This is a genomic window from Frigoribacterium sp. UYMn621 (assembly GCF_040549525.1).
Taxonomy (GTDB): Bacteria; Actinomycetota; Actinomycetes; order Actinomycetales; family Microbacteriaceae; genus Lacisediminihabitans.
This window is the reverse complement of record NZ_JBEPTM010000006.1, coordinates 112,753-168,170: the sequence shown is the minus strand read 5'-3', so window position 1 is coordinate 168,170 and position 55,418 is coordinate 112,753. Positions and strand designations below refer to the sequence as shown.

Annotated in this window: 57 protein-coding genes and 2 riboswitches (2 of these 59 only partly in view); of the genes, 24 read left to right on the top strand and 33 right to left on the bottom strand. The window is 66.9% G+C overall.

All coding sequences use genetic code 11. From position 1 onward, the window contains the following. Window positions 1-772, bottom strand: partial view of a PIG-L family deacetylase gene (locus ABIB54_RS12010; RefSeq protein WP_354575753.1) — the 5' portion only. The gene continues 428 nt to the left of window position 1, outside the view; only the first 772 of its 1,200 coding nucleotides appear in the window; its start codon is at window positions 770-772; the stop codon falls past the left edge of the window. Between the two features lie 142 nt (window positions 773-914). Here ABIB54_RS12010 and efeU point away from each other — a divergent pair, with 142 nt between their 5' ends. From efeU to efeB, 3 genes are read left to right on the top strand one after another with little or no spacing between them, the layout of a single operon-like run. Next, complete coding sequence (gene efeU / locus ABIB54_RS12005) at window positions 915-1,778, top strand: iron uptake transporter permease EfeU (RefSeq protein WP_354575752.1); 864 nt, start codon at window positions 915-917, stop codon at window positions 1,776-1,778. Then, entirely contained in the window at window positions 1,775-2,980 is a 1,206-nt protein-coding gene (efeO, locus tag ABIB54_RS12000; protein WP_354575751.1) for an iron uptake system protein EfeO, read from the top strand. The genes efeU and efeO overlap by 4 nt, the downstream gene beginning before the upstream one ends. A 7-nt stretch (window positions 2,981-2,987) precedes the next feature. After that, window positions 2,988-4,265, top strand: a complete 1,278-nt coding sequence (gene efeB, locus ABIB54_RS11995; protein ID WP_502917125.1) for an iron uptake transporter deferrochelatase/peroxidase subunit — start codon at window positions 2,988-2,990, stop codon at window positions 4,263-4,265. A gap of 2 nt (window positions 4,266-4,267) precedes the next feature. Here the strand turns inward: efeB and ABIB54_RS11990 are convergent, their stop codons facing one another. The 4 genes from ABIB54_RS11990 to ABIB54_RS11975 all read right to left on the bottom strand — a co-directional run bounded on the left by ABIB54_RS11990 (window position 4,268) and on the right by ABIB54_RS11975 (window position 10,501). Next, window positions 4,268-4,714 carry a hypothetical protein gene (locus ABIB54_RS11990; RefSeq protein WP_354575749.1) on the bottom strand — a complete coding sequence of 149 codons (447 nt, stop codon included), beginning with the start codon at window positions 4,712-4,714 and terminating at the stop codon, window positions 4,268-4,270. A gap of 123 nt (window positions 4,715-4,837) precedes the next feature. Further along, window positions 4,838-6,745, bottom strand: a complete 1,908-nt coding sequence (typA, locus tag ABIB54_RS11985) for a translational GTPase TypA (protein WP_354575748.1) — start codon at window positions 6,743-6,745, stop codon at window positions 4,838-4,840. Window positions 6,746-6,878: 133 nt separating this feature from the next. Beyond that, window positions 6,879-8,663 (bottom strand): ABC transporter family substrate-binding protein, encoded by a 1,785-nt coding sequence (locus ABIB54_RS11980; RefSeq protein WP_354575747.1) that lies wholly within the window; start codon window positions 8,661-8,663, stop codon window positions 6,879-6,881. 56 nt (window positions 8,664-8,719) lie between these two features. Further along, a complete protein-coding gene (locus tag ABIB54_RS11975; RefSeq protein ID WP_354575746.1) occupies window positions 8,720-10,501 on the bottom strand; it encodes an ABC transporter ATP-binding protein in 1,782 nt (593 codons plus the stop codon). A gap of 86 nt (window positions 10,502-10,587) precedes the next feature. Here ABIB54_RS11975 and ABIB54_RS11970 point away from each other — a divergent pair, with 86 nt between their 5' ends. Next, window positions 10,588-11,214, top strand: coding sequence for a PH domain-containing protein (locus ABIB54_RS11970; RefSeq protein ID WP_354575745.1), 627 nt, complete (start codon window positions 10,588-10,590; stop codon window positions 11,212-11,214). Between the two features lie 20 nt (window positions 11,215-11,234). On the opposite strand, the gene ABIB54_RS11965 is transcribed toward ABIB54_RS11970, so the two are convergent. The 3 genes from ABIB54_RS11965 to ABIB54_RS11955 all read right to left on the bottom strand — a co-directional run bounded on the left by ABIB54_RS11965 (window position 11,235) and on the right by ABIB54_RS11955 (window position 15,813). Further along, complete coding sequence (locus tag ABIB54_RS11965) at window positions 11,235-12,302, bottom strand: ABC transporter permease (RefSeq protein ID WP_354575744.1); 1,068 nt, start codon at window positions 12,300-12,302, stop codon at window positions 11,235-11,237. Further along, window positions 12,302-13,834, bottom strand: coding sequence for an ABC transporter permease (locus ABIB54_RS11960; protein WP_354575743.1), 1,533 nt, complete (start codon window positions 13,832-13,834; stop codon window positions 12,302-12,304). Before ABIB54_RS11960 ends, ABIB54_RS11965 begins: the two co-directional genes overlap by 1 nt. Window positions 13,835-14,040: 206 nt before the next feature. After that, window positions 14,041-15,813: an ABC transporter family substrate-binding protein gene (locus tag ABIB54_RS11955; RefSeq protein WP_354575742.1), complete on the bottom strand. Its 1,773-nt coding sequence runs from the start codon at window positions 15,811-15,813 to the stop codon at window positions 14,041-14,043. Between the two features lie 256 nt (window positions 15,814-16,069). Between ABIB54_RS11955 and ABIB54_RS11950 the strand changes: the two genes are divergently transcribed. Continuing rightward, window positions 16,070-16,879: a CPBP family intramembrane glutamic endopeptidase gene (locus tag ABIB54_RS11950; protein ID WP_354575741.1), complete on the top strand. Its 810-nt coding sequence runs from the start codon at window positions 16,070-16,072 to the stop codon at window positions 16,877-16,879. A 303-nt stretch (window positions 16,880-17,182) separates the two neighbouring features. On the opposite strand, the gene ABIB54_RS11945 is transcribed toward ABIB54_RS11950, so the two are convergent. From ABIB54_RS11945 to ABIB54_RS11915, 7 genes are all read right to left on the bottom strand, one after another. Further along, complete coding sequence (locus tag ABIB54_RS11945; protein ID WP_354575740.1) at window positions 17,183-17,602, bottom strand: hypothetical protein; 420 nt, start codon at window positions 17,600-17,602, stop codon at window positions 17,183-17,185. A 297-nt stretch (window positions 17,603-17,899) separates the two neighbouring features. Further along, window positions 17,900-20,698, bottom strand: coding sequence for an aminomethyl-transferring glycine dehydrogenase (gcvP, locus tag ABIB54_RS11940; protein ID WP_502917127.1), 2,799 nt, complete (start codon window positions 20,696-20,698; stop codon window positions 17,900-17,902). 92 nt (window positions 20,699-20,790) lie between these two features. Further along, on the bottom strand, window positions 20,791-21,162 hold the full coding sequence (gcvH, locus tag ABIB54_RS11935) for a glycine cleavage system protein GcvH (RefSeq protein WP_354575738.1): 372 nt from the start codon (window positions 21,160-21,162) through the stop codon (window positions 20,791-20,793). Between the two features lie 2 nt (window positions 21,163-21,164). After that, window positions 21,165-22,301, bottom strand: a complete 1,137-nt coding sequence (gcvT, locus tag ABIB54_RS11930) for a glycine cleavage system aminomethyltransferase GcvT (protein ID WP_502917124.1) — start codon at window positions 22,299-22,301, stop codon at window positions 21,165-21,167. 36 nt (window positions 22,302-22,337) lie between these two features. Beyond that, window positions 22,338-22,435, bottom strand: a riboswitch (glycine riboswitch). A 1-nt stretch (window position 22,436) separates the two neighbouring features. Beyond that, a riboswitch (glycine riboswitch) is annotated at window positions 22,437-22,527 on the bottom strand. A 96-nt stretch (window positions 22,528-22,623) separates the two neighbouring features. Beyond that, window positions 22,624-23,211 (bottom strand): hypothetical protein, encoded by a 588-nt coding sequence (locus ABIB54_RS11925; protein WP_354575737.1) that lies wholly within the window; start codon window positions 23,209-23,211, stop codon window positions 22,624-22,626. 167 nt (window positions 23,212-23,378) lie between these two features. Then, window positions 23,379-24,389 (bottom strand): aldo/keto reductase family protein, encoded by a 1,011-nt coding sequence (locus tag ABIB54_RS11920; RefSeq protein ID WP_354575736.1) that lies wholly within the window; start codon window positions 24,387-24,389, stop codon window positions 23,379-23,381. 32 nt (window positions 24,390-24,421) lie between these two features. Continuing rightward, window positions 24,422-25,042 carry an LON peptidase substrate-binding domain-containing protein gene (locus ABIB54_RS11915; RefSeq protein WP_354575735.1) on the bottom strand — a complete coding sequence of 207 codons (621 nt, stop codon included), beginning with the start codon at window positions 25,040-25,042 and terminating at the stop codon, window positions 24,422-24,424. A 153-nt stretch (window positions 25,043-25,195) separates the two neighbouring features. Here ABIB54_RS11915 and ABIB54_RS11910 point away from each other — a divergent pair, with 153 nt between their 5' ends. Next, window positions 25,196-25,918 carry a J domain-containing protein gene (locus ABIB54_RS11910; RefSeq protein ID WP_354575734.1) on the top strand — a complete coding sequence of 241 codons (723 nt, stop codon included), beginning with the start codon at window positions 25,196-25,198 and terminating at the stop codon, window positions 25,916-25,918. A 147-nt stretch (window positions 25,919-26,065) separates the two neighbouring features. Further along, complete coding sequence (locus ABIB54_RS11905) at window positions 26,066-27,697, top strand: SulP family inorganic anion transporter (RefSeq protein WP_354575733.1); 1,632 nt, start codon at window positions 26,066-26,068, stop codon at window positions 27,695-27,697. On the opposite strand, the gene ABIB54_RS11900 is transcribed toward ABIB54_RS11905, so the two are convergent. Continuing rightward, window positions 27,687-29,573 (bottom strand): pectate lyase-like domain-containing protein, encoded by a 1,887-nt coding sequence (locus tag ABIB54_RS11900; protein ID WP_354575732.1) that lies wholly within the window; start codon window positions 29,571-29,573, stop codon window positions 27,687-27,689. The genes ABIB54_RS11905 and ABIB54_RS11900 overlap by 11 nt on opposite strands. Window positions 29,574-29,702: 129 nt before the next feature. Between ABIB54_RS11900 and ABIB54_RS11895 the strand changes: the two genes are divergently transcribed. After that, window positions 29,703-30,140, top strand: a complete 438-nt coding sequence (locus ABIB54_RS11895; RefSeq protein WP_354575731.1) for a DoxX family protein — start codon at window positions 29,703-29,705, stop codon at window positions 30,138-30,140. A 141-nt stretch (window positions 30,141-30,281) separates the two neighbouring features. Next, a complete protein-coding gene (locus ABIB54_RS11890) occupies window positions 30,282-31,181 on the top strand; it encodes an SCO6745 family protein (RefSeq protein WP_354575730.1) in 900 nt (299 codons plus the stop codon). 40 nt (window positions 31,182-31,221) lie between these two features. Here ABIB54_RS11890 and ABIB54_RS11885 read toward each other — a convergent pair whose 3' ends face one another. Further along, on the bottom strand, window positions 31,222-32,811 hold the full coding sequence (locus tag ABIB54_RS11885; protein WP_354575729.1) for an ABC-F family ATP-binding cassette domain-containing protein: 1,590 nt from the start codon (window positions 32,809-32,811) through the stop codon (window positions 31,222-31,224). 158 nt (window positions 32,812-32,969) lie between these two features. Here ABIB54_RS11885 and ABIB54_RS11880 point away from each other — a divergent pair, with 158 nt between their 5' ends. Next, a complete protein-coding gene (locus tag ABIB54_RS11880; protein ID WP_354575728.1) occupies window positions 32,970-33,491 on the top strand; it encodes a mycothiol transferase in 522 nt (173 codons plus the stop codon). A 69-nt stretch (window positions 33,492-33,560) separates the two neighbouring features. On the opposite strand, the gene ABIB54_RS11875 is transcribed toward ABIB54_RS11880, so the two are convergent. Genes ABIB54_RS11875 through ABIB54_RS11865 form a run of 3 tightly spaced genes read right to left on the bottom strand, consistent with a single transcriptional unit; the run spans window position 33,561 to window position 35,012 of the window. Continuing rightward, on the bottom strand, window positions 33,561-33,932 hold the full coding sequence (locus tag ABIB54_RS11875; protein ID WP_354575727.1) for a rhodanese-like domain-containing protein: 372 nt from the start codon (window positions 33,930-33,932) through the stop codon (window positions 33,561-33,563). After that, window positions 33,929-34,501, bottom strand: a complete 573-nt coding sequence (locus ABIB54_RS11870) for a hypothetical protein (protein ID WP_354575726.1) — start codon at window positions 34,499-34,501, stop codon at window positions 33,929-33,931. The genes ABIB54_RS11875 and ABIB54_RS11870 overlap by 4 nt, the downstream gene beginning before the upstream one ends. Beyond that, complete coding sequence (locus ABIB54_RS11865) at window positions 34,491-35,012, bottom strand: hypothetical protein (RefSeq protein ID WP_354575725.1); 522 nt, start codon at window positions 35,010-35,012, stop codon at window positions 34,491-34,493. The genes ABIB54_RS11870 and ABIB54_RS11865 overlap by 11 nt, the downstream gene beginning before the upstream one ends. Window positions 35,013-35,315: 303 nt before the next feature. Between ABIB54_RS11865 and ABIB54_RS11860 the strand changes: the two genes are divergently transcribed. From ABIB54_RS11860 to ABIB54_RS11850, 3 genes are all read left to right on the top strand, one after another. Next, entirely contained in the window at window positions 35,316-35,591 is a 276-nt protein-coding gene (locus ABIB54_RS11860; protein WP_354575724.1) for a metal-sensitive transcriptional regulator, read from the top strand. Between the two features lie 54 nt (window positions 35,592-35,645). Continuing rightward, window positions 35,646-35,864 (top strand): YgaP family membrane protein, encoded by a 219-nt coding sequence (locus tag ABIB54_RS11855; RefSeq protein ID WP_354575723.1) that lies wholly within the window; start codon window positions 35,646-35,648, stop codon window positions 35,862-35,864. 119 nt (window positions 35,865-35,983) lie between these two features. Further along, window positions 35,984-37,171 (top strand): MFS transporter, encoded by a 1,188-nt coding sequence (locus ABIB54_RS11850; protein ID WP_354575722.1) that lies wholly within the window; start codon window positions 35,984-35,986, stop codon window positions 37,169-37,171. Between the two features lie 7 nt (window positions 37,172-37,178). On the opposite strand, the gene ABIB54_RS11845 is transcribed toward ABIB54_RS11850, so the two are convergent. The 4 genes from ABIB54_RS11845 to ABIB54_RS11830 form a co-directional block, all read right to left on the bottom strand. Further along, window positions 37,179-37,943, bottom strand: coding sequence for a sulfite exporter TauE/SafE family protein (locus ABIB54_RS11845; protein ID WP_354575721.1), 765 nt, complete (start codon window positions 37,941-37,943; stop codon window positions 37,179-37,181). Beyond that, complete coding sequence (locus tag ABIB54_RS11840; protein WP_354575720.1) at window positions 37,940-38,248, bottom strand: rhodanese-like domain-containing protein; 309 nt, start codon at window positions 38,246-38,248, stop codon at window positions 37,940-37,942. Before ABIB54_RS11840 ends, ABIB54_RS11845 begins: the two co-directional genes overlap by 4 nt. Then, window positions 38,248-39,273, bottom strand: coding sequence for a HoxN/HupN/NixA family nickel/cobalt transporter (locus tag ABIB54_RS11835; RefSeq protein ID WP_354575719.1), 1,026 nt, complete (start codon window positions 39,271-39,273; stop codon window positions 38,248-38,250). Before ABIB54_RS11835 ends, ABIB54_RS11840 begins: the two co-directional genes overlap by 1 nt. A 97-nt stretch (window positions 39,274-39,370) precedes the next feature. Continuing rightward, complete coding sequence (locus ABIB54_RS11830; protein WP_354575718.1) at window positions 39,371-40,732, bottom strand: MBL fold metallo-hydrolase; 1,362 nt, start codon at window positions 40,730-40,732, stop codon at window positions 39,371-39,373. A gap of 169 nt (window positions 40,733-40,901) precedes the next feature. Between ABIB54_RS11830 and trxA the strand changes: the two genes are divergently transcribed. Together trxA and ABIB54_RS11820 are read left to right on the top strand one after the other, a co-directional pair. Beyond that, window positions 40,902-41,270 carry a thioredoxin gene (trxA, locus tag ABIB54_RS11825; RefSeq protein WP_354575717.1) on the top strand — a complete coding sequence of 123 codons (369 nt, stop codon included), beginning with the start codon at window positions 40,902-40,904 and terminating at the stop codon, window positions 41,268-41,270. Between the two features lie 65 nt (window positions 41,271-41,335). Further along, a complete protein-coding gene (locus tag ABIB54_RS11820) occupies window positions 41,336-41,776 on the top strand; it encodes a universal stress protein (RefSeq protein WP_354575716.1) in 441 nt (146 codons plus the stop codon). Window positions 41,777-41,952: 176 nt separating this feature from the next. Here ABIB54_RS11820 and ABIB54_RS11815 read toward each other — a convergent pair whose 3' ends face one another. Continuing rightward, a complete protein-coding gene (locus ABIB54_RS11815) occupies window positions 41,953-42,834 on the bottom strand; it encodes an NAD-dependent epimerase/dehydratase family protein (RefSeq protein ID WP_354575715.1) in 882 nt (293 codons plus the stop codon). Between the two features lie 82 nt (window positions 42,835-42,916). Between ABIB54_RS11815 and ABIB54_RS11810 the strand changes: the two genes are divergently transcribed. Continuing rightward, a complete protein-coding gene (locus ABIB54_RS11810) occupies window positions 42,917-43,495 on the top strand; it encodes a TetR/AcrR family transcriptional regulator (RefSeq protein ID WP_354575714.1) in 579 nt (192 codons plus the stop codon). Between the two features lie 467 nt (window positions 43,496-43,962). On the opposite strand, the gene ABIB54_RS17895 is transcribed toward ABIB54_RS11810, so the two are convergent. Beyond that, window positions 43,963-44,079, bottom strand: coding sequence for a DUF8730 family Cys-rich protein (locus tag ABIB54_RS17895; protein ID WP_502917123.1), 117 nt, complete (start codon window positions 44,077-44,079; stop codon window positions 43,963-43,965). Between the two features lie 55 nt (window positions 44,080-44,134). Further along, window positions 44,135-44,299: a DUF8730 family Cys-rich protein gene (locus ABIB54_RS17890; protein ID WP_502917122.1), complete on the bottom strand. Its 165-nt coding sequence runs from the start codon at window positions 44,297-44,299 to the stop codon at window positions 44,135-44,137. A 262-nt stretch (window positions 44,300-44,561) separates the two neighbouring features. On the opposite strand from ABIB54_RS17890, the gene ABIB54_RS11805 reads away from it, so the two are divergent. Together ABIB54_RS11805 and ABIB54_RS11800 are read left to right on the top strand one after the other, a co-directional pair. Continuing rightward, window positions 44,562-44,807, top strand: a complete 246-nt coding sequence (locus tag ABIB54_RS11805; RefSeq protein ID WP_354575713.1) for a metal-sensitive transcriptional regulator — start codon at window positions 44,562-44,564, stop codon at window positions 44,805-44,807. Beyond that, entirely contained in the window at window positions 44,804-45,166 is a 363-nt protein-coding gene (locus ABIB54_RS11800) for a DsrE family protein (protein ID WP_354575712.1), read from the top strand. Before ABIB54_RS11805 ends, ABIB54_RS11800 begins: the two co-directional genes overlap by 4 nt. A 125-nt stretch (window positions 45,167-45,291) precedes the next feature. Here ABIB54_RS11800 and ychF read toward each other — a convergent pair whose 3' ends face one another. The 3 genes from ychF to ABIB54_RS11785 are packed head-to-tail and all read right to left on the bottom strand — an operon-like array spanning window position 45,292 to window position 47,530. Further along, on the bottom strand, window positions 45,292-46,365 hold the full coding sequence (ychF, locus tag ABIB54_RS11795; RefSeq protein ID WP_354575711.1) for a redox-regulated ATPase YchF: 1,074 nt from the start codon (window positions 46,363-46,365) through the stop codon (window positions 45,292-45,294). Window positions 46,366-46,387: 22 nt separating this feature from the next. Beyond that, window positions 46,388-47,128, bottom strand: coding sequence for a class I SAM-dependent methyltransferase (locus tag ABIB54_RS11790; RefSeq protein ID WP_354575710.1), 741 nt, complete (start codon window positions 47,126-47,128; stop codon window positions 46,388-46,390). Window positions 47,129-47,137: 9 nt separating this feature from the next. After that, the gene (locus ABIB54_RS11785; protein ID WP_354575709.1) at window positions 47,138-47,530 is read right to left on the bottom strand and encodes an SseB family protein; all 393 of its coding nucleotides are present in this window, start codon (window positions 47,528-47,530) and stop codon (window positions 47,138-47,140) included. Between the two features lie 118 nt (window positions 47,531-47,648). Here ABIB54_RS11785 and ABIB54_RS11780 point away from each other — a divergent pair, with 118 nt between their 5' ends. Next, window positions 47,649-48,251: a 3'-5' exonuclease gene (locus ABIB54_RS11780; protein ID WP_354575708.1), complete on the top strand. Its 603-nt coding sequence runs from the start codon at window positions 47,649-47,651 to the stop codon at window positions 48,249-48,251. A gap of 47 nt (window positions 48,252-48,298) precedes the next feature. After that, window positions 48,299-49,630: a DNA recombination protein RmuC gene (locus ABIB54_RS11775; protein WP_354575707.1), complete on the top strand. Its 1,332-nt coding sequence runs from the start codon at window positions 48,299-48,301 to the stop codon at window positions 49,628-49,630. A gap of 7 nt (window positions 49,631-49,637) precedes the next feature. Here ABIB54_RS11775 and glpX read toward each other — a convergent pair whose 3' ends face one another. Next, window positions 49,638-50,570: a class II fructose-bisphosphatase gene (gene glpX / locus ABIB54_RS11770; protein WP_354575795.1), complete on the bottom strand. Its 933-nt coding sequence runs from the start codon at window positions 50,568-50,570 to the stop codon at window positions 49,638-49,640. Window positions 50,571-50,743: 173 nt separating this feature from the next. Between glpX and fbaA the strand changes: the two genes are divergently transcribed. Further along, a complete protein-coding gene (gene fbaA, locus ABIB54_RS11765; RefSeq protein WP_354575794.1) occupies window positions 50,744-51,775 on the top strand; it encodes a class II fructose-bisphosphate aldolase in 1,032 nt (343 codons plus the stop codon). Between the two features lie 115 nt (window positions 51,776-51,890). On the opposite strand, the gene ABIB54_RS11760 is transcribed toward fbaA, so the two are convergent. After that, on the bottom strand, window positions 51,891-52,478 hold the full coding sequence (locus ABIB54_RS11760; RefSeq protein WP_354575706.1) for a DUF6264 family protein: 588 nt from the start codon (window positions 52,476-52,478) through the stop codon (window positions 51,891-51,893). After that, the gene (locus ABIB54_RS11755) at window positions 52,475-53,527 is read right to left on the bottom strand and encodes a 4-hydroxy-3-methylbut-2-enyl diphosphate reductase (protein WP_354575793.1); all 1,053 of its coding nucleotides are present in this window, start codon (window positions 53,525-53,527) and stop codon (window positions 52,475-52,477) included. The genes ABIB54_RS11760 and ABIB54_RS11755 overlap by 4 nt, the downstream gene beginning before the upstream one ends. Window positions 53,528-53,616: 89 nt before the next feature. Here ABIB54_RS11755 and xseA point away from each other — a divergent pair, with 89 nt between their 5' ends. The 3 genes in view from xseA to ABIB54_RS11740 are tightly spaced (at most 9 nt apart) and all read left to right on the top strand, a layout consistent with a single transcriptional unit that may run on beyond the window. Further along, on the top strand, window positions 53,617-54,855 hold the full coding sequence (xseA, locus tag ABIB54_RS11750) for an exodeoxyribonuclease VII large subunit (RefSeq protein ID WP_354575705.1): 1,239 nt from the start codon (window positions 53,617-53,619) through the stop codon (window positions 54,853-54,855). A 9-nt stretch (window positions 54,856-54,864) separates the two neighbouring features. Then, a complete protein-coding gene (locus ABIB54_RS11745; RefSeq protein ID WP_354575704.1) occupies window positions 54,865-55,128 on the top strand; it encodes an exodeoxyribonuclease VII small subunit in 264 nt (87 codons plus the stop codon). 4 nt (window positions 55,129-55,132) lie between these two features. Continuing rightward, window positions 55,133-55,418, top strand: the 5' end (the start) of a protein-coding gene (locus tag ABIB54_RS11740) for a DUF4245 domain-containing protein (protein ID WP_354575703.1). The gene runs 362 nt beyond the window's last position; only the first 286 of its 648 coding nucleotides appear in the window; its start codon is at window positions 55,133-55,135; its stop codon lies off the right edge, out of view.

Here is a 55,418-nt window from a genome sequence, read left to right as displayed (position 1 = left end):
CCACCATGCCGGGAGCCTCGGTGCGCAGCCGGGTGAAGCCCTCGACGCTCTCGATCGCCCGACTCGGGCCGCTGGACAGCGAGAAGCGCCCGCCCTCCACCACGATCTGGGTGCGGTGCGCGCCGAGTGCCGCCGTCTTGCGATCGAGCACGCTGGAGACATCGACGCGCAGGGCCGAGCCCGTGGCATCCGCGTCCACGATCCAGAACGGCACCCCCATGACCTCGGCCGCATGACGTGCCGCCGCGTGGGCGCGCACGTGATCGGGATGACCGTAACCGCCGGTCGAGTCGTAGCTGATCACGGCACCCGGCTTCACCGCATCGATGACCGTCGCGAGGTCGGCGGCGACCTCCCCGAAGTCGGCGGCGCAGAATGCGTCAGCGGCGAGCGACTCCGCCGGCTCTGCGCCGGCCGGCCCCCAGCGCATGCCGGAATCGGTATACCGTCGCGGCTCACGCTCTACCCAGCGAGCACCCGGCTCCCCGAGGAAACGGTGATCGGAGACCCCGAGGGCCGTCATCGCCCCGGCCAACTCCGCAGTGCGCACCTCGGCGAGGCGCGGTGCGTCTCCCTCGAGCCCGGGCAGGTCCGCCGGGATGACCTCGCCGAGCTCGCCCCGGGTGCAGGTGACGACGGTCACCTGCGAGCCGCGCTCGACCAGCAGGGCGATCGTTCCGCCGGTGGTGATGCTCTCGTCGTCGGGATGCGCATGCACGAAGAGCACGCGCTCGAGGGGGAACGGCTCGCCGTCAAGAAGGTCTGATTCCACCAGCCGAATTTACCCCAGCGGGGCTGAGCCCTCGCACAGGCTGACCGCTCGCGCAGGCTGAGCCCTCGCAGAGGGCGGAATCCCGCGAGCCCACCGGATCTAGTAAGGTTAGCCTAACCAAACTTTTGAAGAGGATCCTCTCGTGTTCGCAAACTTTCTCATCGGCCTCCGCGAGGGCCTCGAGGCCGCGCTCGTCGTCGGTATCCTCGTCGCCTACGTCATCACAATCGGTCGCCGCGACGTACTGCGACGCATCTGGGCCGGCGTCGGCCTCGCCGTCGTGCTCGCGCTCTCCATCGGCGCGCTCCTCACCTTCGGCGCCTACGGCCTGAGCTTCGAGGCCCAAGAGGCCATCGGTGGCACGCTCTCCATCGTCGCGACCGGTTTCGTCACCTGGATGATCTTCTGGATGCTCAAGACGGCCCGCAATCTCAGCGGCACCCTGCGATCAGACATCGACCGGCACCTCAGCGGCGCCGGCTGGGGACTGGTGCTCGTCGCGTTCCTCGCGGTGGGACGCGAGGGCATCGAAACCGCCCTGTTCCTCTGGGCGGCGGTGCAGGCCACCGGGTCGACCACCTTCCCTCTGCTCGGAGCCGCGCTCGGCATCCTGGTGGCCCTGGTGCTCGGCTACCTGATCTACCGGGGGGTGCTGAGCATCAACCTGTCGAAGTTCTTCACCTACACCGGACTGTTCCTGATCGTCGTCGCGGCGGGGGTGCTCTCCTACGGAGTGCACGACCTGCAGGAGGCCAGCATCCTGCCCGGGCTCGGCGCACTCGCCTTCGACGTCTCGTCGGCCATCCCGCCGGCCAGCTGGTACGGCACCCTGCTCAAGGGCAGCATCAACTTCTCCCCCGCGACGACGTGGCTCGAAGCGATCGTCTGGACCCTCTACGTCGTGCCCGTGCTGATCCTGTTCATCCGCCGCATCCGCGGCGCGCAACCGACGAAAGCAACCCCGAACCCCGGCACCCCGAACCCCGTCACCGAAGGAGCCCGATGACCTCGCGCCCGACTTTCCGAACCCTCTTCGTCACGGCGACGGCCGCAACCGCCCTGCTCGCGCTGAGCGCCTGCGTGCCCAACGCCCCGGCATCCTCGTCGCGTGCCGCAGCAGGCACGAGACTCTCGGTGGTCAGCAGCAGCTCGGACTGCGCCGTCTCTGCTGCGACGGTCCCGAGTGGTACGGTCACCTTCACGATCACCAACTCCACCGACCAGGCAACCGAGTTCTACGTGCTCGCCGACGACGGCCTGCGCATACTGGGTGAGGTCGAGAACATCGCGCCCGGTGCTCCGCGCACGCTCACGGTTCAACTCGCCGCAGGCACGTACTTCACCACCTGCAAGCCCGGAATGGTGGGCGACGGCATCGGGCGCGCCACCTTCACCGTGACCGACTCCGGCAACCGGATCCGGCTCACCGGCGATGAAAAGACCCAGACCGCCGCCGCCGCCTACCTGGCCTACGTCAAGAACCAGGTCTCGCAGCTCATCCCGGCCACCGCCGCCTTCCTCGACGCCTACCTCGCGGGCGACACCGCGACGGCCCGCTCGCTGTATCCGGCCGCGCGAGCCTTCTACGAGCGCATCGAGCCGGTGGCGGAGTCCTTCGGAGACCTCGACCCGCAGATCGACTTCCGCGAGGCCGATGTGGCCGAAGGCGCCCCCTGGACCGGCTGGCACCGCCTCGAAAAGGACCTGTGGCCGCCCGTCGCCGCCGATAACGGCGGAACGAACTACGTGCCCCTCACCCCTGCCGAGCGCTCCACCTTCGCCGCGAAACTGGTCACGAACACCCAGCAGCTGGCGGATGCCGTGAACGCCACGTCCTACACGGTGAGTGCCGCCGCGATCTCGAACGGAGCGATCGGCCTGCTCGACGAGGTCGCGAACGGCAAGATCACCGGTGAGGAGGAGATCTGGTCGCACACCGACCTCTGGGACTTCCAGGCCAACCTCGAGGGCGCGCGGGTCGCCTACGAGGGAGTGCGCGACATCGTCTCTGTGAAGGACCCGAAGCTCGTGACGCGGATCGATACGCAACTCGCCGCGCTGGAGAAGCAGCTCGCCGCCTATGGCTCCCTCAGCACCGGTTTCCCCTCCTACAACGACCTGAGCAGCACGCAGGTGCGCCAGCTCGCCGACGGGGTGAACGGGTTGAGCGAGCCGCTCAGCACGCTGACCGCCGCCCTGCTGAGATAACCGACCGATGGCCAGGACATCGCCTACGGCTGGAGTGCCGACCGAATCGAAGGGACTCTCCCGGCGCGGCCTGCTCGGCCTGGCGGGAGCCGGCGTGGTCGGAGCCGGTGTGGGAATCGGAGCGGATCGCGCGGTCATGGCGAGTGCCGCGACCGGCGACCCGGCGGCTGCCGCCTCCTATCCCTTCTACGGTGCCCACCAGTCGGGAATCACCACGGCCGCCCAGAATCGCCTCCACTTCGCGAGCTATGACGTCTCCGGCAGCAGTCGCGCCGAGCTGATCGGCCTCCTCACGGACTGGACCTCCGCGGCCGCACGGATGACCGCGGGCAGGGCCGTCGGCGAGGGGGCGACCGAGGGGCCGTATGACGCTCCCCCGGATGACACCGGCGAGGCCCTCGACCTCCCCACCTCCGGTCTCACCATCACCTTCGGATTCGGACCCTCCCTCTTCGATGACCGGTTCGGGCTGTCGTCCCGTCGCCCCGCGGCGCTGGTCGATCTGCCGCATTTCTCCGGCGACGCACTCGAGGAGTCCCTCGTCGGCGGCGACCTGTGCATCCAGGCCTGCAGCGACGACCCTCAGGTGGCGGTGCACGCCATCCGCAATCTCTCCCGAATCGCCTTCGGGCGGGCATCCATCCGCTGGTCCCAGCTCGGCTTCGGTCGCACCTCCTCGACCACGCGGGCGCAGGTGACCCCACGCAACCTGTTCGGCTTCAAGGACGGCACGGCCAACGTGAGGGCGGAAGACGGCGCGATAGTCGACGATCACATCTGGGTACCGGCGGGAGACGGTGCGGAGTGGATGACCGGCGGTTCGTACCTCGTCTCGCGCAAGATCCGCATGACCATCGAGACCTGGGACCGGGCCGCCCTCCGCGAGCAGGAGCGCGTCGTCGGCCGCACGAAGAGCCAGGGCGCCCCCCGCAGCGGAGGCACCGAGTTCACGGAACCGGATTTCGCTGCGGAGCAGGACGGCGAACCCGCCATCGATGCTCATTCGCACGTGCGCCTCGCGCATCCCACGCAGAACGACGGCGCTGTGCTCCTGAGGCGCGGGTACAACTTCGTCGACGGCAACGACGATCTCGGGCGTCTCAACGCCGGGCTGTTCTTCATCGCGTTCCAGCGGGATCCGCGCACCCAGTTCGTGCCGATCCAGCGGAAGCTCGCGGGCAACGACGCGATGAACGAATACCTCCGGCACGTCGGATCGGGCATCTTCGCCGTACCGCCGGGCGCACGCGAGGGAAGCTTCGTCGGCGCCGCCCTCTTCAGCTGACGCTACTTGCCGTCACCCTTGGTGACGGTGTAGTTGAGCACGAATCCCTTGTCGTCCTTGATCTCCACCACGGCGACATTCAGGGTGTCCTTGTCGCCGACGAGGGCTCCCCCGTCGGCGGTGGTCTCCGTGAGGGTCTTGCACTCGAAGCCTGCCGAGGTGAGGCTGGCCAGCACGTCGTTGATCGCCGTGCTGTCCGCGGCGCGCACGCTCACGTTCCAGATCTTGGACTTCGCGTCCCCGACGCCGGCGCCGGAGAGCACCTCGCCGGAGGCGAGAGGAACCTCGCTGGGGAAGTCCTTCGGCACGCTCTTGCCGGGAACATCCACCTTGCCACCGGTGACATCGTGCACGAGGTTCTGCACCGAGCATCCGGCAAGCGCCGGGCCGGCGAGCAGGGCGATCACGATGGCGATCGGAACGGTGAGGCGCTTAACCGAGTGAGACATGCGGCCCAGCCTAGGGCCCGGGACATATCTCGACAATACGGTCTCGATACGCGCCCGAGACGGCGCTACTCGACCACCAGACGGTGGTCGAGTAGCGAACGACAGCGAGCGTATCGAGACCGGCTACGCGTTCTGCTTCTTCAGGCGGGAGACGCGGCGGGCGCGGTCGCCCGCGGCCAGCTCGACCTTACGGATGCGCACGAACTCGGGGGTGACCTCGACGCACTCGTCCTCGCGGGCGAACTCGAGGCACTCCTCGAGAGTCAGCTTGCGCGACGGGGTCATGCGCTCGAACGTGTCCGAGGTGGACTGGCGCATGTTGGTGAGCTGCTTCTCCTTGGTGATGTTCACGTCCATGTCATCGGCACGCGAGTTCTCACCGACGACCATGCCCTCGTAGACCTCCTGGGTGGGCTCGACGAAGAACGACATGCGCTCCTGGAGGGCGACCATGGCGAAGGGGGTTGCGACACCGGCGCGGTCGGCGACGATCGAGCCGTTGACACGGGTCGTGATCTCACCGGCCCACTGCTCGTAGCCGTGCGAGACGGCGTTGGCGATGCCGGATCCGCGCGTGATCGTGAGGAACTCTGTGCGGAATCCGATGAGTCCACGCGACGGCACGACGAACTCCATGCGCACCCAGCCGGTGCCGTGGTTCGACATGCCCTCCATGCGGCCCTTGCGCGAAGCGAGGAGCTGGGTGATGGCGCCGAGGTATTCCTCCGGGGCATCCGTAGTCAGGTGCTCGAAGGGCTCGTGGATCTTGCCGTCGACGCGCTTGACGACCACCTGTGGCTTGCCGACGGTGAGCTCGAAGCCCTCGCGACGCATCTGCTCGACGAGGATGGCCAGGGCCAGTTCTCCACGACCCTGCACCTCCCACGCGTCCGGGCGTCCGATGTCGACGAGCTTGATCGAGACGTTACCGACGAGCTCGCGGTCGAGGCGGTCCTTGACCATGCGGGCGGTGAGCTTGTGGCCCTTCACCTTGCCGATCATCGGGCTGGTGTTGGTGCCGATGGTCATCGAGATGGCGGGGTCGTCGACCGTGATGGTCGGCAGCGGGCGCACGTCGTTGGGGTCGGCGAGGGTCTCACCGATGGTGATGTCCTCGAAGCCGGCGACGGCGACGATGTCACCCGGTCCCGCGGACTCGGTCGGGAAGCGGTCGAGAGCGCGCGTGATGAGCAGCTCGGTGACCTTGACGTTGTGCACGGATCCGTCGTGCTTGACCCAGGCCACGGTCTGGCCCTTCTTGATGGTGCCATTGAAGACACGCAGGAGGGCGAGGCGGCCGAGGAATGGCGAAGCGTCGAGGTTCGTGACGTGAGCCTGCAGCGGGTGCTCGTCGTCATAGCGCGGCGCGGGAATGTGCTGCAGGATCGCGTCGAACAGCGGCTCGAGGTCGTCGTTGTCGGGAAGCGAGCCGTTCTCCGGCTTGTTCCAGCTCGCGGCGCCGTTACGGCCGGACGCGTACACGATCGGCACGTTCAGGATCGCGTCGAGATCGAGGTCGGGGTAGTCGTCGGACATGTCACTCGCGAGGCCGAGGAGCAGGTCCTGGCTCTCGGTGACGACCTCATCGATGCGGGCATCCGGGCGGTCGGTCTTGTTGACGAGCAGGATGACCGGAAGGTTCGACTCGAGCGCCTTGCGCAGCACGAATCGGGTCTGCGGCAGCGGACCTTCACTGGCGTCGACGAGGAGCACGACGCCGTCGACCATGCTGAGACCGCGCTCGACCTCTCCACCGAAGTCGGCGTGACCGGGGGTGTCGATCACGTTGATGGTGATCGGTCCGTCGGTCGCGTGCACACCGGAATACGACACCGCGGTGTTCTTCGCGAGGATCGTGATTCCCTTTTCGCGCTCGAGGTCGTTCGAGTCCATCGCGCGCTCTTCGAGGTGCGCGTGGGCGGCAAAGGAGTTCGTCTGGCGCAGCATGGCGTCGACGAGGGTGGTCTTTCCATGGTCGACGTGAGCGACGATCGCTACGTTGCGCAGGTCATTACGGGTGGCGATTGCCATAGGTATACGTCCAGATTTGTCTCGAGAAGGAGGGAGGCCACGATCGTTCAGTGACGGCAGAATCACGTCGGTGGTGCTCCGCACTGCACAGTCTACCGTGTGCGGCCCCGGTACTACCGATTATCAGCCGGTACTACCGTTTATCAGCCGGCGACCAGTCCCAGACATTCCACAGCAGGTTCGGCGACAGCGGTGACGGGGCCACCCCTCTGACGTGATCGTTGAAGGCAGTGACCGCCGGGAACTGATAGAGCGGCACCCCGTATGCATCCGCCCAGACCCGGGCGTCGATCTTCTGCAGGATGGCGCGCTGCTGGCTGCGGTCGGCGGTGGCGCTGAGGGAATCGATGAGGGCATCCACGTCGGGGTTGGCGTAGAAGTTGTCGTTGCCCACCGGCGAATCGCTGAGGAAGGCCGCGGATACCGCACTCACCGCCAGGCTGGAGGGCCGCAACGCGTACAGCGAGGCGTCGTAGGCGCCGTCGGTGCCAAGCAACTGCCGCCAGTCGGTGCTCGAGCAGTCGGTCACGGTGAAGCCAGCGAGGGCGGCCGAGTCCCGGATCGCAGTGTATTCGGCGACTCGGCGAGGATTCGAGGGGTCGAACAGGATGCAGACCTGCGGGCCGACGACCCCGGCCTGGGCGAGCAGCGTCTTCGCTCCCTCGATATCCACCGTGGCGTAGGCGCTCGATCCGTTCGCCCGCACGGATGTCGCATACCCCTGCTCCCCCGGGAGGAAGACCTGCGACGAGCGCAACCTGGCCTCTTCCTGCAGCGGCACGATCAAGTCATCCAGGATCTTCTGGCGAGGCACCGTCTTCAGGAACGCGTTGCGCACGACCGGGTCGTCGAAGGTCCCGTTTCGCGAGTGCGAGAACTGCAGGTCGAGGTGCTCGTACGGACCGTCGGAGCCGCTCAGCACCGTCGCGTTGTCCACGGAGAGCAGTGCCTTCGCGACATCCGCGCTCGGCTGCGGGGAGATCACGTCCACCTGGCCGGCACGCAGCGCAGCCACCGCGGCGAGCGGATCGGTGATGAACCGCAGCTCGACGCGTTCGAACTTCGGGCGGTGGTCGCCGCTGTAGTGCGGGTTGGCGGTGAGGGTCGCCCCCGTCGCGGTCAGTCCGGTGAGCGTGTAGGGGCCGGTGCCGATGACGAGGCTCTTGTCTTCAGGCATGGTCGTGAAGTCGAAACCGGTGTCCCAGAAGCGGGCGATCTTCGAGAGCTTCGCGGTGTCACGCTTCTGGATCGCCGTGACGAGAGCGTCCTCGGCCCGAGTCGCCCCCTCCACCCCCAGGGCTTTCTGCGCCACGACATGAGCGGGAAGGCCCACCCCGAAGACGAGCTCCCAGTCCACGAACGGATGGTCGTAGGTGAGCGTCAGCGAACGGTTGTCGTCGCCGATCACCGGTGTCTTCGTCACCAGTTGCAGGCCGTTGCCGCTGAAACCGTCGAAGTGCACGACACCCGCGGGGAACGGCTTCGTGTAGCGCCCGGTGTCGGGATCGGTGTAGCTCTCATTGTCGAAGCCGGGGGTGTTGAGCGCTCCCGAATTCGCCGCCCACGACAGCAGCAGGTCGGCCCCGTCGACCGCGGCGCCGTCCGACCACTTCACGCCGTCGCGAATGGTGTATTTCACCCGGAACGGCTGCTTCGACACGACCTGGTACGTGCCGAAGGACTCATCCTTCTGCAGCGCCGGACGATTGTCGTAGTAGTTGAACTGCGAATTGGTGGCGGTGACGATACCGGCGTTGGCGGCGACGTTGCCGAACGAGGTCTTCGCGTTATAGGACGAGAAGGCCTGGCTCACCGCGACACGCACGGTGCTGCCCTTGGTCACCGTCGCGGTGCATCCCGAGAGGGCGATGCCCGCCACCGCGAGGACGAGGAGTGCGGCTACCAGTGACTTGCGCATCCGATCCATCGTAGCGATCGGCTGCGCGGCGCCCGACAGTCCTCAGCCCTCGTGCACTACTCGGAGGATCCCGCTCGCAACAGTTCGCGCCGGGTCTCGCGGCGCTCACGCTGCAGGATGGGGTCGGGAAGCGGAACCGCGGCCAGCAGGCGTTGGGTGTAGGGCTGCTTCGGGTTGCGCAGGATCTCGTCGCGGGTTCCCACCTCCACCAGCTTGCCCTGGTGCATCACTGCGATGCGGTTGGCGAGCACGTCGATGACGGCGAGGTCGTGGGTGATGAAGAGGCAGGCGAACTGCATTTCGCGTTGCAGGCCCTGCAGAAGTTCGAGCACCCTGGCCTGCACCGACACGTCGAGCGCGCTCGTGGGCTCATCCGCGATCAACAGCTGCGGCTTCAGCGCGATCGCCCGGGCGATGCCGACACGCTGCTTCTGCCCACCGGAGAGCTCGTGGGGAAAGCGCCCGCGATAGGCGCGCGGCAGTTCGACGCTGTCGAGCAGCCGCTCGACCTCGTTGAACAGCGCCTGGCCCTTCATCTGCTTGGCGAGGAGAAGCGGTTCGCCGATGCTGTCACCGACCGGCATCCGCGGGTTGAGGGACGAGGCGGGGTCCTGGAAGACGATGCCGGCCTTCTTGTGCAGCTGGCGGATCTCGTCGCGGTTGGCCTTCGAGATGTTCTGGCCGGTGACAGTGAGGGTGCCCTCGGTGATCGGAAGCAGCCCGATCGCGGCGCGACCGAGGGTCGTCTTGCCCGAACCGGACTCGCCGACGAGGCCGACGACCTCGCCGGAGTGCACCTTCAGGTCGACGTGATCGACGGCACGGAAGGCCGGCACTCGACCGTGCTTCGGGTACTCGATCACCACATCGTCGAAATCGAGCACGACCGGTCGGGTGTCCCGCGCGGCAGCGACCCGGGATGCTTCGACAGCGCGGTCGTTGATCGAGATCCGCTCACGCGCGTCTGGCGTCTCGGCCGCAAGAGCCGCGGTCGTGTCGATCTCTGCTCCCGCGCGCTGTCCGAGGTGCGGCACCGCGGCCAGAAGTGCCTTGGTATAGGGATGTTGGGGGTTGGAGAAGATCTCGAGCGCCGTTCCCGTCTCCACGATCACGCCATCCTTCATCACGGCGATGTAGTCCGCGATGTCTGCCACGACGCCCATGTCGTGGGTGATCAAAAGGATGGCGCTCTTGAGCCGGTCGCGCAGGCTGCGAAGCAGGTCGAGGATCTCGGCCTGCACCGTCACATCCAGGGCGGTCGTCGGCTCGTCGGCGATGAGCAGCGTCGGGTCGCAGGAGATCGACTGCGCGATCATCGCACGCTGGCGCTGGCCGCCCGACAGTTGGTGCGGGTAGGAGTTGAATGCCTTGAGCGGATCCGGAAGCTCGACCATGCCGAGCAGCTCGATCGCGCGCTTCTTCGCCTCCGACGGAGCGATGCCGTAGTGAACGCGAAGGGTCTCGATGATCTGGGAACCGACCGTGTAGACGGGGTTCAGCGCCGTCATCGGCTCCTGGAAGATCACCGCGATCTCCCCGCCGCGGATGCGTCGCATCTGGTTCGCGCGGATGCCGGTGATCTCCTCGCCATTCAGCTTGATGCTGCCCCGGATGCGGCTGTTGGAGGGCAGAAGATCGAGAAGGGCCATCGATGAGGCGCTCTTGCCCGAACCGGACTCACCGACGAGTGCGAGCACCTCGCCCGGCATGATCCGGTAGTTCATGTGGCGGGCGGCCGGCACCCACTGGTTGTCGACGCCGAAGTCGACATTGAGATCGGTCACCTCGAGAACCGGGGTGGCAGCATCCGTCGAAGCGGTCGCGGGGGTCGCGGTCATGAGTGTGCCTTTCGTGCAATACGTGCGCCGGAGTTCCGGGATGGGGCTGTGTGGGGATTTCGAGCCGGGCCTGAGACGATGGGGATATGCCCCAGTTGCCCGGTCCAGAGCGAGAGACCATCGCCTCCCGCTTCAATCGCACGATAGCGATCGGAGCCTGGGTGATCTCCCTGACCATCGCCGTGTCGCTCTTCTTCATCAATCGACCGGAACAGCTCGCCTACCTCGTGCCGCTGGCTCTCGTGAACCTGCTGGTCTGGGAGGCGCTCTGGCGACCACTGCTCGTGGTGAGTGACGAGGGCGTGGTCGTGACGAATCCATTTCGTGCCGTGCAGGTGCCCTGGAACGCCCTCGTGAACATCGACACGAAGTTCGCCCTCACGCTCTTCACTCCCGGACGGAAGATCGAGGTGTGGGTTGCTCCGTCGCCCGGAAGATCGTTCGGATACCGCAGTGCGGCTGTTGCCGAGCGCGAGATCCGTCGCACAGCGCCACACAGCACCAACAAGGTGCGTCCGGGTGACCTTCCGTCGAGCGAGTCCGGCGCTGCGGCCGAGGTGGTGCGATCGCGCTGGGAGCTGCTGCAGGTATCCGGGCAGATCGAGGCCGGTGTCGCCGACTCCACCACGGTGACGACGCGCTGGCACTGGTACTCGATAGCCGCTCTCGCTGCGCTGCTCGTCGCCTCGGTACCGGCGCTTCTCATCGCCTAACCGGGCGATTCGCCGGTCGGTCACTTCGTGCCGGGGTCGATCAGGTCGCTGTCGTCGCCGGCACGCACGTTCTCGTCTTCGGCGATACTCGGGCGTTCCTCCTGCATGCGACGCAGCTTGAACCGGCGGTGCCGCGGGTCGAAGGCATCCCGCAAACCGTCACCGACGAAGTTGACGAGGAGCGCGAGCGACACGATGAACAGCGCGGGCCACCAGAACAGCCACGGTCGGGTCTGGAAGGCCGACTGGTTGTCCGAGATCAGGTTGCCGAGGGAGACATCGGGTGCCCGGATACCGAAACCGAGGTAGCTCAGCGCCGTCTCAAGAAGGATGGCGGATGCCATGATCAGCGTCGCACTCACGATCACCACGCCGAGGGCATTGGGGAGGATGTGGCGGAAGATGATCCGCGCATCGGATGCCCCGGCCACCCGGGCCGCCTCGACGAACTCGCGCTCGCGAAGGGAGAGGAACTCGCCGCGCACCAGTCGCGCGATGCCCATCCAGGAGAAGAACCCGAGCATGATCGCCAGCGTCGGCGCTCCGAATCCACCGAAGGCGTTTCCGACGACGGCACCGATGACGAGGGCTGGGATCACGATGAAGACGTCGGTGATGCGCATGAGGATCGCATCGGTCTTGCCGCGATAGTAACCGGCGATCGCCCCGACGAATACGCCGATGAAAGTAGCGATCGAGCCGAGCACCACCATCACCAGGGCTGAGTTCTGGATTCCCCGCATCGTCATGGCGAAGTAGTCCTTGCCGATGCGATTCTGCCCGAAGGGGTGATTGCCGATCTCGATCCCGGTGCCGCCGAGCCACTTGGGCAGCAGCGACATCGTCGGTGCGCCCTGGTTCTGCTGGTCATTGAGATCGGTGTAGCCGTACTTCCACCAGCCGTGGATCGGACCGAGTCCGATAGCGGAGATCGAGAAGATCACGATCAGGAAGACCAGGACGAGAGCTCCGACAGCCACCTTGTTGCCCATGAACCGCTTGAAGATCAAACGACCCTGGCTCTCGGGCGGCTTGTTCTCGGAGATGATGGCCTCTGCGGCCAGTGTGGTCGATTCGTCGTTGGACATCAGCGAACCCTCACTCTCGGGTCGAGGGCCGCGTAGGCCAGGTCGGCAAGGAAGTTGAAGAGGATCGCCATACCGGCGATCACGATGAAGTACCCCATCACCGGGTTGAGGTCTCCGCGGCCGAGGCCGGCGAAGAACAACTGGCCCATACCGGGGATGCCGAAGATCGATTCCGTGATGATCGCCCCACCGAGCAGGGCCCCGACGTCGAAGGCGACGAGGGTCGTGATGGGAATGAGCATGTTGCGGAACGCGTGGCGCACGACGACGGTGCGCTCGGGAAGGCCCTTGGCACGGGCGGTGCGCACGTAGTCCTGGCCCATCGTCTCCAGCATGCCGGCGCGGGCGTAGCGCGTGTAGCTGGCGAACGAGATGAGCAGAAGGGCGATCGTCGGAAGCAGGAAGTGGGTGAAGGTGTCGATCCCCGACTCCCAGACGTTGCCACCCAGGTTCGGCGTCTGGTTGCCAACGGTCGCGATCGGGCGATTGTTGGTGTCGCTGAGGTACAGCGGCCACGACTGCATGAAGCGGTCGAGCAGCACCAGTCCGCCGGAGAGCGCCGCCGTGATCGCTCCGACCCGTATCGACTGTCCGCGGTCGTAGCCGCCCATCAGGAAGCCGGTGACGACACCGACTGCCACGGTGACGATCGCGAGGATGACGAGTGTGCCGGCGGAGGAGATGTTGAACAGGCCCTGCAGGCTGAAGTAGGCGATCATCGCGACCACCACGTTGATTCCGGCCGTGATGAGCGCTCGACGGTTTCGGAGCCCCGCGACGAGCGCGGTCGTGCCCACACCGATGCCCCCGGCGAGCATGAAGATGCCGATCGGCCCGAGGCCGGGGTGCAGCAGCCATCCGGACAGGGAGATCGCGTACAGGACGATCGCCGAGATCACGGCGGTTGCACCGCCCACGATGAGTCTTCGCCTCATCTCGCCGCCGATAATCGATTGGACGACGAGCCCAAGCACCAACCCGATCGCTATCACGACCCCGATCGCGATGATCGGCTTATCGAGGAAGTCATTGAACCCGATGGCGATGAACTCCTTGAGGAGCACCGCGATGAGGAACGAGGGAAGCGAGAAGAGGAAGAAGCTCGTGAAGGTCACGACGTTGTCGAGTCCGCTGTACTGGCGAAGGGCGGTGATGATGCCGAGAGCCAGACCGAGGATGATCGCGAGGATCAGTGCACCGGCGACGAGCTGCACGGTCGACTGCATCGCCCGGGGCAGGATGTCGATGACTTCCGCGTTAGAGATGGTCTGTCCGAGGTCGCAGGAGTTCGCGAGGGGGATGAGGCACTTCGCGGCGCCGCCGATCCAGAGGAACCAACGCAGCGGGGGCGGGACATCCAGCTGCAGGGCCTGGATGCGGGCCTGGATGAGCTTCTGCTTGTTGAGAGCGTTGCTCTGCAACAGGTCATCGAGGGGGTGCGCCGAATACGCGGTCAACATGTACATGATGAACGACGCCGCGATCAGCACGAGGACTGAGACGAGAATTCGCCGCAGGATGAAACTCACCATCGAATAGGTACCTTGCTGGTTCGGTTATCCGGTACGGAAGGCTTCGTCGCCTCCCCGGCACTGGAAATGTTACGGGGGTCCACGGTCCGTTTGTGACGGACGGGCCTGAAGAATCTTACCCACGCCACCAGGGATTCGCCCGGCGGCGTGAAAGCGGTGACCTGCGGCTCGTCGTGTACCGAGAGCCGCAGGTCACCGTGGTGGTGCTACTTACCCTTGACGGTCCACTCCCAGAAGTTCCAGAATGGGCCGGTCTGGCCGGCGAAGTACGTGTCGACACCGGTGATGCGACTCGTTACTCCGGTGATGCCGGGCAGCTGGAACAGAGGAAGACCGTAGGCGTCATCGAACGCCTGCTTGTCCATCTTCTGCAGGATCGGATCGATCTTCTTGGTGTCGAGGATCGACTGGGTCGAGAGAGCCAGCTTGTCCGTTCCCTTGTAGGCGTTGTAGTTTCCGCCACCGTCGGTCGACCAGATCTGCGGGACACCGGCATAGCCGAAGCCCGGGTTGATCCAACCGAAGAGAACTGCGTCGTAGGTTCCGTCGCCGAGCTTCTTGCTCCAGTCGGGCGATCCGGCATCCACGATCTTGAAGCCGGCCTTCGTGGCCGAGGCCTGGATGGCCTGGAACTCATCGACGCGGTTCGGATTCTTGGTGTTGTACATCAACTTGATCGTCGGGGTCGCGCCGGCGAGGAGCGTCTTGGCTCCCTCGATGTCGACCTTGTCGTAGGCGGAAGAACCGTTGCCCTTGACCGAGTCGGCGTAGCCGGACTGCTGCGGCAGGAACTGCTCGGAGTCGAGCACCTTCGCCTTGGGGTCGACCGGCGTGACGATCGCGTCGAGGATCTGCTGGCGCGGGATGGTCTTGAGGAACGCCTCACGCACCTTCGCGTCCTGGAACACCGGGGCGTTGAACGACAGGTCGAGATGGTCGTAGGACGCCTGGGCTCCGACGATCACCTTCGCGCTCGTCGCCTTGAGGGCGGTGAGCGTGTCGGCAGATGCCTGCGGGTTGATCACGTCGACCTCGCCGTTCGCAAGTGCGGAGACCTGCGCGTTGGCGTCCGGAATGTTGCGGAGCACGATCTTGTCGACCTTGGACTCATGGTCACCCGTGTAGTACTTGTTCTTCACCAGGGTGAGGGACTGGGTGGGGACGAAGTCGGAAACGACCATCGGTCCGCTGGAGACGAGAAGCGACTTGTCGGTCGGCATCGCCGTGACGTCGTATCCGCGGTTGACGAACTCGGCAGCCTTCTGCAGTGTCGGGTCGGCAGCGGCCGGCTTGGCCGAGTCACCCTTCGGCAGCTTCTTGAGCAGCGCGGTGAGGTCGGCCGCACTCTTGAGGCCGGCCTTCTCGGCGACGACATGAGCCGGCTGCGAGATCGGGGAGAAGATCGCGTAGTCGACGTAGGGGTCGGTGTACTTCATCGTCATCGAGAGGTCGTCGGAGCTGATAACCGGGAAGGAGGGCCCGTTGAGGGCGACGGTGCTTCCGGCGGTGGAGAAGTAGTTGGTACCGGAGGTGACGTCACCGTTGTCGTTCGTGGTTCCGGAGTCGTAGAAGCCGGTGCTGATCGCCCAGGTGAGGGCCATGTCATCCGCGGTGATCGGCTTGCCGTCGGACCACTTGAGGCCCTTCTTGAGCGTGTACTTGACGGTCAGCGGCGAATCCGACGTCTTGGTCAGAGTTCCGAATGACTTGTCGTAGATGACCTTGAACTTCGGGTCGACATAGTAGAAACCGCCGGTGGTCATGTAGGACACGAACCCGTTGGTGTCGAGGTTGCCGTCCGGAGTGTTGTAGTTGAACGACGTGAAGTCGTTCACCGTGGCCACCGTGACGGTTCCGCCCTTTGCTGTGGTGGGGGTCGGCGTACCGGATGTTGTGCACCCGGCGAGCGCGAATGCCGTGGCGCCGGCGATGGCGACGACTGCGATCGCATTGCGCGCCAATCTTCCTCTGATTTTCAATTTTCCTCCTGTGCAAGATGAGCAAACGGCAGCACGATCCTGAGCGTTTTGCCGCGCTAGATAGAAGAACCCTAAGTAGGGGGTGCTCCCCGAGCCAAACTGTAGAGGCAAACGTTACACAGTGGTAACAGACCTAACAAATTGTTGCGCTCGGGGAAGATTCATTGCGCGATCGCAGGAGATTTCGCACAAATATTGCGATTCCGCGGTGTCTCAAAGTGTGAACTGACCGAATGGAGGGCGTAGCATCGAAACCGTGCCAGCGCCACCTTTGTCGGATTCCACAAATTTCGACCCGGTGGATGGACCATCGCAGCGGCGGATCAGGGGCGAGATCGTTCTCGTGCTCGGCCTGTCGCTCGGCGCATCGGCGGTCTATTCGATCGTGTCCCTCGCCGACAGTCTCACGAGACCCACACCCCTCTCCCAGCAGGTGCAATCCCTCAATAATTCGCTCAACACGCGGGCGATTTTCGACTTCATCTACCAGTTCCTCGCCATCTTCTTCGATCTGGTGCCGGTCGCCCTCGTCTGCTTCCTGCTGTGGCAGACGGCGCGACCACACCTCGCCCGCCTCGGGCTCGCCTTCGACCGTCCTGGCCGTGATTCCCTGCTCGGGCTGGGACTAGCGCTCCTGATCGGGATCCCCGGCATCTTCGTCTACCTGGGAGGCAAGGCCCTCGGTATCGGCGTGACGGTGTCCGCGTCCCCTCTCGACACCTATTGGTGGACCATCCCGATCCTCGTGCTCTCGGCCCTCCGCGCGGGCCTCCAGGAAGAGCTGATCGTCATCGGCTACCTCTTCGCCCGGTTGCGCGATCTGGGCTGGAAGACGTGGCCGATCATCCTGTCTGCCGCGCTCCTCAGGGGCACCTACCACCTGTACCAGGGCTTCGGGGCCTTCGTCGGCAACTTCGCGATGGGCGCGCTGTTCGGCTGGCTGTACACCCGCTACGGCCGGGTGCTCCCCCTCGTGATTGCACACTTCGTGATCGACACGGCGATCTTCGTGGGGTACCCGTGGGCGGCATCCGCGTTCCCGGGGTTGTTCGGCGTCGCGCAGTAGCGGCAGGAGTCCGTTGGCGAGCCTCGTCCCGGCAATGTCGCCCTGCCCGACCGCACCTCCAACCCGACTGCAGCTCCAGCCGGACTGCAGCTCCAGCCGGCCCGCACCTCAGGTCGGACTGCAGCTCCAGCAGGACTGCAGCTCCAGCCGGACTGCAGCTCCAGCCGGACTGCAGCTCCAGCCGAGCCGCACCTCAGGCCGGGCGTGCGCGGACATTCCGGGCCAGCGTGCCAGCCCGGAATGTCCGTTTACGCCCCGGAAGCGGTACTACGGTCCTGACGGGACACATCGCCAAGCCGGAGCTCACTCCGCCGGGGGGCCGTCGATCGCTCGACGAGCGGATGCCTCGGCGATCCCCTCGAGCACGCGGAGGTCCTTCTTCGACCGGCGAGTAGCCGCGCGGTGCGACTTCACGACGTCCGTCGTCACCCACTCGGCGAGGAATCCCCACGGCGACGAGCACATGAGCAGCCAGTCCCGGCGGGAATCCCAGCGGGAATTCTCTACGAGGTCACACGCGAAAAGCGCGACGCCCTCCGGCGAGGTCGAGACTCCGACCGTGGCGAGCACTGACTTCTGCACTACCGGCACCACGCGAATGCCGAGCTCCTCGATGAAACGGGCGCGCGCGACATCCGCAAGCACCTTCTCTCCCCCATCGAGCAGGGGCGCGCTGAGGACGAAATCGCGAAGCTCGCGATCGGTCCAGCGTGTGGTTGACATGACACTTCTCCTTCGAAATCGGTTCAGAACGGCAAGAACTGGCGGGGTCGATACCCTGACGGGCTACGACTGCCCCACGAGTTCTTGGTCTGGCCGACCGAGAGCACGACGAAGGGCACCCTGGCGGGTGTAGTCCGTTCGCGCGAGAAGTTTCACGTCGGAGAGGTTAGCAGCGCACGGGCGCTCCGGGAAGGGGTGCCCGGTCCCGATACGTTCGCTGGCGCTCGCTCCTCGACCAGCAGGACTCGCTCGGCGTCGATACGTTCGCTGGCGCTCGCTCCTCGACCAGCAGGCGCCCTACTCGAAAGCCTCCGGTGGCGGGCAGGCGCAGACCAGGTTGCGGTCGCCATAGGCGTTGTCGATGCGACGCACCGGCGGCCAGTACTTGGAGCGGATGAGGCTGCGTACCGGATAGACGGCCTGCTCACGGCTGTACGGGTGGGTCCACTCCCCCTCGATCACGGACTGCGCCGTGTGCGGGGCGTTGTGGAGGGGGTTGTCGGCGAGCGGCCAGGTGCCGGAGGCCACGGCATCCGCCTCGGCTCGGATGGCGATCATCGCGTCGATGAAGCGGTCGATCTCGTCGAGGTCTTCGCTCTCCGTCGGCTCGACCATGAGGGTTCCCGCGACCGGAAACGACATCGTCGGAGCGTGGAACCCGAAGTCGATGAGGCGCTTGGCCACATCGTCGACCGTGACACCGGTCGCCTCGGTGAGGGGACGGAGGTCCAGGATGCACTCGTGCGCCACCAGGCCGTTGTCGCCCGCGTAGAGCACCGGGAAGTGATCGCGAAGGCGCACGGCCACATAGTTGGCCGCGAGGACGGCGGCGCCGGTCGCCTCCCGGAGGCCGTCGGCGCCCATCATGCGTACATAGGCCCAGCTGATGGGCAGGATGCTCGGCGAGCCGTAAGGGGCCGCGGACACGGGAGGACCCGCGTGCAGCTCGCGCTGCGCCATCGGATGACCGGGGAGGAACGGCGCGAGGTGCGCCTTCGCCGCGACCGGGCCTACGCCCGGCCCGCCGCCACCGTGCGGGATGCAGAAGGTCTTGTGCAGGTTGAGGTGCGAGACGTCCCCGCCGAAGTCGCCGTAGCGGGCGAACCCGAGAACTGCGTTGAGGTTCGCACCGTCGACGTAGACCTGGCCGCCGGCATCATGCACGGCCTTGCAGATCGTGCCGACCTCGTGCTCGTAGACGCCGTGTGTCGAGGGGTACGTGATCATGAGGGCGGCGAGGGAATCGGCGTGCTCGGCGATCTTCGCACGGAGGTCGTCGACATCCACATTGCCGAGTTCGTCACAGGCCACCACGACCACACGCATGCCGGCGAGCACCGCGGAAGCCGCGTTCGTGCCGTGGGCGCTCTGCGGGATGAGACACACCGTGCGCTGGCTGTCACCGCGGGAGCGGTGGTAGCCGCGGATGGCCAGAAGACCGGCGAGCTCGCCCTGGCTGCCCGCGTTCGGCTGAAGGGAGACGGAGTCGTAGCCCGTGACATCCGCAAGCCAGCTCTGCAGCTGGTCGATCAGCTGGAGGTAGCCCTCGACGTCCGATTCGGGGGCGAAGGGGTGGAGCCCCGCGAATTCGGGCCAGGTGACGGCCTCCATCTCGGTGGCCGCGTTGAGCTTCATGGTGCACGATCCGAGCGGGATCATGCCGCGATCGAGTGCGTAGTCGTAGTCGGCGAGATGCTTGAGGTAGCGCATCATCGAGGTCTCGGACCGGTGGGTGTTGAACACCGGGTGCTCGAGGTAGGCGCTGCGGCGCTCGAGGTCGACCGGGATCCACTCGAGTTCATCGGGCACGGTCTCGTCGGCGAGAACCTCGCCGAGGATGCGCGCGATGGCGCGCACGTCGTCGAGGGTGGTCGTCTCGTCCGCCGACAGCTGCACGTGATCCTCATCGACGAGATGAATGAGGTATCCGGCGGAGTGGGCCCGCTCGACGAGCCGAGAGGCCTTGGTCTTGGTGTGGAGCGTGATCGTGTCGAAGAAGTTCGCCGATTCGACAGTGTGACCGGCCTCCGAGGCCGCCCGCGCGAGCACCCGCGTGAGGCGGGTCACCCGGGTGGCGATCTGCCGCAGGCCCTGCGGGCCGTGATAGACCGCGTACATCGAGGCCATGACGGCGAGGAGCACCTGGGCGGTGCAGATATTGGAGGTCGCCTTGTCGCGGCGGATGTGCTGCTCGCGCACCTGGAGCGAGAGGCGGTAGGCCGGATGACCGGTGGCATCCTGCGAGACTCCGACGAGGCGTCCGGGAAGCTGGCGTTCGAGTCCGGCCCGCACGGCCATGTAGCCCGCGTGCGGCCCGCCGAAGCCCATCGGGACGCCGAAGCGCTGGCTCGTGCCGACCGCGACATCCGCGCCGAGATCGCCCGGGGAGGCGATCAGGGTGAGGGCGAGCAGGTCGGCGGCGACGACAGCGAGGGCACCCGTGGCCTTGGCGGCGGCGATGACCGAGCTCGGGTTCCAGACCCGGCCGGAACGGCCCGGGTACTGCACGAAGATACCGAAGGCTTCGGGAAGCTCGATCGCGTCGCGGGGAAGCTCCGCCAGGTCGAGCACGACGAGGTCGATGCCGACGGCGGCCGCACGGTTCTCGAGCAGCGCGAGGGTCTGCGGAAGGGAATCCGAATCGACGATGAAGGTGTTGCTCTCGAGCTTCGAGGCGCGACGAGCGAGCATCATGCCCTCGACGACTGCGGTGCCCTCATCGAGCATCGAGGCGTTGGCGGTGGTGAGGCCGGTGAGGTCGGTGACCATCGTCTGGAAGTTGATGAGCGCCTCGAGACGCCCCTGGGAGATTTCGGGCTGGTAGGGCGTGTAGGCCGTGTACCAGCTCGGGTTCTCCAGCACATTGCGCTTGATCACGGCCGGGGTGATGGTGTCGTAGTAGCCGAGACCGATCATCGAGCGGTTGACGGTGTTCTTGCGGGCGAGCACCCGGAGTTCGGCGAGCGCTTCGCGCTCGGTCGCCGCGGGCGGCAGCACCGAGTCGGCGGCGGCGCGGAACCCGTCGACGTGGATGGATGCCGGGACAGCGGCGAGCACCAGCTCATCCACAGTTTTGTAGCCGAGCACGCCGAGCATCGCTGACTGGGCCGCGGCATCCGTTCCGATGTGGCGCTCGGCGAAACCGCCGGCGGCCAACAGGTTCTGCGTGAGCAGGTCGACGCCGGCCACTACTCGCCCACCAGCGCGGTGTACTCGTCGAAGCTCAGGAGCGACGGAAGTTCGGTGAAGCTCACCTTGATGAGCCAGCCTTCCCCGAAGGGGTCGCTGTTCACGAGTTCGGGATTGGCCACAACGGCGTCATTCACCTCGGTGACCGTGCCGTCGACCGGGGCGAAGAGCTCGCCGACCGACTTCGTGGACTCGATCTCGCCCACGATCTTGCCGCTCGCGACGGTGGCTCCCACCGTGGGCAGATCGACGAAGACGACATCGCCGAGCTTCTCCGCCGCATAGGCGGTGATGCCGACGATAGCGATGTCGCCCTGAACATCGAGCCACTCGTGCTCGGCCGTGTAACGAAGGGTGTTCTGTTCAGCCATGACTATTTGGCCTCTCTCTGATAAAAGGGAAGTGCGGTGACGGATGCCGGTACGCGGGTCCCGCGCACATCCAGAAACAGTTCGGTGCCGAGTTCATGCACAGCGGGATCGACGTAGGCCATCGCGATGGGGTACCCGAGGGTTGGGCTGAGCGCACCGCTGGTGACCACTCCCACCTCCGTGCCGTCGGCGTCGAGCACCAGGTAGTCCGCCCGACCGGCACGCTTGCCATCGGCCCGCAGACCGACGAGAACGCGAGCCCCTTCGGCCGGTCCGGTTTCGACCGCGGAACGACCGACGAAGTCGCCCTCCTTCTTGAGGTTGACGACCCGACCGAGGCCGGCCTGCACGGGGAAGGTGGCGAGACCGAGTTCGTGCCCGTACAGCGGCATCCCCGCCTCGAGGCGCAGGGTGTCGCGGCTGGCGAGGCCCGCCGGCACCAGTCCGCTGCCCGCGCCGGTCTCGGCGATCGCCCGCCACAGGGCGGTTGCGGCATCCGGGGCGATATAGAGTTCGAAGCCGTCCTCGCCGGTGTATCCCGTGCGGGCGACGAAAATCTCGTGCCCCTCGAACTGTCCAGGGGTCGACCAGTAGTACTTGAGCTCGGCGAGTCCGGCGACGACGATGCCCGGCACCTGGCTCAGGATCTCGAACGATTTGGGCCCCTGGATGGCGATGAGCGCGATGTCGTCGCTCTCGTCGAAGACCTCGCAGTCGAATGGCGCGGTGCGCTCGAGCAGCTCGGCAGCGACCGCCTCGCGATTGGACGCGTTGGCGACCACGATGAAGCGGTCCTCGCCCGTGCGGTAGACGACGAGATCGTCGATGATCCCGCCCTCCCGGCCGAGCAGAAGACTGTATTTCGCCTGGCCGATGGCGACGGCCGAGATCTTGCCGGCGAAGGCGTAGTCCAGCGCATCTGCGCTCTCCGGCCCCAGCACCACGATCTCGCCCATGTGGGACAGGTCGAAGAGGCCGGCTGCGGTGCGCACGGCGTGGTGCTCGGCGAGGTCACTCGAGTAGCGCACCGGCATCTGCCAGCCGGCGAAGTCGGTGAAGCTCGCGCCGGCCTCCACGTGGACGCGATGGAGCGGCGAGTATCGTTCTTCGGTCTTCTCGGTCACGTTCTTGTCTGGCACGGAGTTCTCCTGGCGCGCGCGGGCTGCGGATGAAACTCCCCCTCTGTCACGAGCCTGAGAGTTTCACGCCGGAGCGCTTTCACCTTCGGCGGGATGGCGAACGTGAGAGTCCGGTCATCCACTTTCCAGAGTGGCCAGTTCGATGCGGTACGTAGACCTGAGAGATTGGCGGGGAGGCTTGCTCCTTCGGTGCCCGACCGGGGTCGGGCTCTCCCGCATCGCGTGTGCGGCCCAGTTTTCGATTGTGGGGCCAGCCTAGCAAGGGAACAGTGCAGCGTCGCCTCGGGGTCGACCGCCCGCCGTGGTCAATCGCTCGGTATCGTCAATCGCTCAGGCCGAGCCCGTAAATGAGGGATGCCGCGATGGTGGGGATCGCGACCAGCGCACCGAGCACCAGGGCGACGATCGCGAGCAGGGTGTTGGGCCGACCGCCTCCGCGCCGAAACGCGAATGCACCGAAGGCGATACCGAGCACCCAGGGAATGCCGAAGAAGAACACTCCCTCGGTCTCGTACATGTAGCGCAGCCGGGCACCCTGCAGGAAGAGCCCCAGCTGTTCAGCCCCGCCGAGGAGCAGGGCGGCCGCTGCCGTCGCAGCGCCGAACACGACGGCGAGGATCGTGAGGGCACCGACCCTCTCGCCGCGCGGAGAAGGACCGGCAGGTCTCCGGGCGATCACGAACGAGCGAAGAAACAGCACCAGTGCGGTCACGGTGAGGGAGAGCGCGATACCGATCGCGTACACCTGCTCGACCGGGGCATTCGGCGGGAATTCCGAGAACCCCACGATGTTGACGACCCCGGCCACGAGCAGGCCGAGCGCGACGAGGCGAATGAGGGTGACACTCTGGCCGGTCGCCTCCCGAACTGTGGGCGCAGGGGCGATCGGCGAGGTGGCCTCGTTCGTCATGGCCTCAGGCTATTGCCCTGCTGCGCTGCCCCGGTGCCCAAGTGCCCCGGCGTTCAGGGCGGAGATCCGGGCGACACGCCGCGCTGGGAAGCGCCCAGGCGGCGTGTCATCCAACGGATCCGCGGTCGGCTACTGCCGTGTCCCTCGCGGGGCTACGCCTCGCGGGGCTACGCCTCGCGCGACTTCGGAGAGCTGTCGAGCGTCTTGGCTGGGTCGTTCTCCACGACATCGCCCAAAGCCTCGTCGATGCGGCCGAGCAGTTCGGCGGGGATGGCGACCCCGGATGCGACGACGTTCTCCTTGACCTGCTCCGGACGGGATGCGCCGATGATCGCCGAGGCGACATTCTCGTTCTGGAGCACCCAGGCCACGGCGAGCTGCGCGAGCGACAACGACAACTCGTCGGCGATCGGCTTGAGCTTCTGCACGCGGCCGAGCACGTCATCCGTCATGAAGCGGGAGATCATGTTCGCGCCGCCCTTCTCGTCGGTGGCCCGGCTTCCCTCCGGAAGCGCGGCCCCCGGAGCGTACTTGCCGGTGAGCACGCCTTGCGCGATCGGCGACCAGACGATCTGCGAGATGCCGAGTTCCTTCGAGGTCGGCACGACCTCTGCCTCGATCACCCTCCAGAGTTCGGAGTACTGCGGCTGGTTGGAGATGAGCTGAACCCCGAACTGCTTCGCCAGGGCGGCGCCCTCACGAAGCTGGTCCGCAGTCCATTCGCTGACCCCGATGTACAGCGCCTTACCCTGGCGCACGACATCCGCGAAGGCCTGGAAGGTCTCCTCCAGAGGCGTCTCGTAGTCGAAGCGGTGGGCCTGGTAGAGGTCGACATAGTCGGTCTGCAGGCGCTGCAGCGATCCGTCGATCGACTCGAGGATGTGCTTGCGGGACAGCCCCACGTCGTTGTGGCCCTTCGGACCGGTGGGTCCGAACACCTTGGTGAAGATCTCGAGCGACTGGCGGCGCTGGCCCTTGAGCGCTTCGCCGAGCACGGTCTCGGCCATCGTATTGGCGTAGACGTCCGCGGTATCGAAGGTGGTGATGCCGGCATCGAGGGCCGCGGTGACGCAGGCCTTCGCGGTGTCGTTCTCCACCTGCGAGCCGTGGGTGAGCCAGTTGCCGTAGGTGATCTCCGAGATCTTGAGGCCTGAGTTTCCGAGGTATCTGAATTCCATGAATTCAACCCTACGCTCGCCCGTCGAGGGTTCTAGTCCTCCTCAGGCCACGGTGCGATGAACGATTCCACGGCCGAATCCATCAGTTCGATGAGTGCCTCGAGAAGGCCCTCCATGGTGGTCGATCGCAGCAGGGCGATCTGGTCGAGCTCGCCGATCGGCGCGATCGCGGCGAGTTGCCAGGCCGCGGCCGCTGGCTCGTCGGAGATCTCGACATCCGGCGACCAGAGCTGGTCTCCCGACTCGCTCGCCAGCCTCAGGGTTCGGCGCACCGCTTCCTCCGCCCGTACCCTCAATGGCATCAACTCGTCACTCCACACGAGCTCGGGGATGTCACGCACGCGGGCCGCCGGATGAGGATCCTCCTCGAGCCATTCGAGGATCTCGATGCGACGCTCCCCCTGCGCGACGAGCACGACGAAGTCTTCGGTGGCATCCAGTTGCTGGATCTGCGCGACGGTCCCCACCGTGAAACGCTGCTCCCCTCCGCCGACCTCCTGGCCACGTTCGATCAGCACGACCCCGAACTCCGAGGGCTCGTCGGACAGGATGCGGGACAGCATCACGAGGTAGCGCTCTTCGAAGACGCGCAACGGCAACGGCATGTGCGGAAACAGCACGGACCCCAGGGGAAACATCGGAAAGTCGGTCACCTCTACAGGCAACCACGAAGGCCGCCGATCGACTAGAGAGGGCAGCCTGTGAATCCGCCCGGGGCCCGGATTTGTACCCGGGCGAGCGCAATCGGGGCACAGCTGGGGCTGTCCCGCGTTCGGGGGGTGTTCTATCCCCTAGGATCAGACCCAATGGACACCCCGACCCATTACGAATTGCTGTGTGTGACCCCCGAAGCCACAGCCGATGAGATTCGTAACGCCTACCGCCGACTCATCCGGCTCTACCATCCCGACGTCTCCGGAGCCGCCGGCGAAGCGATGACGCTTCGCCTCAACGAGGCCAAGCGCGACCTCCTCGATCCGGCCCTGCGGGCGCAGTACGATCGCGCTCACCTGTACGCCGGAGCCGGGGTAGGCGGGGGTGCCTCCCGCTCCCCCGCGGCCCCGACCACCTCGGAGTCACGTGTCCACGACGACTGGCGCCCGCCGACGCGTGCCGCCGGTCCGAGGGTGTCGGCCTCGACGAACCGCGCACGCTATCGGGCGTGGATGATTGTCTCGGTGGCGTCGATCGCTGCGATCGTCACCATCACGGCCGTGGTCTTCGCGTGGAGCTACTCCGGCCCCCTCGGCCTGACGACTCCCCGCGTCATCCCGCCACTGGTGATCGCGGTGGGCTGGATCGTCGGCGGTTTCACTCGACCGTCGAGGTTCTTCGTCGCGATGCTGGCCTTCGGCAGCGTGCTCTGGCCGCTCGTCGCGATGGGCGTCACGCCGTTCTCGGTGCTGTCCGATTCGATTCCCCCGGTGATCCTCGCCGCGCTGACGATGCTCGGGATCTCAGTGCTCGCCCTCCGCATCTCCGCGCCCCTCGCGACCCGACTGTCGCGGTATCGGGCGGCCTCGGCCTGACGTCGCGGCGCGAGGGAAGCGCTTCGACTCAGTCGACGGATCGGATGTGCGCCCCGGGACCAAAGACCCCGGTGGCACCCCCGCGGCGGCGTAGCGTCGAGAACTGATGCCGGCCCTCGAGACTTCGGTACTCGAGGAGGCACCCGCATGACCGTCGGAAGCTCGATCCGTTCGCTCCTTCCCAGTTGGCACGACTATCGCGCCGTGAAGCGCACCTGGCGCGGTGACATCGTGGCCGGCATCACCGTGGGGATCGTCGCACTTCCGCTCGCGCTCGCCTTCGGGGTGAGCTCCGGCGCCGGGGCGGAGAGCGGGCTCATCACGGCGATCATCGCCGGCGTGGTGGCCGCGGTGTTCGGCGGTTCGAACATCCAGGTCTCCGGGCCGACCGGAGCCATGGTGGTGGTGCTCGGACCGGTGGTGGTCGCCCACGGCGCGGGGGTCGTCGCGCTGGTGAGCCTCGGGGCCGGAATCGTGGTGGTCGTGGCCGGCGCGCTGCGACTCGGTCGAGTCGTCTCCTACATCCCCTGGCCGGTGATCGAGGGCTTCACCCTCGGCATCGCCGTCATCATCTTCCTGCAGCAGGTTCCCCCGGCGATCGGCGCCACGGCCGGCAAGAGCAGCAATGCCGTGGTCGCTGCGGTCGAGTCCTTCGCCTCCGTGAAGGCGGAGACCGTCGCCTGGGCGATCGGTGCCGTAGCGGTCGTTGCCGTGGTCATGATCCTCGCCCCGCGCATCCATCCGAAACTGCCCGGCTCCCTGATTGCGATCGTGCTCGTCTCGGTGACCGCCTCTCTCGCCCACCTGCCCCTCGCCCGGATCGGGGCGTTGCCGAGCTCCCTGCCCGCGCCGACGCTGCCGGCCATCGATCTCGCCACTCTCGGCTCCCTGGTCGGGCCCATCTTCACGGTGGCCGCGCTCGCGGCGATCGAGTCGTTGCTCTCCGCGCGGGTCGGTGCCGCCCTCGCGGACACCGGCACCTACGACCCGGATCGGGAGTTGGTCGGTCAGGGGCTGGCATCAGTGGCATCCGGATTCTTCGGGGGGATGCCCGCGACCGGCGCCATCGCCCGCACCGCGGTCAACGTGCGCTCCGGCGGACGCACCCGGCTCGCGGCGATCATCCATTCCTTAGTCCTGCTCGGCATCGTCGCCCTGGCCTCGGGAGTGGTGTCGGGAATCCCCCTCGCCGCACTGGCCGGAGTGCTCATGGTCACCGCAACCCGCATGGTGTCGGTGGCGACGATGCGCAGTGTCGTCGGTTCCACCCGCTCCGACACCGTCGTCTTCGTGCTCACCGCCCTGATCACCGTGTCATTCGACCTGATCGTGGCCGTGGGCATCGGCATCGCCGTCGCCGCGTTCTTCGCGCTGCGCACACTCTCGAAATCGGGGGGTGTGCACCGAGAGCCGCTTCCGACCCCTGCCATGCCCGGTGACGAGCACATCGCGCTCTTCCGCTTCGAGGGCGCCCTCTTCTTCGGCGCTGCCGAGCGCATGCTCGAACAGGTGACGCAGATCACCGGAGTCGACGTCGTGATCCTGCGGCTCTCGCAGTTGCAGGTGATGGATGCCACGGGGGCGCGCGTTATCACCGAGATGATCCACGGTCTCGAGCGCCGCGGCATCACCGTATTGGTCAAGGGCATTCAGGAACGACACCTGCAGCTGGCGACCCGGGTGGGAGTGATCAGCTCCCTTCGTCACCAGAAACACCTGTTCGACGATCTCGACGCGGCGATCGACCACGCCCGCAGTCACGTGCGGGTCAGAAGCTGACCACGAAACTCGGGACGCCGACGGCAGCGGATGTCACCGGGGCGCCGGTGTCGTTCACGACGTGGTCGAGGGTTCCCGCTCCGAGTTGCACCGTGAGCAGGTCGTGCAGTTGCACGCCCGGGGTCACCGGCACCTCGAATCCCCGCGTGGCGTGGATGGTGGGGTCGACGTTGGTGAAGATGTAACTGCCGCCGCCCCACAGGGTGTGGGTCTTCACCGAGTCGGCGACCTTGTAGCCGGCCCAGCCGAGCACCCCGTCATGCTGCCACGCCGCCTGGTTCGGGGCGTCGTAGGGGAGCTCGTTCTGGAAGAACACCGTGGTGCCACGCTCGCCGTTCCAGATGACGTTGTACTTCTGGAAGTGCTCGGAGAAGAGGCCGGTCGCGGTGACATTGCGCCCGTTGATGACGACCCCGGTGTCCGAGGTATTGGACGTCCAGCCGACCCCCTGGCCGTGGTCCGCACGCCAGGCCCAGATGTTGTCGAGGAGCACGTTGTCGCTGTTGACCTGGAGGGCGACGGTGGCCTTGCCCACGTGCGGGCCGCCGATCCGGAAGTACACATCCTGGATGGCGGTCTGGTTGCGCGCTCCAGTCCGGCGCTGGTTGTCCGACTCCGCGTCGTGGTCGCGCCAGTGGCTGTCGCGCTTCGTGCCGATCTGCAGCAGCACCGGGGAATTCACCGCGCCGGCGTCGATCATGAGACCGGCGACATCCACTCCGCTGACGTCGGCGACGGCGAGCGGCACCGCACCGTTCATTGCGGTGAGAGTGGCGACGCCGAGTCCGAGCACCACGGTGTTCGCCCGCTTCACCGAGATGGTGCGGTCGATGTCGTAGACGCCGGGGGTGAACAGCAGGTTCTTACCGCGGGCGAGCTGGTCGTTGATCGTGCGCACCGGAACTCCGGGTGAGGCGACGAAGAAATCCGTGAGCGGGATGGCACGGCCCGCCGTCGGCGCACTCTGCCAGCTGGTTCCGACCGAGTCGGTGCGACCGTCCGGAACGAAGACGCTGTAGCGGTTCTTCGCCGTGTCGAAGAAGAGATACGGCTTCTCCCGGCTCACGGCGGTGGTCGCGAGGGTGGTGTAGGTGGGGTCGGGGAAGGCCTGGGCCGGCGCACCGGTCACTCCGGAGAACACCTGGTTCCAGACGCCGTTCGACCACGAGCCGATGGAACTGTTGCGCACCAGGAATTGCTGTTGCGAGCCGTTGACGATCGCGCCGGCCCTCGAGTCGGCCATGAACCCTCCGCTGGCGAACTGTGGCCCGGCGGTGCAGTAGTCCATGAAGGTGAGGGTGCCCCCGGTCACGTCGACCCGACGCATCGGCGCCGCCTGCGACACCGCCCAGAACTCGCCGGATGACCGGCAGTCCGTTCCCCCCGCGACATTGATCGTGAGGTTGGAGACCGATCGCCAGAAGTTGTCGAGCGCGCTGCAGTTGTCGGCGGTGAAGCACCGGTTGTAGACATCCACGTGCCCGTTGATGGTGACATCGCCTGGCGAGACCCCGAGGCCGGCAACCTCGGTGTAGTAGCCGACCTGGAAGACCAGCGGATCTGTCACGGTGCCGTAGACACCCGGCTTGAACAACAACGCGAAGCGCGCCGTGCCCATCTCGTTGTCGACCTGCTGGGCCGCGATGGCATCCACCGTGGCCTGGATCTGGCTCTGCGGCATGCTCGGATCGAAGATCTTCACGTTCGGCCCGAAATCGACGACGGCGGATCCGCCCGAGGGACGACCCTGATCGGCGAAGGCCGCGGGCGCGAACGCCGCACCGGAGAGGGCGATGGCCAGCGAGACGACGATCGTCGCGACTGTCCGCGCCGCGCGATGGACTGCGCGGTGGGTGGGGGAAGGGATGATGGCCATGGCGGAGTTCCTGCTCTCTTCGTTGAGGCGGGCGTTCGGGCGCACGATGATGGGAATCGTACGTTCGAAGCTGGCGTTGGTCAAGGTGCGCCGGCAGTCGGATTCGCGCCGCCCACCTAGGCTCGGAACGTGCCTTCATCGCCCTCAGTCCACCATTCCGTTCCCCGCACCATCGGGCGCCTGCTGCTCGCAGCCTTCCTTCTTCTGGCCGGGGTCAGCCATTTGACCTTCAGTCGCATCGCCTTCCGCGCCCAGGTTCCGCAGTGGTTGCCCCTCGACTCCGACTTCGTGGTGCTCGCCTCCGGAATCGTCGAGATCGCCCTCGGGCTGTGCCTCGTGCTGCTCAGCCGTCAGCGGGTGATCGTCGGAATCGTCGTGGCGCTGTTCTTCCTGCTCGTGTTCCCCGGCAACATCTCCCAACTGGTCACCCACACCGACTCCTTCGGGCTCAACACCGACCTCGCGCGTGGAATCCGCCTGCTGTTCCAACCGTTGCTCGTCGCCTGGGCTCTCTGGAGCACGGGTGCCTGGCGGTGGATCCGACGTCGTCGCCAGGCGACGTCATAGGGGATTCACCGTGACGACCTGGAGGTTCTTCATGCACACAAAGAACTCTCCCTCGTCGGCCATTCGGAGACATCAAGAACGGATCGTCGGACTGCCTGCCGCACACCGTCCGTGGCCCGAGCGGCACACTAGCGTTGAGCCATGACCGACCGCCAGCATCTGACCCGCGCGCTCTGGACACTGTTCGAGCCGATCCATGCCGTCGCATACTTCGCTCCCGAGGTGCGCGAGGCGTTCGCCGCCGTGGGACTCCCCCGCTACTGGGACGGCTACTTCGCCGGCCGCGCCGCCCCCCTCGGAGCCATCGGAGCGGCACCCGTCACAGCCATCTTCAGCGGATTCGCACCCTCCCTCGTCGAGCGGGCACTGCCAGCGGTCTGGCAGACAGTGACTCCGGATGCCGCCCTCGAAGCCCGCTCGATCGGTGCGGCCGCGAGTCTCCGCGGCCTCCTTCCCGACTCCGGGGCGGTGGCTCGCGCCGCCGACGCTCTCTCGGATGTCGCCGCACGAGCCGACACGGTCGGGCGCCCCCTCGCCGCGGCCAACCGCGCGCTGCCGAGCGAGCCGGATCCCTACCGTCGGCTCTGGCAGGCGACGGCGACACTCCGCGAGCATCGGGGCGACGGCCACGTGATCGCTCTCGTCGCGGGTGAGATCGCCGGACTGTCGACCATCCTGCTCCGGAGCGGCCTCGACCTCGACGCGACTGCCATGCAGCGCTCACGAGGCTGGTCGGACGACGAGTGGCAGAGCGCTCTCGGCGATCTGACGCGGCGCGGCCTCATCGATGGCGATGGCCGCACCACCGTTCAGGGCACGGCCGCTCTTGCCACGGCGGAACACCTGACGAACACGCTCGCCCTCGGGCCCGTCGCGCACCTCGACGATGCCGGTCTCCGCGAGCTGGCGGTGCTCCTCCGGCCCCTGGCGACCGCGGTCGGCACGCTGTTCCCCTACCCGAATCCTATCGGGATGCCCGAACCGTGGGATCCGGAGTCCGACCCACTGGCCGCGCGGATCCCGCGGGAACCCCGGGCCTGACGGGCCAGGCGGGTCAGGCGGGTCAGGCGGGCCAGGCGGGTCAGGCGGCGCGCACCTCGAGCGCGCCCGGCCGCGCGCCATCCGCTCCGAATTCGATGCGACGGTTCGCGACCTTCTCGCTGAAGAATCGATCGTGGCTGACCACCACGATCGCTCCGGGGAAGTGGAGCAACGCCCGCTCCATCACCTGGGTACTGGTGAGGTCGAGGTGGTTGGTCGGCTCGTCGAGCAGCAGCACGGATGCCCCGGACAGCAGGCACTGGGCCATGGCGACCCGCGCCCGCTGGCCTCCCGAGAGACTGCCGATGCGATTCTTGAGGTCGGCTTGCGAGAACTGGAACATGTCGAGGAACCTGCCGACCGACTTTCGGGTCGCCGTCAGGGCGAGGCTGTCGGGGTAGGCGTTGACCGCGTGGGTGACGGTGTCGCCGTCGTCGAGCGCGGCGAGCACCTCGTTGTAGGAGACGACCTTCGCGCCCGGTGACCAGGCGACGGTGCCGGCATCCGCCTTCTCCTCGCCGGTGAGCACCCGAAGCAGAGTGGTCTTGCCACTGCCGTTCGCGCCGCTCACCACGATGCGATTGCCGCGCCTGATCTCGAAGGACAGCCCCCCGAAGAGCGCCCTCTCGCCATAGGACTTCGCGAGTCCCTCGACGCGGCAGAGCACGTCTTTCACGTGCAGTCCGCCGTAGATCTCGGTGATGATCTGGTCGACGGGCCGCGGTGCGCGAGCCTTCTTGATCTGGGAGAGCTGCCTGTCGAGGCCGCGACTGGCCGCCTTTGCTGCATCGCGACGGTCGGCGATGCCTTCGGCCTCGAAGGCCAGCAGCTCCGACTCGTGCTGGAACTGGGCCTCCAGCGTCTTCAGCCGGAACTGCTTCTGGATGATGTACTCGCCGAAATTGCCCGGGTACTCGTGCAGGTGGTAGTTCTCGATCTCGATGATGCGGGTCGCAACCGCGTCGAGGAATGTGCGATCGTGCGAGACGATGACGGCGGCTCCGTGGAACCCGCGGAACCACGCCTCGAGCCATTCGACTCCGGCCACGTCGAGGAAGTTGGTCGGCTCGTCGAGCAGCAGCACATCCGGGTCTTCGAGCAGGATCTTGGCGAGGGCGGCGCGGTTGCGCCAGCCCCCCGAGAGGTCATCGATCGCGCACACCCGGTGGGCCTCGGTGAAGCCGAGGGTCGAGAGCGCGGTGTCGATGCGGCGGCGGTAGTCCCAGCCATCCAGCCGGTCCATCTCACCGAACAGGTCGGACTGGCGGTGGATGAGCGGGTCGAGGTCGGCGGTGGGGTCCGCCGCGATCGCGGCGTCGATCGAGGCGAGTTCCGCCTCGATGGCGGCGATCTCGGCGAAGAGACCCTCGAGCACCTCGACGATCGTCGCGGTGCCGTCGAGCTCGGAGAATTGCGAGAAGTAGCCGATGCGGGTGCCCGGTTCCACCGCGACCGTTCCGGCATCCGGGGTCACCTGTTCGAGGATCAGTTTGAGGATGCTCGTCTTGCCGGAGCCGTTGCGTCCGATCATCCCGACGCGGTCTCTGCCGTCGAGCCGGAAGAACGCCTCGCGCAGAATCGGCGTGTTCTCGAAGCGGAGTTCCACGTCGTTCAGTCGAACCAGGCTCATGCTGTCCTCTCCAGGGGCCGGTGGAATCGCCGGCCGCAGGGAACTCTAGCCGCTGCGCCCGAGTGCGGCTGCTGCTGGGGCGGTTTGCGGCGCTCCTGCCGCCGCGGAGGGGCAGAAAGTCCCTGTTCGGCCTCGCTCGGCGCGCGTAGCGTCGGAACATGACCACTTCTGCAGCCCTTCTCATCGACGCCTTCGGTCGGATCAGGGACTCCGTGCACCGTGCGGCGAAGGGAATGACCCCCGAACAGCTCTCCGCGCGCGTCGATGACGGCGCCAACTCCATCGGATGGCTGCTCTGGCATCTCAGCCGCGTGCAGGACGACCACATCTCGGAACTGGCCGGCACCGAACAGGCCTGGACCGCAGACGGATGGTCCGAGAAATTCGGTCTGCCGTTCGAAGTCGGTGCGACCGGCTATGGCCAGACCTCCTCCGATGTCGCGAAGGTCGCGGGAATCGCCTGCGACCGGTTCGTCGGATACCACGACGACGTGCACGATCGCACGGTGCGCTATCTCGGCACCCTCTCGGACCTCGACCTCCAGCGGATCATCGATCGTCGCTGGACGCCGCCCGTCACGCTCGCCGCTCGGATTGTCAGCGTGATCAGCGACGACCTCGAGCATGCCGGCCAGGCGGCCTTCGCGCGAGGAGTTCTGGAGCGTAGGACTGCGCGCTGATCTGGTCGGGCTGCGCACGCTTCTCGGGTGCGCGAGGGGGATCTTCTGCCATGCTGTGCCGCTCGGCGGTCACGGGGTCGTGACGATCGCCAGACCGGTCGATGCGGAGGCGTCGGAGATGCCGCCGACGTTCGTGAGGTGCGAGAAGCCCATCGCCGTCATGCGCGACACCGCCGCCGCTGCGCGGGAACCGGAGTGGCAGTAGACCAGATATGTTCCATCGGTCGGCAGCTGCTTCACCTGGCTGTCGAAGGCGGGAGACTCCACATCAACGTTGACCGCGCCGGAGAGGTGCCCCTGCGCGTATTCGCCCGGGGTGCGGACATCGACCACAACGGTCCCCGCGGTCATCGCTGCGGGCGCGGGGGACGGAGTCGAGCAGGCCGCCAGCCCGAAGGTGGCGGCGAGCACCAGAGCGAGCGATGCGAGCAATTTCTTCATGGGACAACTTTCCTGAGGTGGGGAGGGGACTCTGAGGAGGCGTTCGGCGTGTGATCCTCGTCGAGGATCGGGCGAGTCGGCGAGACGGTTCTCGGGAACAGCGGGCGGCAGGTCGCGCAGACCTCGCCGTCGATCCCGTCAGCAGATGCTCGATTGAGGCTGGCAGTCGCCCGTCGCTCGCTCGCCAATCGTTCGCGCAGTGCCCAGACCAGAAGCACGAGCGCCGCAGCCGCAACCACCGGACGCGTGACTCCCGTGAGCAGGGGCTCCACCGTGCGGGCGTCTGTGGCGAGGAAGAGTGCGATCAGACCGAAGCCGGGCCAGCGCGTGTCGCACAGGGTGGCATCCGCACCGATCGGTGTTCGGAAATAGCTGGCGATGACCAACCCGATGAGGAGCGAGCCGATGGCGAGGGCCGGAATCGCCCACCACACACCGGGAGAGGAAAGACGCCCGTCCGCGACCTCGACGAGACCCGACGCGAGCATCAGCCCGCCGAGAGCGACAATCGCGACGCCGGTGGCAATCATCCGGCGCCGGGCCGTCCACCCCCGCAGGTCACCGAACATGCACGGTCACCTCATCGGTCGCCGGTTCGAGATCCGGAGTGCGGACCGGGATCCGGCACGAGTTCTCACGCGAGAGACGCGCATACAGCGCCCAGCCGAGCAACAGAATGGATGCTCCGGCCAGGTAGGGCTGAACGGGCTCGAAGATCTGCAGCGCTCCGGTCGTGCCGAGGGCGAGGAGCACGATCTTGTTGCAGACCGGACAGCCGACGGCGAAGAACGTGATCATCCACCCGGCCACGCCGAGGCGGCTGTCAGACCGGCGGGGAGCGGCGCCGTCGGGATAGGCCACGTAGGTAGCCGTGACCAGTCCCGCGAGAACCGCGCTCACGACCAGAACCGGCCAGGCCCACGCGGTCGGCGGCACCTGCCGGGCGAAGAACGGTGTGTCGATGAGATCAGTCGGGATCGCGATGAAGAGAACCGTCACGGCCGCGGTTACGGCGGCCGTGGCCCAGCGCCGAATCCCCCAGCGACGAATCCCCCTAGGCACCTCGCTGAGAGTGACCATCCGCCGGCCTCCCGTTCCCCATGTCTGGTGTGCGATTTGTCTGGTGTGCGATCGAAAATCATCGATACCCTATGGGGTATTTCTTATACCGTAGGGGGTATCCTTGACACAAGCAAGTCAGCACAGAGTCCTCACCACCCGGGAGCACCGAATGGGAAACGTCAGCACGTTCTTCGCGAAACCCTTCGCGTACCTCAGCGCCCTCCCGGGGAGGGAGTCGCCGAAGGGTGGCCGCCTCGCCTTGCGGCGTTCTGAAGGCCCGGTCGTGGCCTCCAACGGACGAGTCGGAACGGCGGCCAGAACGTGACCTCCTCATCCACCCCGGCAGATGACCTGCGCAAGACCATCAACCGCCTCCGACGAGCTCAGGGCCAACTCTCCGCTGTCATCGCCGCCGTCGAATCCGGTGCGGATTGCCGTGCCGTGGTGACCCAGCTGGCCGCAGTCTCGAGCGCTATCGACCGCGCCGGTTTCACCATCATCTCCTCAGCGATGAAGGAATGCCTCGTCGACTCCGACGAGGGCGCCCGCGCACTGAACGTCGCTGAGCTCGAAAAGCTGTTTCTCACCCTGTCCTGACACATTCCCCCCTGGCTGTGCCGGAAACTATCAACAAGAAAGTAGGAGTTCGTGATGTTCATTCTTGAATTCCTCGGATCCGTCGCCGGCCGTTGGAGCCGCGCCATCGCCGGCCTCGTCCTGATCGTTCTCGCCATCGCTCTCGGCGGCTGGTGGTGGCTTCTGGCCATCGTCGGGGGCGTCTTCATCGCTGCGGGGGCCTTCGACTTCTGCCTCCTGGCACCGCTGGCGAGCAAGCCGCTGCAGGGAAGAAAGTTCAGGGACTCGTTCTGAACCCGAACTCCCCGCAGCCCGGATCCGGCGCGGTCACCCCACTGCACCCGACGGCAGCCACCTCCGACGCCCCCGTCGACCCGCCCGCGCACGCTCCCCTTCAACGCAAGGTCGTCGGGGTGCTCGTCGCGGGCCAGATCCTGGGCGGTATCGGCATGGGTGCCACCCTGTCGCTCGGCGCCCTGCTTGCGGCCCAGCTCTCCGGCTCGCCCGCCTGGTCGGGCATGGCCGCCACCATGAGCACCCTGGGTGCCGCCCTCGTCGCGGTCCCTCTGGCCCGGCTGGCCCAGAACCGCGGACGCCGGCTCTCCCTCGCCACCGGCGCACTCGTCGCCGGCACCGGAGCGGTGCTCGCGATCACCGCGGTCGCCGTCGATACCTTCCCGCTTCTCCTGCTCGCCCTCATGCTGCTCGGCGCCGGCTCGGCGACGAACCTGCAGGCGAGATTCGCCGCGACCGACCTCGCCAGCACCAGGTTCCGGGCCCGCGACCTGTCGATCGTCGTCTGGTCGACCACGATCGGAGCGGTGCTCGGCCCGAACCTGTTCGGACCCGGCGAGGCGGTCGGCCGGGCACTGGGACTGCCCCCGATGACCGGCGCGTTCGCGTTCTCGCTGCTCGCCACGGTCGGCGCCGCGACGGTCTACACGGTCGGACTCCGGCCCGATCCCCTGCTCACCGCGCTCGCGTCCCGTGGCGTGAGCGCCTCGGGCCCGCGAGCCAGGGGAGGCCTGGCCATCGTGCGCACCAACCGCTCGGCCCGCTACGCCGTTGCGGTGATCGCCCTCAGCCACGCGACCATGGTTGCGCTCATGTCGATGGCACCCGTCCACCTGCGCGAGCACGGTGCGACCCTCACCGTCGTCGGGCTGACCATCAGCCTGCACGTCGCCGGAATGTACGCCCTCTCCCCCGTCTTCGGTTGGCTGGCCGATCGACTCGGGCGCACCCCCGTCATCCTCACCGGCCAGGCGCTGCTGCTCGCGGCACTCGCGCTGTTCTGGCTGGCCGGCGACTCCAGCACCGCGATGACGGTCGGGCTGATCCTGCTCGGCCTCGGCTGGTCGGCATCCGTCGTCGCCGGGTCCGCCCTGATCGCCGAGGCCGTCGGTGTCGGCGACCGTGCCGCCCTGCAGGGCTTCTCCGACCTGTCGATGAACGCCGCCGGCGCCGTTGGCGGCGCGTCGGCCGGACTGGTGCTCAGTGCCGTGGGCTATTCCGGTCTCGGCCTGGCCACCATGATTCTGGCCGGCATCATCGTGGCATGGACCGTGGCGCGCGCCGGCCGAGCGCGGTCGTCGGACTGAGACCCACTCAGGCAAGCACCGCGCGTACCGCGACGTAGACGGCGACGAGCAGTACGAGAACGGCAAAACCGCGCTTGAGGATGGCATCCGAGAGTCCCCTTCCGAGCCGTCCCGCCACGAGGGATGCCACCATTGCGGAGGCTGCGAAGGCTCCCGTGACGCCCCAGTCGATCGGCACTCCACTGAGGTGGGCCGTGAAACCGGCGATGGAGTTGATGACAATGATCACGAGGGACGTGCCGACCGTGACGCCCATGGGCAGCCCGAGAACCAGGGTGAGCGCCGGCACGATGAGGAAGCCCCCACCGACCCCGAGCAATCCGGTGAGGAAGCCGACGACGGCGCCGGTCGCCAGCGCCCGAGGCAGGCACCTTCGCCAATCGGTGCCACCGCCGGGCAGCGCACAAGGACCATCCACCGCCTTCGTCGTGAGGAACATCCGCACGCCCGCAACGACCATGATCACCGCGAAGGCCCCGAGCAGAACCCGCGGGTCCAGCAGGCGGTTGACCATCGCACCGAGATAGGCGGTGGCCACTCCGGCAGCACCGATGATCGCGGCGAGGCGCCAGTTCACGCCGCGACGAAGTCGCGGGATCACGGCGACCGCGGAGGCGGCGCCGACGACTATCAGGGAACTCGGGATCGCCTCTGAGAGGGGCAGACCCACGCCGTAGACCAGTGCTGGCACCGCAAGGATCGATCCACCCCCGCCCACCAGGCCGAGCAGTGCGCCGACGAGCAGCCCCAGCAGCAGCGCCGTGATGATCACGTCGTGAGGGGCGCGACCGTGGGGAGCCCCTCGGCGACCCACTCGAGCATGCCGCCTGCCATCGTGTGCGCATCGAACCCCGCGACGGTCAGTTCGGCCGCGGCACTGGCGCTCCGGCGGCCGCTGCGGCAGACCAGAATGACCGGTCGCGCCGGATCCAACACCCGGTGACTGTGAGGTACCGCCCCGAGCGGGATGTGGACGGCCCCGTCGATGATGCCCTCGGCGAGCTCTTCCGTCTCGCGGACGTCGACGATCTGAGCCCCGGCCCGCCGGGCGAAGACCTGCTGCGGTGTGAATTCCATTATGAGTTCCCTTCTTGCGTTGCGGAGGAGCGGAATCTCCCCCAGAGAGCCGCGGAGATCCAGACGAGCGCGAACGCGCCGATCAGGACCGTTCCGAGCGGATTGAGGTCGACGTGGGTGAGGAGATCGAATGCCCCTCCGCCAACCCTCAGATTCGAGAACATCGACACGAGGCCGATCCCCCCGACGAGGAATGCGACGAACACGGACACCACGGTCACGAGCAGGTTGTAGTACAGCTTTCGCAGTGGATCGACCGATGCCCATCGATAGACGCTGTTCATCAGGATTCCGTCGGCGCTGTCGAACAGCACCATCCCGGACATGAAGACGATCGGAAGCACCAGGACCGCGTACAACGGCAGCCCGGGCGTCAGCGCGCCCGAGACGACGAAGATGCTGATGGATGCGGCGGTATCGAGACCGAGCCCGAAGAGCACACCGATCGGGAACATCTTCCAGGGGGCGTCGACGAGCCTCGACATCGGTCGAAGGATCCGGCTGATCACACCCCTGTTTGCCAACTGTCTGTCCAGCTCACCCTCGTCCAGCTCGCGCGCGTCCAGCCGCCCGGAGCGTACGGCGCTCAGTACCTTCCGCAGACCGATCACCGCCGGCACATTGAGAACGCCGAGCAGGATGAGGAATCCGCCGGAGAAGGCCGATCCCCATACGCCAGCGATCTGTCTGAGCGCGGAGCTCTCGTTTGTGAGACTCCCACCCAGTGCGCTGATGCCGAGGGCGAGCAGCCCAACGGACACCAGAACGACGGTCGAATGCCCCAACGCGAACCAGAACCCCACGGTGACCGGGCGGCCTCCGGCGCCGACCAGTCGTCGTGTGGTGTTGTCAATCGCGACGATATGGTCGGCGTCGAAAGCGTGACGAACCCCGAGAAGGTAGGCACTGACGGCCAGGCCGAGCATCACGACGGCATTGCCGCCCGATCGGCCCAGCTCCGGCAGAACGACGAGGAAGAGCGTCCCCCAACCGATCGCGTGCAGGGTCACCACGACCACAGCCATACCGATGTGGCTTCGCTTCTCTGTTGGGCGCATAGCCACTCGGAGGGCCGTCACAGTGGTGCCTTTCGCAATGTCCGCCGCGGGGTTTGAGGGCTTGTCAAACGGTCTGTTCGGCCATCGGGACTCCGGCCGATGCCGCGGCGTCGAAGGCCGCGTCGATGTGGACGACGTCCCGTCCCGCACGCTGCAGCAGGCTCGCCGCAACTCCGGCGCGGTAGCCCGAACCGCAGTGAACCCAGATCCGTCCCGCGGGAATCTCGTCCATCCGGGAAAGGAGCTCGTGCAGGGGCACGTTAATCGAGCCCGCCAGCCGGGAGGCGGCGAATTCGTCGATGCGGCGCGTGTCGAGCAGCGGCTCGCTGTCGGCCCGGTCGCGCAGCATCTCGTCCCAACCCACGCGGGGATAGGAGGCGACCGCGGCATCGGGAGCGAGAGCGTGCGGCTCCGTACCGATTGCGGCATCCGGTGAATCGATGCCGATCCGCGAGAGATCCCGGATGGCGTCCTCCACATCGCCGCGGGAACCGACGAGGGTGAGCGGCTCGTTCCACGGCAGTACCCAGCCGAGGTAGGTGGTGAAGTTGGAGCCGTTCCCGTACTCGAAACTCACCGCGCCCGCGAAGTGGTCGCTGGAGAATGCGACCCGGTTTCGCAGGTCGACGACCCACTCGCCGTCGGCGAGCCTTCGGGTCAGTTCTGCGGCCTCCACGGACTCCGGGACCTGCACGTTCGAGGCGGCTGGACCGGTGCTGTTGGCGGGGGCCATGTGTGCGTAATACGACGGGTAGGCGGTGAGATTGGCGATGAGGTCACGCACGAAGTGCTCCTCATCGGGATCGGTCAGGGCATGGTTGGCCGTGAGCTGCTCACCAATGGTGGAGGAACCGGCGCCGGTCGCGGGGCCGCTCGAGCAGAAGGAGCCGAATCCGTGCGTGGGAAAGAGTGCGGCCTCGTGCTCGGCCTCATGCACCAGCTTGCGCACCGACGCGTACTGGTCGTGGGTGAGACCGATCGTGTCAGAGGCGGCGACCAGGTCGGTACGCCCCACCGACCCGAACAGCAGGCTTCCGCCGGAGAACACGGCCTCGGTCGTGCCGTCGCTGACGATATAGGAGACGTGGGTGTGCGTGTGTCCGGGCGTGGCAATCACGGTGACCGTCAGGTCGCCGACCCGGATGACCTGCCCATCGGTGACCGGCTCACGCTCGAATGCCACCGCGTCGGCCGCATTGACCAGATATGTGGCACCGTTGGCACGCGCAAGGGCGAATCCGCCGGTGACGTAGTCGTTGTGCAGATGAGTCTCGGCGACATGGGTGATGGTGACTCCGGCATCCCGCGCCGCCGTCTCCACTCGGTCAACGTCACGCTGTGGATCAATGACGAGCGCGACCGAGCCGTCGTGCACCAGATAGCTGCGATCTCCCAGTTGCGGGGTTTCGATAACGATGACGTCCATGGTCGGTATCCTCCGAGTCGTTGTTTCGTGGGTCTTTGTCTGGCGGGTGGGCACGCTCCGACTATACCCCCTGGGGTATTTTTTCGATAGGGCCGCCCGCGGGGCGACTCTGCCCCGCTGTCTCCACCAGCTATGGACAACAATACCCCCGGGGGTATATTATAGCGGCATGGCTACCAGCGACATCACTAAAACGACCTTTGACGACACCATCACCGACAACAGCATCGTGCTGGTCGATTTCTGGGCGGCCTGGTGCGGGCCATGCCGCGCGTTCGCGCCGACCTTCACCGCCGCCTCCGAGAAGCACCCCGACATCGTTTTCGCCAAGGTCGACACCGAAGCGGAGCAGGAGCTCGCGGCGGCGGCCGGCATCCGCTCCATCCCGACCCTGATGGCATTCCGCGACAAGATCCTTGTCTTTTCGCAGCCCGGAGCGCTGAGCAGTGCGTCGCTGGACGAGCTCATCTCCGGAGTCCGCACGCTCGACATGGACGAGGTGCGTGCCAAGATTGCCTCCCAGAAGGTCGCTTCTTGAGCGAGGCGCCAGCGCTCGATCCAGCGCTCGATCACGAATAGCGGGCCGACCAGAAGGGTGCGTCGATGAGCAGCAGCGAGTCGTTTCTGATTGTGGTCGGCGTGGACGGTTCGCCGTCGTCGCTGGCCGCCGTGGACTGGGCCGTCACCGAGGCCCGGCTTCGCGCCGGGAGGATTCGCCTCGTCAGCGCCTGGTACTACCCGCCGCTGGCGTCGGAGGTAGGGGACGGAGTCATCGACGACACCTTCAAGAAGCACGCCGAGCAGACGCTGGCGGAAGCGCTCGCGATCGTCGCCGACCAGGGAATTCCCGTCTCCGGATCAGTCGTCGAGAAGGCGCCCGCGATCGCGATGCTGGATGCCGCGAGGGATGCCGACCTGGTGATCGTCGGGTCCCGCGGCCGCGGTGGGTTCGCCAGCCTCCTGCTCGGATCGGTGTCCTCACAGGTCGTGCACCACGCCAACTGCCCGGTGTTGGTCCTGCGGACGAAAGCCGTTTCGGATTAGGTCGCGTTGCTCAAGCTGCTGGTGAGCCAGTAAAGGGTTGCGGCGAGGCGTGGTCCGGCGTGGTGGTTGCCGGCGAGTTTGTCTGATCCCATCGCGATCCCACGCCAGTGATTGAGCGTGTTGAAACATCGCTCGATGACGCTGCGGCGGATCGCGTGGTCAGGCGGCAGCACTCCCTAGGCGGGGAAGTCGCCGGCTCGCAGGTCGTCGACGAGGCTCGGGTGGGTGGGCTCCCAGCCGAAAGTATCCCGCGTCCAGGCGCTGGTCGCCGGCTGGTCCATGGCGAAGATGGTGCCGAGCGGGCCGAAGGTCTCGGCCGGAACCTGCTGAACGGGCACGCCGAGCTGCTCGCCGATGATCGTCGCGAGCGACAGCATCGTGTCACCCTCGTCGCCGACGGCATTGACGGCCGTGCCCGGCTCGCCCTTCTCGATCATGAGGCGGAAGAGCGACGCTGCATCGCGACGGTGCACGGCCGGCCAGCGCTGACCGCCGTCGCCGACGTACGCCGAGACGCCCGACTGCTGCGCCGCGGCGATCAGGATTCCCGCGAACCCGTAGGCGACGTACCGCTCGTGCACAGAGCGAGGCAGACGCACGGCGCAGGTGCGGACATCCTGCGACGAGAGGTCGAGGATGCGCTGCGCGTTGATACCGCGGCCGCCGACGGGGCCGGTGGTTGCCATCGGGTCGCGCTCGGTGGCGAGACGACCCGGTGAAAAGGTCGTACCCGACACGATCGAGAACGCTTTGCCGGTGTCGACGAGCGCTGCGCCGATGGTGTCCATGGCGAGGCCCTCCTCGGAGATGCTGCGCTCAAGGTCGGAGAAGTCGTTGCTGAAGGCGAGGTGGATGCTCGCATCGGTGGCGCGAGCCGACGACGTCAGGATCTCGAGGTCACCGAGACCTCCGAGCACGGCCGTACCACCCGCAGCCTCGACCTTGCGGGCAGAGGCCGCCGACCGCGCGAGGCCGAGCACCTCGTGCCCGTGGGCGACCAGTTCTTCGACGACGACCGACCCGATACCGCCGGATGCTCCGGTGACAAAAACGCGCATGAAGTACTCCCTAGTGATGCGACTGATGTCCCATCACTGTAGCACCGCGATGCGACTCATGTCGCATCAGTATGATTGTGGGATGGCCCGATGGGAACCGGATGCACGCGAGCGCTTCGTCGCCGCCGCCCTGGAGCTTTTCACCGACCAGGGCTACGACGAGACGACCGTCGCCCAGATCGCCGAGCGGGCAGGCCTCACCCGCAGCACCTTCTTCCGCCACTTCAGCGACAAGCGCGAGGTGCTGGCTGCTGGTCAGGAGACCCTGTCGCGGTTGTTCGCCGAGGGGATCGCCGGGGCGCCCGCCGGCGCCAGCCCGCTCACCGCCGTCGCGGCCGGCCTGGACAACGCCGCCAGCGCCATGACCCCGTTCAACCGGGCGCTCGCGCCGCGCCTCGAGGCCGTCATCGCGACGAGCAGCGAGCTGCAAGAACGCGCCGCCCAGAAGCAGGTTGGCATGGCACTGGCGATGTCCGATGCGCTGCGGGCTCGCGGGGTCGACATCCGCGTGGCGTCGACCGCGGCCGAGCTCGGCCTGCTGGCGTTCAAGGAGGCGTTCACCGAGTGGATCGCCGATGGGCCGGAGGACGAGTCGGATCTCGCCGTGCTGCTCCGCGAGGCCCTCGAACGGCTGCGGTCTGCGGTCGCGCAGCTCGGCTGACTCTGCGCCCGGCCGGCCGAACTCCCAGGGATGGCTATGACGCCGCTGTTAGCAACACACCCTTGGGCTATTCCTCGTGGAGCAACCCCGCCAGCGCGTCCATCCCGCCCGCGAAGTAGGCGACCCAGCTTCGACCCGTACGGCCGGCGGACTGGGACTGCACCTCCCAGCGGGCGCGAATCTCATGGACGGCCAGGCGAGTAGGGTCATCACCGCCCGAAAGGCATCCCTCGTCCGAAGCCGAGGCCGAAGCCGAAGCCGAGGGCAGACGGCGGATCGCACGCCGCGCCTCTGCGAGGGCTACCGCCGCCCCCTCGTGGTACTTGACCGCCGGAACGGGGCCACGGGATCCCGCCGACAAACAGAGCGACTGGCCGCCAGTCGAGGCGGCCAGTCGTTCGAGGGCCTCGCTTTCGCGGACCCCTACTGCTTCGAGAGACAGCGCAGGTGAGTGCATACGCACCCGGCTACTTGCAGGTGCAACGCTGCTCGGGCGGAACATCCGCCATGACGCTGTCGACGTGCTCGCCGCAGCCAGCCCAGGTGATCTTGCCGCAGATGTTGCAACGAACAGCACTACACATGAATTACTCCTCAATCAGGGTGACGGAAATGGATCGGCGCATGCGGAGCCTCGGTCTAACGGCCGAGCAGCCGAGCGAAGAAGCCACCGGTCGAGGCCGCCTTTTCGTGGCCCTGACACTGCTGGGCGCGGGGAACACCCTTCATGACCTGGTCCACGTGCTGGCCGCACCCCGCCCAGGTTGTCTTCCCGCACACTCGGCACGTTACGGCTCTGCACATTGCTGATTCCTTTCGATGTACATGCACTGTTTCAGTGCACTCTTCGACCACTATACCCCGGGGGGTATAGTTTTCACCATGAGGTCACAGGGAAACCGTGATCGTCGAGCGGTCGATGATCATTCTCTTCGCCACACCGACGGTCAGCTGCGCCACCGATGCCGCACACTGAAGCCGGACCCTTTTTCAACCACCCCGGAGTGACCGAATGAACAGCAGTGCCCTTCAGCCCGAAGTCGAAACAGAAGAATCCGCTGCCGAAATGAGGAAGATCCTCAATCGCCTTCGACGCGCGCAGGGACAACTCACCGCGGTCATCGCCGCCGTCGAGAATGGCAGCGACTGCAAGACTGTCGTCACCCAACTCGCGGCGGTGTCCAGCGCTCTCGACCGCGCCGGCTTCACCATCGTTTCCTCGGCAATGCGCCGGTGCGTCACCACCCCGAACGACCCGGACAACTCACTCACCGTCGACGAGCTTGAAAAGCTCTTCCTCACCCTCGCGTGACCCCGCCCGACGTGATCAACCGCCAACTCCTCATCCACGTTCTCGGAGACACCCCCGATGTCGTGGCGGCGGCTTTGCGAAGCGCGCGGAACGCCGCCGCCGAACTCGGGTCGGATGACAGCGTGCAGGTCGTGGTGCAAGGACCTGCCGTTCGGGCACTCGCCGCCGACAGCGCCCTCGCGGACGCTGTGACTGACAGCCTTCGTGATCCGCGCGTGGTCGTCCTCGCGTGCCAGAACAGCCTGCGCTCTGCTGACCTGACCCCGTCCGATCTGCGGCCCGGGGTCCAGACCGTGCCATCCGCTGTGGCCCACCTCGCCGAACGACAATGGCTCGGCGCGGCGTACGTTCGGATCTAGCCGCAGTCCCTGCGCGGCAGGGACTCCGGGGAAGCAGCCAGCGTCACTGCGGGGCACGCTTCGCGATCTGCATCCTGGAGTTCGGCCTCCGTGAAGATCTCAGGCCGTGCAATCGAGAGTTCTGCCTAGTTGTTGAAGCGGAACTCCACCACGTCGCCATCCTGCATCACGTAGTCCTTGCCCTCGATGCGGGCCTTGCCCTTCGCGCGAGCCTCGGCGATCGAACCGGTGTCCACCAGGTCCTGGAAGCCGATGACCTCCGCCTTGATGAAGCCCTTCTCGAAGTCGGTGTGGATGACACCGGCCGCCTGCGGGGCCTTGGCCCCCTTGGGAATGGTCCAGGCCCGCGCCTCTTTCGGACCGGCGGTGAGGTAGGTCTGCAGACCGAGGGTGTCGAAGCCGACGCGGGCGAGCTGGGTGAGCCCGCTCTCCTCCTGACCGGTGGAGGCGAGGAGCTCCGCGGCATCCGCAGGCTCGAGGTCGATCAGCTCGGATTCGAGCTTCGCGTCGAGGAAGATCGCCTTGGCTGGAGCCACAAGTGCCGCGAGCTTCGCGAGCGCCGAGGCATCCTGCAGCACGTCTTCGTCCACGTTGAACACGTAGATGAACGGCTTGGTGGTGAGCAGGCCGAGTTCCTGGATGAGCGAGAGGTCGATGCTGGATGACGAGAGCGGCTTTCCTGAGTCGAGGAAGGCCTGCGCCTCGACCGCGGCCGCGAGCACTGCGGGCTCGGTGCGCTTGGTCTTGACTTCCTTCTCATACCGGGGAACTGCCTTTTCGAGAGTCTGCAGGTCGGCGAGGATGAGCTCGGTGTTGATGGTCTCCATGTCGGAAGCCGCATCGACCTTGCCGTCCACGTGCACGACATCCGGGTCGGCGAACCCGCGGATGACCTGGGCGATGGCATCGGCCTCGCGGATGTTGGCGAGAAACTTGTTGCCAAGACCCTCACCGACGGAGGCACCCTTGACGATGCCGGCGATGTCGACGAAGGAGACGGGGGCCGCGAGGATGCGCTCGCTGCCGAACAGCTCGGCGAGCGCGTCGAGCCGCGGATCCGGCAGGGTCACGACGCCCACGTTGGGCTCGATGGTGGCGAAGGGGTAGTTCGCCGCCAACACCTGGTTCTTGGTGAGTGCGTTGAACAGGGTGGACTTGCCGACATTGGGCAGTCCGACGATTGCGATAGTGAGAGCCACGAGGCTCAATGGTACCGGTGCGTCATCCCAGCACCGCGCGGAAGCAGTGCGTGCGGTACGGCAGCTCGAAGGTCTCCCTGCCCGCGAGGGCGGGATCGGATGCCGCGAGCTCGCGCACCGCGGAGAGCACCGCCGCGCGCACCTCGTCCGTGGCCGTGATGATGTAGCTGCGGGAGGCGACGAGGTTCACGAGGGACTCCACCCCGATGCTGTTCGCCCACTCGAACTGGGCCTCCTCCAGCGCGCCGAAGGGCTCCCCGACCGAGATGTCACCCGCGATGAAACGCTCCGCGTCGCTGGACCCCATGATGTCGCTGAGCCGATTCACCCAGCCAACCGACTCATCCCGGATGTTCCACACGAGCCCCAGCGTGCCGCCCGGTCGCAGCACACGCGCGATCTCCGCGGTCGCCGCCGGGCGGTCGACCCAGTGCCAGGCTTGCGCGACCGTCACGGCATCCACGCAATCATCCGGGAGCGGGATCGCTTCGGCCGTGCCGCCGAGCGCCTGCACCGTGGGGAGCGATTCGACGAGTCTCTGCCGCATCAGGGGATCTGGTTCGACGGCGATCGTGGCGAAGCCGCGCCGCACGAGAGACCTCGTGAATTTGCCCGTGCCCGCCCCGATGTCGAGCACCGTTCGAGCGTGCGCCGGCACGAGCCAGTCGACAGCCGCATCCGGATAGCCGGGGCGGGCGCTGTCATACGCCCCCGCCGCCCGGCCGAAGGAACTGGCGTGCTCCGAGGTGCGATTCTCGTCCATCGCTCGAGGCTAGTCCCGGCGGTTGCGGAGCTCTGCCAAGAACAGGCCGATTCCCTCCGGTAGCAGCTCGAAGCCGATCGACCGGCTCGGATTGACGACGATTCCCGCACCGGGCGGGATGGATGCGAGGAGGGAGCGACCGACGATCGAGACGCCGAACGCGGCGAGACGCCCGAACTCGGCGATCTGGTCGTCGTGGGTGAACACGGCGAGCATCGAGACTCCGCCGATGTCGAACAGCACCGGCTGCAACTGGTCGAGGTTGTCGACGATCTCGGTCGCGCTCGGCACGATCACCGGGCTCACCGCGAGCGACTCGAGCACCTGAGCCGTGGTCGCCCGCCCGGATTGGGCGAGCACGATGGTGCGCTCGAGATCGGTGGGGTCGCGCACGTCGGGCATCAGTTCATCCTAGGCAGCGCCGCTCGTCCCTGGCAGCGCCGCGATGCCGACCCCCAGTCGTGCGGATCGCCGCCGTCGCTCCCGGGGCGTGGTCGGAGGAGCGTGAGACGATGCGATCATGCCTCTTGACTTCACCGCGATCGACTTCGAGACCGCCAATTCTTCGAATGCCTCGGCCTGCTCGGTGGGACTGGTGAAGGTGCGCGACGGCCTGGTCGTCGACCGGGTGGCTTGGTTCATCCGCCCTCCGGCCGGGTTCGACCACTTCACCGAGTGGAACACCCGCATCCACGGCATCATGGCGCCGGATGTCGCGGAGGCCAAGCTCTGGAGTGAGCAATTGGCCGACCTCGTGGCCTTCGCCGACGACGACTTCCTCGTCGCCCACAACGCCGGCTTCGATATGGGAGTCATCTCGGGCGCGTGCCGGGCCAGCTTCGTCGACATCCCCGACTTCCGCTACCTCTGCAGCCTCCAGGTCGCGCGCAAGACCTACACCCTCGACTCCTACCGGCTGACGGTAGCCGCAATGGCTGCAGGCTTCGAGGACTTCGCCCACCACGATGCCCTCGCCGACTCCGAGGCCTGCGCCGCGATCATCGTGCACGCCGCGAATCGGCACGACGCGTCATCGATCGAGGAGCTCGCCAGCATCACCGGGTGCCGCATCGGCGCGATCGGGGCGCGATCGGCGGATTCGACCCCCCTGTTCCGGGCCTGACACCGCGGCGCCCGGCCATTGTCGGGGCCGGCTGACAGACTTGCCGCATGGATCCCATTGCAGCCCTCATCATCGGCCTTGTCGTCGGAATCGTGCTCGGCGCGGTCATCGGGCTGCTGTTCGCGCGCACCCGAAGAGCGGATGTCCCGGTCGGCGTCGATCCCGCACTCCTCGCCTCCCAGCACGAACTCGCCCTCGGGGCCGTTCGGGCGGAGGAGGCGACCAGGAGGTCACAGCTCGGCTCCGAACTCGCCGCTATCCAGGCCACAGCGGTCGCGCTGAAGGAGCAGGTCGCCGCACAGCAGGAGCAGTATCGCGAGCTGGTGGACCGCCAGCGTCGGGATCAGGCCGCCGAAGCAGAACGGCAGCAGCGGGAGAGCACGGTGCTCCAGGCCCTGACCCCGGTGCAGGAGTCCCTGCGCAGCATGCAGCTGAAGGTGACAGAGCTCGAGACCCAGCGCAGCCTCCAGCACGGCCAGCTGACGCAGCAGCTCCGCAACGCCACGGAATCGGAGGAGCGCCTGCGCAGCACTGCGGAATCCCTCGCCTCGGCACTCCGCAACAACGCCACCCGCGGAGTGTGGGGAGAGACCCAACTGCGCAACGTGGTGCAGGCGGCCGGCCTCATCGAGCGGGTCGACTTCGATGTGCAGTCGAGCATCTCCTCGGATGCCGGATCCGGCCGACCGGACATGGTCATCCACCTGCCAGGCGGGAAGAACATCGCCGTGGATGCGAAGGTGCCGTTCACCGCCTACCTCGAGGCGAGCCAGATCGCCGTCACCGCGACGGGCGAGGAGGGGGCGCGGCGCGAGGCCTTCATCAAGCAGCACGTCCGGGCGGTGCGGGCCCACATCGATACCCTGGGCAGCAAGGCCTACTGGGCCGGGCTCGAAGCCTCCCCCGAGCTCGTGATCGCGTTCATCCCGAGCGAATCCCTCGTGGCGTCCGCCATGGAGGCGGACCCCGGGATCATGGATTACGCCTTCTCGAAGCGCGTCGCGCTCTCCTCCCCCGTCACCCTCTGGTCGGTGCTGAAGACCGTGGCCTTCAGCTGGCAGCAGGACGTCGTGACGCAGGAGGCGAAGATGCTCTTCGAGACCAGTCGCGAGCTCTACGGGCGCCTCGCGACCCTCGCGGGCCACATCGAGAAGCTCGGTCGCTCCATCGAGAGCACCGTGAAGAACTACAACGGTTTCGTCGGTTCGCTCGAACGCCAGGTGCTGCCGTCCGCTCGCAAACTCAACGTGCTCGACGAGTCGAAGGTGCTCGGGACCCACGCCGAGATCGAGGAACTGCCCCGCGATCTCAGCGCGTTCGAACTCGTCGCAGAGCTCGAGATCGTGAGTGCTCTCGAGGCGGGGCCGGGCACCGACTGACGCTGCGTTAGAGCCACTTCTCCGCGAGGTGGTCGGCGACGACACGACGGATCGTGCCGGAGCGGCCGCGGAGCACGATGCTCTCGGTACGGATGATCGGACCCTTCTTGCGCACCCCTCCGACCAGCTGGCCGTCGGTGACGCCGGTGGCCACGAAGTAGGTGTTGTCGCTCGTCACCAGGTCGTCGATCTCGAGGATGCGCTCGAGGTCGTGCCCGGCATCGATCGCCTTCTGGCGCTCATCGTCGTTCTGCGGTGCGAGCCTGGCCTGAATGAATCCCCCCAGCCCCTTGAGCGCGCACGCCGTGATGATGCCCTCCGGCGTGCCGCCGCGGCCGACGCACATGTCGATGCGGGCGTCATAGCGGGCCGCGTTGATGCCGCCGGCGACATCCCCGTCGAGCAGGAGGCGCGTGCCGGCGCCCGCCTCGCGGATCTCCTCGATCAGCTGCGCGTGGCGCGGACGGTCGAGAACGGCCACGACGAGGTCCGCGACATCCTTCTTCATCGCCTTCGCGAGCGCGCGGATGTTCTCACCGATCGGTTTGCGAAGGTCGACGACCCCGTGCCCCTCGTGACCGGTGACGATCTTGTCCATGTAGAAGACGGCGGAGGGGTCGTACATGCTTCCGCGATCGGCGACGGCGATCATCGACAGCGCATTCTGCCGGCCCGCTGCCGTGAGGGAGGTGCCGTCGATCGGGTCGACGGCGATGTCGCAGGCCTGCCCCTGGCCTGTGCCGACATGCTCGCCGTTGTAGAGCATCGGGGCGTCGTCCTTCTCGCCCTCGCCGATCACGACGAGTCCGTCGAAGTCGACGGTGCCGAGGAACTTGCGCATCGCATCGACAGCGGCGCCGTCGGCGGCATTCTTGTCGCCTCGCCCGATGAACGGCACGGCCCTGATCGCGGCTGCTTCGGTCGCTCTCACCAGCTCCATTCCCAGGTTGCGGTCGGGGTGCAGAAAGATCGATCCGGTGTCAGTGTTCACCCGTCAAGGCTATCGAGCGGCGGTGATCGACGTCGCGCGGAGGTAGTCGAAAGATCCCGGGTTCTTTAGTTCAATAGACTCGGGGTCACACCAGACCCACACGCACCGCGCGCACGAAGGAGATCTCCATGCCCATCGCGACCCCCGAACAGTACGCCGACATGCTCGACCGGGCGAAAGCCGGCGGCTTCGCCTACCCGGCGATCAACGCCTCGTCGTCGTCGACGATCAACGGCATCCTCCAGGGACTCACCGAGGCCGGCTCCGACGGCATCATCCAGGTCACAACGGGCGGCGCGGACTTCTTCGCCGGGCAGAGCGTAAAGGCCCGCGCATCCGGGGCCCTCGCCTTCGCGGCCTTCGTCACCGAGGTGGCGAAGAACTATCCCGTAACTGTCGCGCTCCACACCGACCACTGCCCCACGAATGCGCTCGACGACTTCCTCCTGCCGCTGATCACCGCCTCCGAGGCCGAGGTCGCTGCCGGTCGCGGTCCGATCTTCCAATCCCACATGTGGGATGGATCGGCCGTGCCCCTCGACGAGAACCTGCGCGTCGCCCAGCAGATCCTGCCGCGCATGAAGGCGATCAACTCGATCCTCGAGGTGGAGATCGGGGTCGTCGGCGGCGAGGAAGACGGCGTCAGCCATGACATCAACGAGCACCTGTACACGACGCTGGATGACGCGATCGCGACGGTCGAGGCACTCGGCCTCGGCGAGCAGGGCCGCTACATCGCCGCCCTGACCTTCGGCAACGTGCATGGCGTCTACAAGCCCGGCAACGTGAAGCTGCGCCCGGAGCTGCTCGGCGAGATCCAGGCCGGCATCCAGTCGAAGTACGGCACGGGAGCCAAGCCTCTCGACCTCGTCTTCCACGGCGGATCCGGCTCGACCGACGACGAGATCGCCCTCGCCGTGGCGAACGGCGTCATCAAGATGAACATCGACACCGACACCCAGTACGCCTACAGCCGCTCCGTCGCCGACACCGTGCTGAAGAACTACGACGGGTTCCTCAAGGTCGACGGTGAGGTCGGAAACAAGAAGGTCTACGACCCGCGCTCCTGGGGCAAGCTCGCGGAGTCCGCCCTCGCCGCGCGGGTGGTCGAGGCGACGAAGCAGCTGGGATCGGCCGGCCACTCGAAGGGCTGAGCCGCACCGCACGCGCCACATTCTCCCAAGCCGGGCGAGTGCGGACACCACGGGCCAGCACGCCGGCCCGGAATGTGCGTACTCGCCCGTTTTGCTGGGCGCGTGGCTCCGCGAGCTAGCCCCGAAGCTTGCCGAGGTACGCGGAGAACGCCGGGTCGGACTGCAGCAGGATGACCACGAACACGAGAGCCACGATGGTCGCGAGCACTCCCCCGGCGATCGGCACCCAGAACGCGATGCGGCCGTGGCGCAGCATCCACACCGTGCCGAGCACGGTCACGACGAACAACGCGAAGGTGATGATGTTGAGAGTGTCGCCGAGGCTGGCGGTGAGGGCGGTCGGCCTGTAGTCGCCGATGCCCTGGGTCAGGTAGAACTGCGTGGCAATCGTCGCGAGGGTGTCGCGAATCGCCAGTTGAGCGATCACGTTGATCGTCGCGTAACCGAGCAGAGCCGCCGAGAGGATGAGGTCCCAGCGACGCGGCCGGCGCCCGGCAGGCGGTGGGGACGTTCCGACACGAGCGGAGGCATCCGGCGGGTTCGGAACCCCCGGGATCGTCGGCGGCACGAGAAGGGGTGACACCGGCGGCAGGGAATCGGCGATGATCTTCGCCTGCTCCTGCGGGGTGGCGTATTCGCCGTACTGCGGCCGCGGACGACGCTCGCCGTATTTCGGCAGCTCCGCCCCGGGCTGCTCGGTCACTTCTGCTGCCAATCGAGCTGGCGGATGCGGCCTCCGAGCCCCCGCGCGTCATCCTGGCCGTTCGCGTCCTTGCGCAACTCCTTGGGCAGCGAGAACATGAGGTCCTCCTCCGCGGTGACGACCTGGCTCACCGAGCCGTAGCCGGCATCGGCGAGATCGTCGAGCACTTCCTGCACGAGCACTTCTGGCACGGATGCCCCGGAGGTGACGCCGACGGTCGTGACACCGTCGAGCCACTCCTGCTGGATCTCGCTCGCGTAGTCCACCCGGTAGGCGGCCTTCGCGCCGTTCTCGAGCGCGACATCCACGAGTCTCACGGTGTTGGAGCTGTTGGCGGAGCCGACCACGATCACGAGTTCGGCCGATTCGGCGACCTTCTTGATCGCGACCTGGCGGTTCTGGGTGGCGTAGCAGATGTCATCGCTCGGCGGATTGTGCAACCGGGGGAAGCGCTCCCGCAGCAGCCGGACGGTCTCCATCGTCTCGTCGACGCTCAGGGTGGTCTGGCTGAGCCAGACGAGGTTGTCCGGGTCCGCGACCTCGAGGGTCGCGACATCCGCGGGGCTGTTCACCAGGGTCGTGCGATCCGGGGCGTGACCCATGGTGCCCTCGACCTCTTCGTGACCGGCATGGCCGATCAGCAGGATGTGGAAGTCGTCGCGGGCGAAACGCACGGCCTCGCGATGCACCTTGGTCACCAGCGGGCAGGTGGCGTCGATCGCCTCGAGATTGCGCTCGGCCGCTGCCGCGACGACAGCGGGGGAAACGCCGTGGGCGGAGAAGACGATGTGTGCCCCCTCCGGCACTTCGTCGACCTCGTCGACGAAGATCGCGCCCTGCTTCTCGAGGGTGGAGACCACGTGGATGTTGTGCACGATCTGTTTGCGCACGTAGACCGGCGACCCGTAATGCTCGAGCGCCTTCTCCACGGCGATGACCGCCCGGTCCACTCCTGCACAGTAGCCGCGCGGTGCCGCGAGCAGCACCCGCTTCTCTCCCGCGACGGGGATGTCCCGTAGCCTGTTGCGTACCGCGGGAACGCGCGGCATATTCAGGCTGACGGCCTCGCCGTTGGTAATGGTGCTCACCCTTCAGATTCTACGTGGGGTGCGCTGGCGAGGTACTGGGAGGGCTGCTCGTGACTATCGATCCGGGGCCATCCACCGTGGACTCCCCGTGGCCGGTCGCCCTGCTCTCCGCGAAAATCAAGGGCTGGATCGATCGACTCGGAGCCGTCTGGGTCGAAGGTGAGATCACCCAATGGGGGCTCTCTGGGGGCAACGTCTACGGCAAACTCAAAGACCTCGATGCCGACGCGACAGTGGGATTCACCGTCTGGTCGTCGGTGAAGGCGAAGCTGCCGACCGACCTGAAGCAGGGCGACCGGGTGGTGACCCTGGTCAAACCGAACTACTGGGTCAAGGGCGGCTCGCTCACCATGCAGGTGTTCGAGATGCGCCATGTCGGCCTCGGCGACCTGCTCGAGCGCCTCGAGCGCCTCCGCCAGTCGCTGCGCGCCGAGGGGCTCTTCGACATGGATCGCAAGAGGCCGCTTCCCTTCCTTCCCGGGTGCATCGGGCTGATCACCGGCAAGGATTCGGACGCCGAGAAGGATGTCTTGCGCAATGCCCAGTTGCGCTGGCCCGCCGTGGAGTTCCGCGTGGTACACACGGCGGTGCAGGGCGATCGTGCTGCCGCCGAGGTCACTGCGGCGTTGCGCACCCTGGATGCGGATCCCGATGTCGACGTGATCATCGTGGCGCGCGGGGGAGGCGACTTCCAGAATCTCCTCGTCTTCAGCGACGAGACCCTCGTGCGCACCGCCGCGGCCTGCGTCACGCCCATCGTCAGTGCGATCGGGCACGAGGCCGACCGCCCCCTGCTCGACGACGTCGCCGACCTGCGGGCATCCACCCCCACGGACGCGGCGAAGCGGGTCGTGCCGGATGTCGCGGACGAACTTGCTCGCGTGCAACAGGCTCGCGCGCGCATCGGCAACCGCATGACCTCGCAGGTGCGCACCGAGATCGACCGTCTCGAACAGCTGAGGTCACGACCGGTGCTCACCGCATCCTCCTGGATCGTCGACTCCCGCGCAGAAGAGCTCGGTCGCTACGTCGGCCGGAGCGCCGAACTCATCGAACGACTGCTCGAGCGCTCGCACGGCGCCGTGCTCGACCTGCGCTCCCAGCTGCGGGCCCTCTCCCCCCAGCGCACCCTCGACCGGGGATACGCCATCGCCCAACTCCCGGGAGGCGCGGTGCTGAGGAGTTCTGCGGATGCCGTTCCCGGCACTCCCCTCCTTCTCACCCTCGCCGACGGCTCGGCTTCCGCAACCGTCACTCCCCCACCGGATGCTCCCGGCGCGGCCGGTTAGAATCGACCCGTGGCATCCACTCCCTCCACTTCTCCCGCTTCGACTCCCTCCGCTTCCGGCGGGGTTTCTGAGCTGTCGTACGAGCAGGCGCGCGATGAACTGATCCGGGTGGTGAACGAACTCGAACAGGGTTCATCCACCCTCGAGCAGTCGCTGGCCCTGTGGGAGCGCGGCGAAGCCCTGGCCCGCCGTTGCGAAGAGTGGCTGATCGGCGCGAAGGCGCGGCTGGACGCTGCACGCTCTGCACAGCTGCCTGACGCCACCAAGGGCTGACCCTGTGGCCGCCGAAAGGAATCGCCCTCCCCGCATCGTGGCGGAGCTCGGTCGACCGGAGACCCCGGAGGAGACCGCCGCCCGCAAGGCGGAGAATTCGCGCAAACACCGCGCAAACCAGACCCTGCGCAACCTGGTTCTCGCCCTTCTGGCCTCCCTCGCCGTCGTGTTCGTGCTCGTGCTCGTCGTGGTGCGTCCCGATGGTCCACCGCGCGCAGCGGTCGACTACCGGGCCGATGCCACGGCATCCGAGCCTCAGGCCGGGCAGGTGCTCGCCGCCCCCGCGCTGC

Coding starts and splice junctions, on each gene's coding strand:
- efeO (WP_354575751.1), top strand. CDS start 1,775: ATGACCTCGCGCCCGACTTTCCGAACCCTCTTCGTCACGGCGACGGCC.
- efeB (WP_502917125.1), top strand. CDS start 2,988: ATGGCCAGGACATCGCCTACGGCTGGAGTGCCGACCGAATCGAAGGGA.
- ABIB54_RS11990 (WP_354575749.1), bottom strand. CDS start 4,714: ATGTCTCACTCGGTTAAGCGCCTCACCGTTCCGATCGCCATCGTGATC.
- typA (WP_354575748.1), bottom strand. CDS start 6,745: ATGGCAATCGCCACCCGTAATGACCTGCGCAACGTAGCGATCGTCGCT.
- ABIB54_RS11980 (WP_354575747.1), bottom strand. CDS start 8,663: ATGCGCAAGTCACTGGTAGCCGCACTCCTCGTCCTCGCGGTGGCGGGC.
- ABIB54_RS11975 (WP_354575746.1), bottom strand. CDS start 10,501: ATGACCGCGACCCCCGCGACCGCTTCGACGGATGCTGCCACCCCGGTT.
- ABIB54_RS11970 (WP_354575745.1), top strand. CDS start 10,588: ATGCCCCAGTTGCCCGGTCCAGAGCGAGAGACCATCGCCTCCCGCTTC.
- ABIB54_RS11965 (WP_354575744.1), bottom strand. CDS start 12,302: ATGTCCAACGACGAATCGACCACACTGGCCGCAGAGGCCATCATCTCC.
- ABIB54_RS11960 (WP_354575743.1), bottom strand. CDS start 13,834: ATGGTGAGTTTCATCCTGCGGCGAATTCTCGTCTCAGTCCTCGTGCTG.
- ABIB54_RS11945 (WP_354575740.1), bottom strand. CDS start 17,602: ATGTCAACCACACGCTGGACCGATCGCGAGCTTCGCGATTTCGTCCTC.
- gcvP (WP_502917127.1), bottom strand. CDS start 20,698: ATGCTCGGCGTGCTCGGCTACAAAACTGTGGATGAGCTGGTGCTCGCC.
- gcvH (WP_354575738.1), bottom strand. CDS start 21,162: ATGGCTGAACAGAACACCCTTCGTTACACGGCCGAGCACGAGTGGCTC.
- ABIB54_RS11925 (WP_354575737.1), bottom strand. CDS start 23,211: ATGACGAACGAGGCCACCTCGCCGATCGCCCCTGCGCCCACAGTTCGG.
- ABIB54_RS11920 (WP_354575736.1), bottom strand. CDS start 24,389: ATGGAATTCAGATACCTCGGAAACTCAGGCCTCAAGATCTCGGAGATC.
- ABIB54_RS11910 (WP_354575734.1), top strand. CDS start 25,196: ATGGACACCCCGACCCATTACGAATTGCTGTGTGTGACCCCCGAAGCC.
- ABIB54_RS11905 (WP_354575733.1), top strand. CDS start 26,066: ATGACCGTCGGAAGCTCGATCCGTTCGCTCCTTCCCAGTTGGCACGAC.
- ABIB54_RS11900 (WP_354575732.1), bottom strand. CDS start 29,573: ATGGCCATCATCCCTTCCCCCACCCACCGCGCAGTCCATCGCGCGGCG.
- ABIB54_RS11890 (WP_354575730.1), top strand. CDS start 30,282: ATGACCGACCGCCAGCATCTGACCCGCGCGCTCTGGACACTGTTCGAG.
- ABIB54_RS11885 (WP_354575729.1), bottom strand. CDS start 32,811: ATGAGCCTGGTTCGACTGAACGACGTGGAACTCCGCTTCGAGAACACG.
- ABIB54_RS11880 (WP_354575728.1), top strand. CDS start 32,970: ATGACCACTTCTGCAGCCCTTCTCATCGACGCCTTCGGTCGGATCAGG.
- ABIB54_RS11875 (WP_354575727.1), bottom strand. CDS start 33,932: ATGAAGAAATTGCTCGCATCGCTCGCTCTGGTGCTCGCCGCCACCTTC.
- ABIB54_RS11870 (WP_354575726.1), bottom strand. CDS start 34,501: ATGTTCGGTGACCTGCGGGGGTGGACGGCCCGGCGCCGGATGATTGCC.
- ABIB54_RS11865 (WP_354575725.1), bottom strand. CDS start 35,012: ATGGTCACTCTCAGCGAGGTGCCTAGGGGGATTCGTCGCTGGGGGATT.
- ABIB54_RS11855 (WP_354575723.1), top strand. CDS start 35,646: ATGTTCATTCTTGAATTCCTCGGATCCGTCGCCGGCCGTTGGAGCCGC.
- ABIB54_RS11840 (WP_354575720.1), bottom strand. CDS start 38,248: ATGGAATTCACACCGCAGCAGGTCTTCGCCCGGCGGGCCGGGGCTCAG.
- ABIB54_RS11835 (WP_354575719.1), bottom strand. CDS start 39,273: ATGGCTGTGGTCGTGGTGACCCTGCACGCGATCGGTTGGGGGACGCTC.
- ABIB54_RS11830 (WP_354575718.1), bottom strand. CDS start 40,732: ATGGACGTCATCGTTATCGAAACCCCGCAACTGGGAGATCGCAGCTAT.
- trxA (WP_354575717.1), top strand. CDS start 40,902: ATGGCTACCAGCGACATCACTAAAACGACCTTTGACGACACCATCACC.
- ABIB54_RS11820 (WP_354575716.1), top strand. CDS start 41,336: ATGAGCAGCAGCGAGTCGTTTCTGATTGTGGTCGGCGTGGACGGTTCG.
- ABIB54_RS11815 (WP_354575715.1), bottom strand. CDS start 42,834: ATGCGCGTTTTTGTCACCGGAGCATCCGGCGGTATCGGGTCGGTCGTC.
- ABIB54_RS11810 (WP_354575714.1), top strand. CDS start 42,917: ATGGCCCGATGGGAACCGGATGCACGCGAGCGCTTCGTCGCCGCCGCC.
- ABIB54_RS17895 (WP_502917123.1), bottom strand. CDS start 44,079: ATGTGTAGTGCTGTTCGTTGCAACATCTGCGGCAAGATCACCTGGGCT.
- ABIB54_RS17890 (WP_502917122.1), bottom strand. CDS start 44,299: ATGTGCAGAGCCGTAACGTGCCGAGTGTGCGGGAAGACAACCTGGGCG.
- ABIB54_RS11805 (WP_354575713.1), top strand. CDS start 44,562: ATGAGGAAGATCCTCAATCGCCTTCGACGCGCGCAGGGACAACTCACC.
- ABIB54_RS11790 (WP_354575710.1), bottom strand. CDS start 47,128: ATGGACGAGAATCGCACCTCGGAGCACGCCAGTTCCTTCGGCCGGGCG.
- ABIB54_RS11785 (WP_354575709.1), bottom strand. CDS start 47,530: ATGCCCGACGTGCGCGACCCCACCGATCTCGAGCGCACCATCGTGCTC.
- ABIB54_RS11780 (WP_354575708.1), top strand. CDS start 47,649: ATGCCTCTTGACTTCACCGCGATCGACTTCGAGACCGCCAATTCTTCG.
- ABIB54_RS11775 (WP_354575707.1), top strand. CDS start 48,299: ATGGATCCCATTGCAGCCCTCATCATCGGCCTTGTCGTCGGAATCGTG.
- glpX (WP_354575795.1), bottom strand. CDS start 50,570: ATGGAGCTGGTGAGAGCGACCGAAGCAGCCGCGATCAGGGCCGTGCCG.
- ABIB54_RS11755 (WP_354575793.1), bottom strand. CDS start 53,527: ATGCCGCGCGTTCCCGCGGTACGCAACAGGCTACGGGACATCCCCGTC.